The following is a 55840-nucleotide window of genomic DNA, read 5'->3' on the forward strand; positions in this document are numbered from 1 at the left end:
AGGACACGTTCGGCGAGATCGCCGTGCCGAACGCCAAACTCTGGGGCGCGCAGACGCAGCGCTCGTTGCAGAACTTCAAGATTTCGACGGAAAAGCAGTCGCCCGAGCTGATTACGGCGCTCGCCGTCATCAAGCACGCCGCCGCCGAAGTGAACGACGAGCTGAAACAGCTCGATTCGAAGAAGGCGAAGGCGATCATGCAGGCCGCACAGGAAATCATCGACGGCAAGCATCCCGACGAATTCCCGCTCGCCGTGTGGCAGACCGGCTCGGGCACGCAGACCAACATGAACCTCAACGAGGTCATCGCCAACCGCGCGAGCGAGATTCTCGGCGGTGCGCGCGGCGAGGAGCGTCTCGTGCATCCGAACGACGACGTCAACCGCGGCCAGTCGTCCAACGACGTGTTCCCGACCGCGATGCATGTCGCCGCGGCCTACGGCATCGTCAAGCACCTGGTGCCGACGCTCAAGACACTGCGCAACACGCTCGACGAGAAGTCGAAGGCGTTTGCGAAGATCGTGAAAATCGGCCGCACGCATTTGCAGGACGCGACGCCGCTCACGCTCGGACAGGAATTCTCAGGCTATGTCGCGCAGCTCGACCAGGGCATCCGCCACGTCGAGGCGACGCTGCCGCATCTGTATCAACTGGCGCAGGGCGGCACGGCGGTCGGCACGGGCCTGAACGCCCATCCGCAGTTCGCGGGCAAGGTGGCGGCGGCGATCGGCAAGCTCACCGGCCTCCCTTTCGAGACCGCGCCGAACAAGTTCGAGGTGATGGCCGCCGCCGATGCGCTCGTCGCCGCGCATGGCGCGCTGAAGACCATCGCCGCGAGCCTGATGAAGATTGCCAACGACGTGCGCTGGCTCGCGAGCGGCCCGCGCTGCGGCCTGGGCGAACTGTCGATTCCCGAGAACGAGCCGGGCAGCTCGATCATGCCGGGCAAGGTCAACCCGACCCAGTCCGAAGCCGTGACCATGCTGTGCTGCCAGGTGTTCGGCAATGATGTCGCCGTGAACTTCGGCGGCGCGAGCGGCAACTTCGAGCTGAACGTGTTCCGGCCGATGATCGCGCACAACGTGCTGCAATCCATCCGCCTGCTCGCCGACGGCGCGCAGAGCTTCAACGACAACTGCGCGGTGGGTATCGAGCCGAACGAGAAGCGCATCGACAGCCTGCTCAACGAATCGCTGATGCTGGTGACGGCGCTCAATCCGCATATCGGCTACGACAAGGCCGCGAAGATCGCGAAGAAGGCGCACAAGGAAGGCACGACGCTGAAGGCGTCCGCGCTCGCGCTCGGCTTCGTGACCGAGCAGCAGTTCGACGAATGGGTCAAGCCGGGCGATATGGTCGGCAACCCGTAACCGGCTTCGTTCCCTCAGTGCGGCGGGTTCAGACCTTGCCCGCCGCCACTTCCTCCGGCTTCAGCTCGACGATCGCATCCAGCGCGTCCTTCACGTCCATCGCATAGCGGGCGAGGCGCTGTTCCTCGTCGGTTTCCGGCACGAATGGAGGCACCGGGGTCGGGCTGCCCTGTTCGTCGACGGCGACGAATACCATCAGGCAATCGGTCGTCTGCTGCAACTCGCCGACTTTCGGATCGCCCGCGTGCACGGAGATATGGATGTGCATGCTGGTGCGCCCCGTCGCGACCACGCGCGCGCGGAGTTCCACGAGATTGCCGACCAGAATGGGCCGCCGGAAACGGATATTGCCCACGCTCACCGTCACCGCGTAACGCCCGGACCACATGGCCGCGCAGGCATAGGCGGTTTCGTCGATCCATTTCATCAGTGCGCCGCCATGGACCTTGCCGCCGAAATTCACGGACGTCGGCTCGGCAAGAAAGCGGAAGGTGGTCTCGGCGCGGCTCTTCGGGGCGGCGGGAATGGGCGTTACGGCGGGCGTGTTCATGGGCGTCATCACTGGAAGCATGTGACGCCGATTATACGAAGCGAAAATGCCGCTAGTCGTGGACGGTGATGCCCTGGTCGACGGTGCCGTACATCGTGATGCTGCCGCCCCCGCCCGCCGATGACGACGGCCCGCCCGCACAGCCCGCGCACAGCATCGCGACGCCGAGGACGCTCGCGAGAATCAGTCTGGTCATGGGAAATCTCCTGCTGCTTCGAAATGCCAGGGGTCATTCTAGCGCCGCCCGCATGCAGCGACATTTCGGGATGCGGTGAAACATCGGATGCGAAGTCGCGCTAGAGTGAACCGATCCGGTCACCGGTTTCGAATCCACATCATGAATACCGCACTCGATGACACCGACGCGCGCACGCGTCATTTTCCTGGTCTGTCGCGCATCGGCGCGCTGCTCGCCGATCCCGGCCGCGCCGCGATGCTCTGGTCGCTGATGGACGGCACCGCACGTCCCGCGGGCGAACTGACAATGATCGCGGGCCTGTCGCCTTCGGCGGCAAGCGGCCATCTCGCGCGCCTCACCGAGGGCGGATTGCTGGCGCTCGAAGTGAGCGGGCGGCATCGCTACTATCGGATTGCGACGCCGGATATCGCCGCGGCCATCGAGGCGCTCGCCAATCTGGCGCGAGCGAGCGCGCCGCAGCGCACGCCCGAACGGCCGCCGTCCGCCGTGCCGCTCGAGATGCGCTACGCGCGCACCTGCTACGACCATCTGGCGGGCGAACTGGCCGTGCAGCTGTTCGACGGCATGCTCGCGCGCCGCTGGCTCGCCGCCGCTGCCGGCCAGATCCAGGCTCCCGGCCCTACTGCCCTCGAGGCCACGCCCGATGGCGCCGAGGCGTTCGCGGCGCTCGGCATCGACCTGACGGCGCAGCGGGCCCGCAGAAGGCGCTTTGCCTGTACGTGCATCGACTGGAGCGAGCGGCGGCCGCATCTGGGCGGCGCGCTCGGTGTGGCGTTTCTCTCCGCCTGCGAGACGCGCGGCTGGATCGAACAGACGGCGAAGCATCGCGTGCTGCGCGTGACGCCGTCCGGGCGGCGTCACTTCGAGGACTTCCTCTCCCGCCGATAAGCTTTGTTACGCACGCCTGTGCGCCGTTACAAACCGCATCGTACGGATACACGGCCGAGCGATACATTGATCCGACAGGCCGCGCGCACGGAAGGCGCCTGCATGACGCACGGCGCGGCTGTCGGAGAAAACAATGAAGACCAGGACCATTGCGGCCGCGACGCTTGCCCTGTTCGCGCTGTTGTCGCATGCGGGGACGGACGCGTTCGCGCAGACGCCATCGATGGCCGCCGCGCCGCAGAATGATTCGGGCGATCCGCCCGGACGTATCGCGCGCCTCAACTACATGGCCGGCACCGTGACCACCGAACCCGCCGGCGCGTCCGACTGGTCCTACGCGCAGATCAACCGCCCGCTCACGACCGGCGATCAGCTCTGGAACGACGAGAACGCACGCTCGGAGCTGCATGTCGGCTCGACGGCGGTGCGGCTCGGATCGTCCACCGCGCTTTCGGTACTCGCGCTCGACGACAACACCGCGCAGCTCAAGATCGCGCAGGGCACGCTGTCGACGCGCGTGCGCGAAGTGCCGCCCGGCTCGAACTATGAAATCGACACGCCCAACCTCGCGCTGAGCGTGACGACGCCCGGCGACCTGCGCGTGGACGTCGCGCCCGATGGCCGCGCCACGACCGTCACGGTGCGCAGCGGCGGCGTGACGGTGTATGGCGACGGCGGCGCGGTGCAACTCGGCGGCGGCCAGCAGATCACGTTCGAAGGCACGAATCTCACGCAGACGGCGGCCAACGCGGCGCCCGCGCCCGATGCCTTCGATCAATGGGCGACGAGCCGCGACGCGGCCGAGGATCGCTCGGTCTCGGCGCGGTATGTGTCGCGCGACATGCCCGGCTATCAGGATCTCGACGCCAACGGCACATGGCGCACGGATCCGTCGTATGGGCCGGTGTGGGTGCCGAATGCGGTGTCCGCCGACTGGGCGCCGTATCGTCAGGGACACTGGGCGTGGCAGGACCCGTGGGGCTGGACCTGGATCGACGATGCACCGTGGGGCTTCGCGCCCTATCACTATGGCCGCTGGGCGGTGGTCGGGTCGCAGTGGGCGTGGGTGCCGGGGCCGGATGCCGTCGCTGCGCCGCCGGCCTATGCGCCGGCGCTGGTCGGCTTCGTCGGCGACGGCGACGGCGGCGTCGACTGGAATGTCGCGCTGACTGTCGGCGGCGTCGCGGCTGCGGGGCTCGCGTGGTTCCCGCTCGGGCCGGGCGAGCCGTGGCATCCGCATCGCAACGGGTGGAGCCCGCGCTATTACGAGCGTGTGAACCAGCATGTCTATGTCGATCGCTCGGTTCACATCAACAACACGTACATCAACTACCGCGAGCGGCGCGGACTCACCGCCGCGCCGGCGAACATGTTCGTGCGTGGGCAGCCGGTCGGGCGCCAGCCGTATGCCGTTGATCCGGCGCGTCTGCGCAATCCGCATTTCTTCGCGGGTGCGCCGGGCATCGCGCCAACCCGCGACAGTTTCGCGCCGGGCGCGCGGCGCACGGACTATCGGCCGCCGCAGGGCGGTTACACGCGTCCCGTCGTGGCGACGCGCGCGCCGGTTGCACCGCCTGCGTTTCAGGGCCGTGTTCCGCAGCACGGTGATGCGCGGGCTGCCGCGCCACGTAATGAACCGGTACATCTCGTCGCGACGCATGGGCCGGCTCGGCAGGTGATCGCCGACGGGGCTGCGTTTAATGCGGCGCATGCGATGAATGCACCGCATGTGCCCAATGCACCGAACTCGCCCTCGCCCGGCGCGCCGCAGCGGCCAGGATTCGCTGCTGCACCGGGCGTCGGACAGCCGGCTCAACCGCATGGCAATGGCGTGCCGCGCCCGCCGCAACAGGCACAGTTCGGCGCCGCCCCGCACTCATCACATGGCGATGCCGCGCCGGGACACCCGGTCATGAACACGCCTCACGCGCCTGCGGCTCAGCAAGCACAAGTGGCTGGGCCGCATACGCCGCAGGTCTATCGCGGCGCGTCCCAAGCGCCGATGCAGCCGCAGGCGGGCTTTGCTCAGCACCCGCCGACTCAGGCGCAGCCGCAGACGCCGCAAGCGGGCTTCGCTCAGCACCCGCCGACTCAAGCGCAGCCGCAGATGCCGCAAGGAGGCTTCGCGCAGCACGCGCCGACTCAAGCGCAGCCGCGGACGCCGCAAGGAGGCTTTGCTCAGCGCGCGCCGGTTCAAGCGCAGCCTCAGCCGCCGCAAGCAGGCTTTGCTCAGCACCCGCCTCAGCCGCCCCAAGCCCCCATGGCTCAGCACGCGCCGCAGCCGCAGCCCCAGCCTTATCGCCCGGCCCACGTCGAGCAGCCGCACGCGCAGACACCCATGCCGCAGCAGCAAGCTCAACGGCCGGCGGAGTTTCATCCCGCGCCCCAGCGCCAACCGATGCATCAGGAGGTACACCAGGCACCGCCGCAGATGCAGCAGCCGCATCGCGAACCGCAGCCGCAGCAACCGCAGCAGCAGCCCCATCCGCAGCCGCAGCAACCGCAGCAAGCCCAGCAGCCCCAACACGGCGGCGGCAACGATCATCACCGGAGCTGAGCGTCGTCGTCTGAAACGAAAAATGCGCGGCCGAAGCCACGCATTTTCAAGCATCAGACGGGTCAGAACAGCCGCTTACACGGCCATCGGCGCGGTAAGCGGCTCGTGATGCCGGTAGCCTTCGAGCGCGAAGTCCGTCGGCTCGATCTTCTCCAGCCATTCAGGCTCGTATCGTCCCGTGACCGCATAGTCCGGCACACGGTCCGAGATGATCAACTGCGGCGAAGGATACGGTTCGCGCTTCAATTGCTCGTTCAGCATGTCGAGCTGGTTTTCATAGATATGCGCGTCACCGATGAAATAGCTGAACCAGCGCGGCGTATAGCCCGTCAGCCGCCCGACCAGATGCAGCAGCGCCGCGCCCTCGGTCAGGTTGAACGGCGTGCCGAGGCCGACGTCATTGCTGCGGATATACAGGCACAGCGAAATCTCGCGCGTCGTCGCGTTCGGGATGAACTGGTACAGCAGGTGGCACGCGGGCAGCGCGATTTCATCGAGCTTGGCGGGATTCCATGCGTGAAACAGAATGCGCCGGTCGGTCGGACGCTCGATGATCGTATCAAGACACTGCCGCAACTGATCGATCGCCTTGTACAGCAACACCTGCTCGCGCCCGTTCTCGCTGAAGCTCGTGACGAGCTGATAGCCGCGATTGGTCGCATCGGCGATCTGGTCGCCGGAACGCGCATCGACCAGTTTGTATGCCGGCCACTTGCGCCACTGCACGCCGTAGACGTCGCCGAGATCGTCCGGACCCTGGCGATAGGGATTCTCGAGCCACTGCGGATTGTCGTTGGCGTTGGCGTCCCAAACCTTGCAGCCGAGCGCGCGAAAGTCCGCCGCGCTTTTCGACGCGCGCAGAAAACCGACCAGCTCGCCAATCGCCGACTTGAACGCGAGCTTCTTGGTGGTGACGGCGGGAAATCCCTGTTGAAGGTCATAGCGCAGCATGGCGCCGGGGATGCTGATCGTGCGAATGCCCGTGCGGTTTTCCTGCCACGTGCCGGTATCGAGGATCGTCTGGACGAGCTCGAGATACTGTTTCATTCGATGTTCCTTGGGAATGCCGCACGCCCTCGCGAACGGAAGGCGGAAAAAGCGATTCTACCAAGCGCGCAGGCGCCACGCTCGCGATGCCATGTGCGGGCGCTGCAATGAAAAAGGGCGCCATGGGCGCCCGTTCTCAAGCAGGATCCGGCAGCCGGATTCAGCCGCGTGTTGCGTGTTCCGGCGGCGCGTCGACCTCGATATGACGCATGCCGTGCGCGCTCAACAGGCGATACAGCGTCACGCGCGAAATGCCCAGTTCATGGGCGGCATCGCCGAGACGCCCGCGATGCCGCAACAGCGCGAGTTCGATTGCCTGACGCTCGGCCGCCTCGCGCGCCTGCGCCAGCGACACCGGCGCGACTTCCACGTATTCGCCGAGTTCGAGATCACGCGCGGTGATCTGGCGCCCTTCCGACATGACGATCGCTCGCCGCACGCGATTGATCAGCTCGCGCACGTTGCCCGGCCAGCCGTAGTTGTGAATCGCGGCGATGGCGTCCGGCGAAAAGCCGCGCAAACGACGGCTCGCGTCCTTCTTGAAGCGGTCGAGCATGTGCTTCGCCAGCAACTCGATGTCCTTGCCGCGTGCCCTGAGCGGCGGCTCGTCGATCTGCAGCACGCACAGCCGGTGATACAGGTCGGCGCGGAAACGTCCTTCGATCATCGCCGTCTGCATGTCGACGTGCGTGGCCGAGATAATGCGCACGTCCACGGGCGTCGAGCCGTGACCGCCCAGACGTTCGACCTTGCGTTCCTGAAGGAAGCGCAGCAGGCTGGCCTGGCTTTCGAGCGGCAGGTCGCCGATTTCGTCGAGGAACAGCGTGCCGCCGTTGGCCGCTTCCACCCGGCCGATCTTGCGCTGGTTCGCACCGGTAAAGGCGCCGCGTTCGTAGCCGAACAGCTCCGATTGCAGCAGATGCGCGGGAATCGCGCCGCAGTTGATCGCGACGAACGGCTGGTCGCGGCGCGCGGAGCGTTCGTGGATGGCCACGGCGGTGAGTTCCTTGCCGGTGCCCGATTCGCCGGAGATGAAGACGGGGGCGTCGGTCATCGCGACCTTGCGGATGGAGCGGAACAGCGCGAGCATCGCGTCGCACGAGCCGACCATCTCGCCTTCCGCGCGGCCTTCGCTGCGCGCGTCGTTCGACGCTGCGTCATGCAGTGCAACCATGCCGTAAGCATGCCCGACGGAATCGACGACGCGGTCGTTCGACGTCGGCAGCGTGACGTAATCGAAACAATAATCGCGAATCAGGCGCCGTACGGCGGAATCTTCCAGTTGGCCCGCGACGGTCGCCGCCACCCAGCCCACGTTGGTCATGGTCAGCGACGATTCGAACGCCGCCAGTTCATGCGATTCGAAATGGCTCGACAGATCGAGCAGACCGCCTGTTGCCACGTCATTGCGCAAGGCCTTGCGCGTGTCGCGTGCGCTCGCGACGATTTCGATGTGCCAGCCGCGCTCCTCGAAACGCGCGCACAGCGTCTCGCTTGGATCGCGAGTCACGTATATGAGTTGCCGCCGAGCGACGTCCATTATTCAGATCCTTAGTTCAACGTTCGTTGAAAAGGTCGCGTAGTCAAGGCTCGCGCTACATCGCAGACTTCGTTGTCCTCGCATGTTTGCCAGTGCATTTACAGCAGGACTTGCAGTTCGATACATCGCCCCCGGGACATGGCGCGGAACCCCTTGCACCCTTCCACGAAACCCTTTATGTCTGATTCTGTGCTGTTTTTGAGAGACTACTATAACCCAGAAACCCCGAAAACAAATATCGCCCGAGGCGAACGAAACCGCCACAAAACCCTGATAGGACGGGCTTGGCAAGAATTTCTCACATATTTATTAAAAGCTTTGCGCACAATTTGATACGACAAAATCTTATACCGGAATCGCACGGACTTCAGGTTTTTCTGACGTGACGTTTCACCATTGAAACGTTTTCGCCCGTTATTCGGGCCGCGTTTCCCGCAATATTTCCGACCTGCTTTACCCCTCAATGGATCCACGCCGATGGCATGCATCTCGCTAAAGTCGTGCATTGTCGGAGCGTAAAAACGACTTATTTGCCGAACGTGCGTACAAAACTCATATGACTATCATCGTTCGCATAATCGCCTTTACCGACGCGATGATTACTTTATTTCCAGATGTTTTCCGAATCCGGGAATAGTTACCTTGGGTTATGTCGTCAAGATGGCACTCGATAGTTCATTCCAGCGCGCCGATTCCCGCGATACGCATTCAAGCGACCCGTTCGAGGACGACGATCCGTACGCGCTGCGCGCCGCCCTCCGGCCAGGCGGCGTCGGCATCAGCGTAACCCTGTGGGACGAAGCCCCTCCCGCGCCGGAAGCCCCTTCGGCACCGCTCGCGCCCGTGGCATTCGACGACGACCCGCCATCGTCGTGAGGGCCCGCGTCCGCGCGGGATCCGTCGGTTAGAATCAAAGGCCCGGCGGCGCAGACCACACGCGCCGTTTGCCTCGACTCCGACCTTCCCATGACGACGCTGACCCTGATCGTCGCCCGCGCACGCAACGGCGTGATCGGCCGCGACAACCAACTGCCCTGGCGCCTGCCCGAAGACCTCGCCTTCTTCAAGCGCACGACGATGGGCGCGCCCATCATCATGGGCCGCAAGACGCATGAATCGATTGGCCGGCCCTTGCCCGGGCGGCGCAACATCGTGGTGTCGCGCGATGCCACGCGGCGCTACGCAGGCTGCGACGTCGTGACGAACCTGGAAGCCGCGCTCGCGCTCGAACCGGCGCACGAAGCGTTTCTGATTGGCGGCGCGCAGCTTTATCAGGACGCCGTCGCGCGCGCGGACAAGCTGATCGTCACCGAGATCGACGCCGATTTCGACGGCGACACGCGCTTTCCCGCGCCCGATCCCGAGCTGTGGCGGGAAGTGTCGCGTGAGCCGCATCGCGCGGCGGCGCCGAATGACTTCGCGTTTGCATTCGTGACCTACGAGCGCATTGCGCCGTCGGAATGACACAATGACAAAAGCCCCGGCATGACCGGGGCTTTGTCTTGGCAACGTCGAAGTCGGACAGCTTACTGACCCGCCACCGTCATCCGCTCGATCAGCACCGAACCGATCTCCTTCGTGCCGCGCACGACCGTATCCGCGCCGATCGCCTCGATGTGGCGGAACATCTCCTGCAGCGTGCTCGCCACGGTGATTTCCTCGACGGCATGCACGATCTTGCCGTTCTCGACCCAGAAGCCCGACGCGCCGCGCGAATAATCGCCGGTCACGTAGTTCACGCCCTGCCCCATCAGTTCGGTCAGCAGCAAGCCCGTGTCGAGTTTCTTGAGCATCGCCTCGAAGTCGTCTTCCGGCTTCGTGTGCGTGCTGCGCATGCTCAGGTTGTGCGAGCCGCCGGCGTTGCCGGTGGTCCGCATGCCGAGCTTGCGGGCCGAGTACGTCGACAGGAAATAGCCCTGCACGACGCCGTCGTCCACGACGTTGCGACGCTGCGTACGCACGCCTTCCTCGTCGAACGGCGCGCTGCCCATGCCGCCCTTCACGTGCGGATCCTCGACGATCTGGATATGCGGCGCGAACACCGGCTTGCCGAGGCTGTCGACCAGGAACGTGGTCTTGCGATACAGCGCGCCGCCGCTCACGGCCTGCACGAACGCGCCGAGAATGCCGGCCGCGAGCGGCGCCTCGAACAGCACGCGGCATTTGCGCGTGTCGAGACTCTTCGCGCCCAGACGCGCGAGCGCGCGTTCCGCCGCGTAGCGTCCCACTGCTTCGGGCGCGGCGAGACTGGCTGCGTCGCGCTTTGACGTGTACCAGTCGTCGCGCTGCATGTCGCGGCCCGCTGCCGCGATCGGCGCGCACGCGATGTAGTGCCGCGAGTACGGATAGCCCGCCATGAAGCCGCGCGAGGTGGCGAGCACGAACTGCGAGTGCTGCGCGGAGACGCTCGCGCCTTCCGAATTGCTCACGCGACGGTCGACGGCGAAAGCAGCGGCTTCGGCGCGGCGGGCGATGTCGGCGGCCTCTTCGGCGTCGACGTCCCACGGGTGATAGAGATCGAGATCCTGCGGCGCCTGCTCGAGCAGTTCCTCTTCGGCGAGACCCGCCGCGCTGTCCTCGGCCGTGAAGCGCGCGATGTTGTACGCGGCGGCAACCGTGTCGCGCAACGCGTCGCGCGTGAAGTCGGCGGTGCTCGCGTTGCCGCGCTTCTTGCCGATGAACACCGTCACGCCGACCATCTTGTCGCGGTTGTGTTCGATGGTTTCGACTTCGCCGCGCCGCACGCTCACTGAAAGGCCGTCGCCTTCGGAGATTTCGGTGGCGGCATCGCTCGCGCCGAGCTCTTTCGCGTAGCGCAGGATGTCGGAGGCGATCTCCTTCAGCTCGTCCTGCGTGTGCGGGAAATAGCGTTGCTTGACGTCCATGTCTGCTGCCATGTTGGTTGCCTTTGGAAGTCGGGCGCCGCGCGCCCGCGCATGTCGTGGTTGCTTCGGATTTCCCGGTTCGGGACGTCTCACAGCAGACGTCGAACAGCGGGATTGGCGTATCCCGCGATCATAGCAAGGAGCGCGCGCATTCACCCGCAGGTATCGTCAACGAAGGGTGCGCGCGCCCCGGGCAGCGCACGGCCGCAAGCTACAATGTCGGGATGAACCGTAAAACCCGCATTCAACCGATCGATGCCGGCCGCGACGACGAGCGCGACGCCGACGATCACGGCTACGACCGTCCGAGCAAATCCCAGCTGAAGCGCGACATGCACGCGCTGCAGGAGCTGGGCGCAGCGCTCATTGCATTGCCGAAAGACGCGCTGAAACGCATGCCGATGCCCGAGACGCTCGGCGACGCCGTGCGCGAGGCGCGCCGCATCACCGATCACGAAGGCAAGCGCCGTCAGTTGCAGTATGTCGGCAAGCTGATGCGTTCGCTGCACGAAGACGAAACCGCTGCGCTGCGCACGGCAATGGATACCTTCCGCGGCGTGAACAAGGCCGAGACCGCGCGCCTGCACTGGATCGAGCGCACGCGCGAGAAACTGCTCGCCGACGACGCTGCCTTGACCGAATTCATCCGCAACCATCCGGGCGTCGATCCGCAGGAAGGCCGCACGCTGATCCGCAATGCGCGCAAGGAGCGCGAGCAGCAGAAGCCGCCGCGCTATTACCGCGAACTGTTCCAGTGGATCAAGACCGCGGCGGGCCTGGTGGACGATGACGATGACAGCGAAGGCGACGAGGACGGCCGTGACGACGACACCGAAGCGTAGTCATCCGGACGAGCTGATCGTCGGCCTCGTGTCGATCAGCGACCGCGCGTCGCAGGGCGTCTATGAGGACAAGGGCCTGCCGTCGCTGGAAACATGGCTGGGCGAAGCGCTCGCCACGCCCTTCCGCGCCGAGACGCGCCTGATCCACGACGACGCGGCCACCATCTCCGCGACGCTCGTCGAACTCGTCGATACGCTTTGCTGCGATCTCGTTCTGACCACCGGCGGCACCGGACCGTCGCGGCGCGATGTCACGCCGGAAGCCACGCTCGCGGTCGCCACGAAACCGATGCCCGGCTTCGGCGAACAAATGCGTCAGATCAGTCTGAATTTCGTGCCCACGGCGATACTGTCGCGCCAGGTCGCGGTGATCCGCGAGACGGCGGATCACGCCGCGCTGATCATCAACCTGCCGGGCCAGCCGAAGTCGATCCGCGAGACGCTCGAAGGTTTGAAGGACGCCGACGGCACGCAGAAGGTGCCGGGCATTTTCGCGGCGGTGCCGTATTGCATCGACCTGATTGGCGGGCCGTATATCGAGACGCGGCCCGACGTGGTCGCCGCGTTCCGCCCGAAAAGCGCGCGGCGCGCGCCGCAGGCGTGATTACGGCGTGCCGGCCGCGGACGCTGATGCCGACGCCGCCGGAATCAGGAAGTGCTGGCGGTAGTACTTGAGTTCGTCGATGGATTCGTGGATGTCGGCGAGCGCCGTGTGCATCGCGCGCTTCTGGAAGCCCTTGTAGATGGCCGGCTGCCAGCGGCGGCACAGTTCCTTGAGCGTGCTGACGTCCAGGTTGCGGTAATGGAAGAACGTTTCCAGCTCCGGCATCCAGCGCGCCATGAAGCGGCGGTCCTGGCAGATGGAATTGCCGCACATCGGCGACTTGCCCGGCGGCACGTACTGGCCGAGGAACTCGCGAATCTGCCGCGTGGCTTCGGCTTCATCGACCGTCGAGGCCTTGACGCGCTCGATCAACCCCGAGCGGCCATGCGTGTTGCGATTCCACTCGTCCATGCGGCCAAGCGTCTCGTCCGACTGATGGATGGCCAGCACCGGCCCCTCCACGAGCTTGTCGAGCGTCGAATTAGTCACGACCACCGCGATCTCGATGATCTTGTCATTGTCGGGATCGAGGCCGGTCATCTCCATGTCCAGCCACACGAGATTCATGTCGCTGCGCACGAGCGTGGTGTCATCGGCGGGCTTCGCGGATTCTGGAGCGGCGGAGAGTTCGGTCATGAAAGCGGCCTGAAGGGGAGAAAGCCACGACGGAGCGGCACTGGAATCCTTGCAGGATGTGACAACGCCGGCGCAGCCAAGAACCTATAATTCTCGCATAGTTCAATCGGAATTCCCGGATGGCCAACCTCACTCTCGCTTTCTCGACGCTGTTCGTCGTCGCCCTGGTCGGCATGGTCGCGACCAAGCTCTGGCTGGCGTCGCGCCAGATTCGCTACGTCGCCGGGCATCGCGAGAGCGTGCCGGCGCAATTCTCGGGGACCATACCGCTCGCGGCGCACCAGCGCGCGGCAGATTACACGGTCGAACGCACCCGCCTCACGATGATCGAAGTCGTCACGAGCGCGGTCGTGCTGGTCGCCCTGACGCTGCTCGGCGGCGTGCAGGCGCTCGATCTCGCGATCTCCGGCTGGCTCGGGCGCGGCTATCTCGGGCAGATTGCGCTGGTGGCGTCGGTGATCGTGATCACGAGTCTCATCGACCTGCCCTTCGACTACATCCGTCACTTCGTGGTCGAGGAGAAGTTCGGCTTCAACCGCATGTCGAAGAAGCTGTTCTTCGTCGATCTCGTGAAGGGCACGGTGCTCGCCGCCGTGATCGGCGCGCCGCTGCTGCTGCTCACGCTCTGGCTGATGGATCGCGCCGGCGCCTACTGGTGGCTCTGGACCTGGATGGTCTGGGTCGCCTTCCAGCTGCTCGCGATGATCATCTATCCGAGCTTCATCGCCCCGCTCTTCAACAAGTTCGAACCGCTGAAGGACGAAGCGCTCGTCGCGCGCATCACGAACCTGATGTCGCGCACCGGCTTCGCCGCCAAGGGCCTGTTCGTGATGGACGGCAGCCGCCGTTCGGCGCACGGCAACGCGTATTTCACGGGCTTCGGCGCGGCCAAGCGCATCGTCTTCTTCGATACCCTGCTCGCGCGCCTCTCCGGCAGCGAAATCGAGGCGGTGCTCGCGCACGAACTCGGCCACTTCAAGCGCCGTCACGTGCTGAAACTGATGATCGTGATGTTCGGCATCAGCCTCGCCATGCTCGCGCTGCTCGGCTGGCTCGTGCAGACCGTCTGGTTCTATGAAGGGCTCGGCGTGCGGCCGTCGCTCGTCGGCAGCAACAACGGCCTCGCGCTCGTGCTGTTCATGCTCGTGCTGCCGGTGTTCATGTTCTTCATCACGCCGCTCGGCAGCCTGACTTCGCGCAAGAACGAGTTCGAAGCCGATGCCTTCGCCGCCAGCCAGACCGATCCGAAAGACCTCGTGAATGCGCTCGTCAAGCTCTACGAGGACAACGCGTCGACGCTCACGCCCGACCCGCTCTACACCGCGTTCTACTATTCCCATCCGCCCGCATCACAACGCATCGACCGTCTGATGCAGCACGCCGCATGACGCGCGGTTCCGGGCGCCCCGACGTGGGCGCGCGCTTCGAAGGCACAGTGATCGCGGCGCACGGCCGTCACTATCTGGTGATGCCCGATGACGGCGGCGCGCTCTTGCAGTGCTTTCCGCGCGGCAAGAAAAGTGAGGTGGCGGTCGGCGATCACGTGATCTGCGAACAATCGTCGGCGGATCAGGGCGTGATCGTCGAGATCGGCGAGCGGCGCAATCTGCTGTATCGCTCGGATCAGTTCAAGTCGAAGCTGTTCGCGGCCAATCTCGATCAGCTCATGATCGTGCTCGCCACCGAACCGCACTTCAGCGGCGACCTGCTCGGCCGCGCGCTGGTCGCAGCGGAGGCGCACGGGCTGGAAGCGCTGATCGTGCTCAACAAGATCGATGTGGAAGGCGCGCTGCCGCTCGCGCGCGAACGGCTCGCGCCGTATCGCGACCTGGGTTACGCGGTGGTCGAACTCTCCGCGAAGCACACGCCCGGCAACGTGCATCCATTGCTCGACGCGCGCCTGAAAGACCGCTCGACGATCCTGCTCGGCCAGTCCGGCATGGGCAAATCCACCTTGGTCAACCTGCTCGTGCCCGATGCCGACGCCGCCACGCGCGAAATCTCCTCTGCGCTCAACAGCGGCCGCCATACGACCACCTTCACGCGGCTCTATAAGCTGCCCGGCGGCGGCGCGTTGATCGACTCGCCCGGTTTCCAGGAATTCGGCCTGCATCATCTGAGCGAAGGCCAGCTCGAACGCGCCTTCGCGGATTTCCGGCCGTATCTCGGCGAGTGCCGCTTCTACAATTGCCATCATCTGCATGAGCCGGGCTGTGCGGTGCTCGAGGCAGTCGAAGCTGGCAAGATCCGCCCCGAACGACACGCGCTCTATGCGCAACTGGTGCACGAAGCGAGTCAGATCGTTCGATGAAGCGTCTCACGCGCGCCCCGAATCTCATCACGGCGCAGCACTGGGTGAACGTGCTGGCGACCGCGGGCGTGCCGTGCGAGCTGCACAACCGCTATTTGAATGGCGCGATGGGAGAGATTCCGGCGGATCAGTGCGCGCCGGAAATCTGGATTACCGACGATCGCGACGAAGCACTGGCATTGCGCCTTCTGGAGCGCGCACGAAAAGGGCCGGACGCGAACGCCCGGCCCTGGAAATGCAAGCAATGCGGTGAGTGGCTGGAGCCGCAATTCACGGTGTGCTGGCAGTGCCAGACGCCGCGCGATCCGCTCGACGATTGACGACTGATCAGGCCAGCCAGACGGCGATGGTCAGCATGAGCAGCAGCAGCATCCACAGGATCACGGCGCGCCATACGAGCCCGACCGCCGATTGCAGCGTGCGCGGCGTGCAGTCGTCGCCGACGGGTAACGGACCGGCTTCGCCCACGGCCAGCGCCTCGACCGAAAGCGGTTCGGCGAGCGGGCCCGCGAGCCGCGCGCCAAGCGCACCGCTGCCTGCCGCGAGCAGGACGCCTTCGTTCGCATCCGGCCATTGGCGGGCGTGATTGCGCCACGCGTAGATCGCGTCCTCGAAGTTGCCGACGATCGCAAAGCCCAGCGACGTCAGCCGCGCCGGCACCCAGTCGATCACGAAGAACGCGCGCTGCGCGAACGAGGAGAACTCGGCGGTGCGCTCGGGATCCGGCTTCGACCACGCCCGCGCCAGATACTCGGCAATGCGATACAGCACGGCGCCTGCCGGGCCGATCGGAATCAGGAACCAGAAGAACACGCCGAACACGTGCCGATGCGACGCCACGACCGCATGCACCAGCGTATGACGCACGATTTCGCTGACAGGCATGTCGACCGTATCGATGCCGGTCCACTCGGTCAGCACTTCGCGCGCGCGCGGTACGTCATCGTTGTTGAGCGCGAGATGGATGTCGGTGAAATAGTGGCTGAACTGGCGAAAGCCCAGCGTGAAGTAGACGATGACCACGTTCCACAGGAACGCGAGCACGAAGTTGATGTGGTACAGGACGTAGTAGACCAGTCCGACGACGAGCGTCCACGGCAGCACGACCACCAGCCACGCGACGATGCCGTGCTTCTGCTTGCCGGCGTCGAAGCCATGCGCGGTGGATTCCGCATGGTATTGGAGCAACGCCGCAACCGGGTTGTGCGGCTTGAGCGCGCGCACTTGCTCGAGGATGAGAGCCAGCAATACAGAGAAAAAAGTCATGCCAAGCGCCGAAACAGTCGGTTAGTTCGAGTTTCGCGTAACGATAGCACAGCGTTTGCGGCCTTCCACGCGCGACGTCATTGCGCGCACCGACGCTGCGTCCGCTTGCCGTGCGCGTTGACGTTCAGGCCGCGAGGAAGCGGTAGAAATTGCGCAACATGCCAGCCGTTGCGCCCCAGATGAAATAGGGCGCCTTTCCTTCGCCCGGCACGTAGGGCATGGCAAAAAAACGACGCTCGCCGCCTTCCCAGCGGAAAACGCGCACTTCGTGGTTGGCGGGATTCATCAGCCAGGCGAGCGGGACTTCGAAGATGTCGGCCACTTCGCAGGTGTCGGCGTGCAGCGTGAACGGCGGCGAGACCAGCGCGACCACCGGCGTCACCTTGAAGCCCGTGCCCGTCAGATACTCGGGCATCGCGCCGATGACCTCGCAATGTTCAGCGTCCAGCCCGACCTCTTCCTTCGCCTCGCGCAAGGCGGTGGCGGCGGCATCGGCGTCTTCCGGCTCGCGGCGGCCGCCCGGAAAACTGATCTGGCCAGCATGGTCCGACAGGTGATCGGCGCGTTGAGTCAGCAGCACGGTCAGGCCGCCCTCGCGCTTGACCAGCGCCACCAGCACCGACGCCACGCGCGGGTCGCCGCCAATCGCCTTGATGCGCTGTTCGCGTTCTTCCTGCTGCCAGTCGAGTTGCATGGCGAAGCGCGCGCGCAAGCCTTCCGGCGAGAGGCGCTCGGGCGCGATGGGCGGGAGCGCTTCGCCCGTCGCCGCGACAGGCATTTTTTCGGGTTCGAGGATGCGCGGAGTCGAAGTCTTGCCGGTGGACACGGATTGGTTACGGGTAGGAGACGGAGGGGGACGGGGCTGCCGAAGTCCTGATTTGAACACACCAAAGAAAAAAGCACCCGCGAGGGTGCTTTTTTCGGAGGACTCGTGCGCGGTCTTGCTGCGACGACTTACTCGGCAGCAGGCGCCGACTTGCCCTTGAAGACCAGCTTTTCCTTGATTCGAGCCGACTTGCCCGAACGCTCGCGGAGGTAGTACAGCTTTGCGCGGCGAACATCACCACGACGCTTCACGACGATGCTTGCGAGCAGCGGCGAGTAGGTCTGGAACGTACGCTCGACGCCTTCGCCCGACGAGATCTTGCGGACGATGAAGTTCGAGTTCAGGCCACGGTTGCGCTTCGCAATGACGACGCCTTCGTAAGCCTGGACACGCTTGCGCGTGCCTTCGACCACGTTCACGTTGACGACGACGGTATCGCCCGGCGCGAAGTCGGGGATGCTCTTCTCGCCCAGAACGCGTGCGATCTCTTCCTTCTCGAGTTGTTCAATCAGATTCATTACTGACTCCTTGTGCCATCTTGCCGGAGTTGTGTGCCTGAAATGAAGGCCCCGGTAGAGGATGGGTTTGCTTCAGGCGCCGATGCGACTCGACGCCCCCTGTGTCCCGCTCGTCGGCCCGAAACCTAGGCAGGTTTCGACGCTTCCTTTGCGAGTTCTGCGAGCCATGCCTCATCGGCACGGCTCAACATCTTGCCCTTGCGCGCCCGCGCGATCAGATCGGGCCGCTTGGCGAGCGTGTTGCGCAATGCTTCACGCCTGCGCCACGCCTCGATTTCCTTGTGATGGCCGCCGAGCAGCACATCCGGGACACGCACGCCTTCGTACTCTTCAGGCCGCGTGTAGTGCGGACAGTCCAGCAAAGTGTCCACGAAACTGTCCTGCACCGCCGATTGCGCGTCATTCAGCACACCGGGCAGATGCCGGACCACTGCGTCCATCAGCGCCATGGCCGGAAGTTCACCGCCCGAGAGCACGAAGTCGCCGAGGCTGACTTCTTCGTCCACTTCGCGATCGATCAGACGCTGGTCGATGGCTTCGTAACGGCCGCACAGCAGCACCAGACCGGGCTCTTCAGCGAACTGCATCACGCGCTCGTGGTTCAGCGTGGCGCCTTGCGGCGACATCATCACGACGCGCGTCGCTGCGATACCCTGCTCGCGCTGCGCCGCCTTCGCGGCATGCAGCGCGGCTTCCAGCGGACGCGCCAGCATGACCATGCCGGGACCGCCGCCATAGGGACGATCGTCGACGGTGCGGTAGTTGTCGGTCGTGAAGTCACGCGGATTCCACGTGCGCAGACCGAACCGTTCCTGCTTGACCGCCCGGCTGGTGATGCCCCAGTCGGTCAGCGCGCGAAACATCTCGGGAAAGAGCGTCACGACATCGAACTGCATCGCTCTCTCCGTAACGTGCCGAGGTTCAATAGTCGGCGTCCCAGTCCACGACGATACGCTTCGCCGCGCGGTCCACCGTCTTCACATACACGCCGACGAACGGAATCAGCCGCTCGCCGATGATGGGCGCGCCTTCCTTGCTGGTGTCCGGATACTCGATCCGCAGGATGGAATGTGCGCCGTTGTCGATCAGGTCCGCGACACGGCCCAGGGCCACGCCGGCTTCATTTTCGACATCCAGGCCGAGCAGGTCGACCCAGTAGAATTCGTCTTCGCTGGCGAGCTTCGGGAAATCGCTGCGCGCGATATGCACCGTATGCCCTTTCAGCGACATGGCCAGATCACGGTCATCACAGCCGCCCAGGCGCGCGACGATGGTGTCGGCGTGCACTTTGGACTGCATGCAGCGCGCGGACTTGCGTTCGCGGCCCTTCACGAGCCACCAGCGCCTGGCGTTCAGCAAGGCGTCGCCGCCCTGCTTGCCGCCGGCGTGCGGGACGATCTTGACCCAGCCCTTGAGACCGTAGGCATCGGCAATGAAACCGACTTCGACGGCGTCGTCAGGCAAAGCCTTGACCGGCTCGATTGCGCCGTCCGGCTGAGTGCCACTTGCGTTGCCACTCGAAACCTTGCCACTCGAAACGTCGGTCGCCACGCGGCGCCCGCCCGGCTTGCGGACGAATGCGCCAAACGTGGCGGAACCTTCATCTTGCCCCGGTTGTGGCTGACCGATGCTTCCGGCAGCGCGTCCGGATTCTGAATCGCGCGTGGACATCGGCGAGCCTTTGGGCAGGTTTCGAGCGTTGTGTTGCGTGGTCTAAGCTAGCGTGCGCAGCTGGCTCAGGTAGCCGCTTACGCAGCCGGCTGAGCTTGCTGAGCCTGCTTGACCAGGCGCTCGACCGTCGGCGACAGTTGTGCGCCGACTTCCTTCCAGTACGTCAGGCGGTCCTGAGCGATACGGAGCGATTCGCCCTTCGTGGCGACCGGGTTGTAGAAACCCACGCGCTCGATGAAGCGGCCGTCACGACGGCTACGCGAATCAGTTGCGACGATGTTGTAGAACGGGCGCTTCTTCGAGCCGCCACGAGCCAAGCGGATGATGACCATGCTGAAATCCTTGAAAACCGGGGTTCGGAACAACGAGAACAGGCGATTATAGCCGGATTTCACTGCGCCACCAAACACTTGAAGCATTTTTTGGATGCAGGGCCGTTCAAAAGATCGCTTCGCGAGATTCACGGATACCGGAAATCAGTCCCGTGCGGCATCGTGGCATCGGTGTTCGGGGCACGCGCGGGCGTAAAATGACGCCCGCACTCCCGCTGCACTCTCCTTTACCACCGCCTTCGCTGATGACTTCCTCGTCCGTCGCCACGCCCTCCGGCTCGAACCCTGCCGGCAAGCAGGTCCCGCCCTATTTCCGTTCGAAGACGCTCACCGCGGCGCTCGCCTTCCTGTTCGGCTCGATCGGCCTGCATCGTTTCTATCTGTATGGGCTGCGCGACAAGTACGGCTGGGCGCATATCGTCGGCATTGTGCTGGGGGCGTTCGGCTATCTGCTGCTGAAGGAAACCGAGCGCGCCTCGCTGCTCGGCTGGGCGCTGGCCTTCCCCGGCGCCGTTTCGCTGCTGGCGGCGTTTTTGTCGGCGATTGTCTACGGCCTGCGCCCCGACGCCAAATGGGACGCGCAGTTCAACGCGCATACCGGACGCAACAGCCGCTCCGGCTGGACAGTCATCTTCATCGTGATTTTTTCGCTGCTGATCGGCGCCTTCCTGCTGATGACCGGTCTCGCGCTGACCTTCCAGACGTATTTCGAAGGCCAGGTCCAGGCGGCCAAGACGCTCTCGCAATAAGCTTCAGAACAGGTCGAGCTGCGGATTCAGCGGCGCCGCTGCGGCCTTCACGGCTGCGGCCCGCTTTTCCGGGCACTGGAACTCGGACATATCCAGAATGCCGCGCTGCCGCGCATTCAGTCCCAGCCGCCGGGTTGCCTGGCGAAAGCGCTGCCGCAACATGTCGGCCCACAGGCCCTCGCCCTTCATGCGCGTCGAAAAATTCGAGTCATAGTCTTTGCCGCCACGCATATCGCGCACGCGGCTCATTACGCGTTCCGCGCGATCCGGAAAGTGCGCCGCGAGCCAGTCCTTGAACAGCGGCGCGACTTCCCAGGGCAAGCGCAGCACGATATAGCTCGCGCTCGTCGCGCCCGCCTCCGCGCAGGCTTCCAGCACGCGCTCCAAGTCCGGCTCCGTGACGAACGGGATCACCGGCGCGATGCTGACGCCCACCGGAATGCCCGCATCGGCGAGCGCGCGCACCGTGCGCAAACGCCGTGAAGGCGTCGATGCACGCGGCTCCAGCGTGCGCGCGATGTCCGCGTCCAAGGTGGTGATGGTGATGGCGGCCATGACTTGTCCACGTTCCGCCATGGGCGCGAGCAGGTCGATGTCGCGCTCGATCAGCGAGTTCTTCGTGATGGCCGCGAACGGATGGCCGTAGTCGTGCAGCACTTCGATCACGCGCCGCGTCAGCCGCAGGTCGCGCTCGACGGGCTGATAGGCATCCGTATTCACGCCAAGCGCGATAGGTTCGGGCTCGTAATTCGGCTTCGCGAGTTCGCGCTTGAGCAGTTCGGGCGCGTTGACCTTCGCGTAGATGCGGCTCTCGAAATCGAGCCCGGGCGACAGCCCGAGATAACTGTGCGTAGGCCGGGCAAAGCAGTAAATGCAGCCGTGCTCACACCCCCGGTAAGGGTTGAGCGAGACCGAAAACGGAATATCCGGCGAGCTGTTGCGTGTGAGGATGCTTTTCGCGCGCTCCTCGAAAATCTGCGTGCGCAGCGGCGGCGCGCCGTTTTCCTCGCCTTCGACGGCATGCAGCCAGCCGTCGTCGACGCGTTCGCGCTCGTCCTTCTCGTAGCGCCCCTGAAGGTTCGTGACCGCGCCGCGCCCTTTCAGCGGCGCGGGAGGCGCGACAGGATATTCACGGTCGGGCGATGACATTGCAGCAAATCCGTCAAACAATACTGTACAAATATACAGTAGTCGGACGGCAACGCAAGCGAAGAATCACACCTCCACAAGAATTTTCAGCGTCTCCTTGATCTCCTCCATCACGACATAACTCTTCGACTGCACCGCGCCCGGCAGTTGCAGCAGGATGTCGCCGAGCAGCTTGCGATAGTCGGCCATTTCCCCGATACGCGCCTTGATCAGATAGTCGAAGTCGCCGGAGACGAGATGGCACTCGAGCACCTCGGGAATCTTCTGCACCTCGCGGCGAAATTTGTCGAACATGTTGCCGCTCTTGTGATCGAGCGTGATCTCCACGAACACCAGCAGCGCTGCGCCCAGCTCAGCGGGATTCACGCGCGCGTGATAGCCGGTGATGACGCCGTCACGCTCCATGCGCTTCACGCGCTCGATGCACGGCGTCACCGAAAGCCCCACGCGCTCCGCGAGATCCTTCATCGCGATGCGGCCATCCTCCTGAAGGATGTTCAGGATCTTGTGATCGAGCTTGTCGAGCGTGCGCACGGGATTTCGCTGCGTTCTCATGTTTTTTTCCTGAAAACCGTCTAAATACAATAACTAAAACTGCCTCGATGTCCATACCATAGTCGATAACACTATACGAGCTTCAGATAGCCGCGTCGATCCACTTAAAGCACGCGCATTCGGAAGCGTCACCGAATCGGGTCGGAGTTCTCATGCGAATCGTTATTCTCGGAAGCGGCGTCGTTGGCGTGACGAGCGCGTATTACCTCGCACGCGCGGGCCACGAAGTCACGGTCATCGACCGCGAAGCAGGCCCCGCGCTCGAAACGAGTTTTGCGAACGCCGGACAGATCTCCCCCGGCTATGCATCGCCGTGGGCCGCTCCGGGCGTACCGCTCAAGGCGGTGAAATGGATGTTCGAGAAGCACGCGCCGCTCGCCATCCGGCTCGACGGCACGATGAACCAGCTGCAATGGATGTGGCAGATGCTGCGCAACTGCACGCAGGATCGCTACACGATCAACAAGGGCCGCATGGTGCGTCTCGCCGAATACAGCCGCGACTGCCTGCAGGCATTGCGCGCCGACACCGGCATCCAGTACGAAGGTCGCACCGGCGGCACGCTGCAGCTGTTCCGCTCGCAGCAACAGTTCGATGGCGCGGGCAAGGACATCGACGTGCTGAAGGAAGCCAACGTACCGTTCGAACTGCTGACCGCGGACGAACTGAAGAAGGCCGAACCCGCGCTCGCCGCCGTGTCGCACAAGCTGACGGGCGGCCTGCGCCTGCCGAACGACGAAACCGGCGACTGCCAGATGTTCACGACGCGTCTTGCCGCGATGGCCGAGGCGCTCGGTGTCAAGTTCCGCTACAACACGTCGATCGACGCGCTGCTCGTCGCCAACGGCCGCATCGCGGGCGTGCAGTGCGGCCAGGAACGGGTGACGGCTGATTCCTACGTCGTCGCGCTCGGCTCCTATTCGCCGAAGCTGCTCCGCGATCTCGTGAAGATTCCGGTGTATCCGCTGAAGGGTTATTCGCTCACCGCGCCGATCGTCGATGCCGCGCGTGCGCCGGTCTCCACCGTGCTCGACGAGACCTACAAGATCGCCATCACGCGTTTCGACGACCGCATCCGCGTCGGCGGCATGGCGGAGATTGTCGGGTTCAGCAAGGAACTGAAGCAGGCGCGCCGCGAGACGCTGGAAATGTGCGTGAACGACCTGTTCCCCGGCGGCGGCGATACCGCGAAGGCCAGCTTCTGGACCGGCCTGCGCCCGATGACGCCGGATGGCACGCCGATCGTCGGCCGTACCCGCGTGCCGAACCTGTTCCTCAACACGGGCCACGGCACACTGGGCTGGACGATGTCGTGCGGTTCGGGCCAGTTGCTGGCGGATCTGATGTCGGGCAAGCAGCCCGCGATCCGTGCCGATGACCTCTCGGTGCATCGCTATGAAGGCAACGTCGGCGTGAACGGCCGGCCGGGCTACGCGAACGCCTGAGCTTTCGAAGCATCGAACAAAAACGGCGCCTTCCACGGCGCCGTTTGTCATTCCTAGAACTGGTCTTCGCTCAAGGCCAGCACGCCTTCGCGGCCATTCGCGCTGACGATCGACGCCTCGATGCCCGGCGCCAGCGAAAGAATATGCTCCGCGAAAAATTCCGCCGTCGCGATCTTGGCCGTATGGAAGCGTTCGTCGTCCGAGCGCTTCGCGTGCGAGACGAGCATCGCGCGCGCCATCTGCCATCCGCACAGCACGACGCCCGCCAGCCGCAGATACGGCACGCTGCCCGCGAACACCGCGTTCGGATCGCTCTTGAACTTCGCGATGACGAATTCGATCGCGCGCGCCAGCGACAGCGATCCCGCGCTCAGATGCCGATGCATCGACTTGAACGGCTGGCCCTCGACCTCGGCAAGCGCCGCGATGGTCTGGTCGATCTGCGCGAGCAGCGCCTGCGCGGTGCGGCCGCCGTCGCGCACGGTCTTGCGGCCGACGAGATCGTTCGCCTGGATCGCGGTTGTGCCTTCATAGATCGGCAGGATGCGGGCGTCGCGATAATGCTGCGCCGCGCCCGTTTCCTCGATGAAGCCCATGCCGCCATGCACCTGCACGCCGAGGCTCGCGACATCGACGGACATCTCCGTGCTGAATCCCTTCACGATCGGCACGAGGTACTCGTAAATGGCCTGATGGCTCTGGCGCGCGGCGTCGTCGGCGTGCGCGTGGGCCAGGTCGCTGTGCGACGCCGCCACATACGCGAGCGCGCGGGCGCCTTCGGTATAGGCGCGCATCGTCGAGAGCATGCGGCGCACGTCCGGATGATGAATGATGGTCACCGGCTCCTTCGCGCTGCCGTCGACGGGACGGCTCTGCACGCGCTCCTTGGCGTAGGCCACCGCCTGCTGGTAGGCGCGCTCCGCCACCGCGATGCCCTGCATGCCCACGGCAAAACGCGCCGCGTTCATCATGATGAACATGTATTCGAGGCCGCGATTCTCCTCGCCGATCAGATGACCCACCGCCCCGCCGTGGTCGCCGAATTGCAGCACGGCAGTCGGGCTCGCCTTGATGCCCAGCTTGTGTTCGATCGACACGCACTGCACGTCGTTGCGCGCGCCAAGCGAGCCGTCTTCGTTGACGAGGAACTTCGGCACGATGAACAGCGAAATCCCTTTCACGCCTTCGGGCGCGTCGGGCGTGCGTGCGAGCACGAGATGCACGATGTTCTCCGCCATGTCGTGCTCGCCGTACGTGATGAAGATCTTGGTGCCAAACAGCTTGTAGGTGGCGTCGCCCTGCGGTTCCGCGCGCGTGCGTACCAGCGCGAGATCGGAACCGGCCTGCGGCTCGGTCAGGTTCATCGTGCCGGTCCATTCACCTGAAATGAACTTCGGCAGATAGCGCGCCTTCTGTGCGTCGCTGCCGGCGGTGAGCAACGCTTCGATGGCGCCATCGGTCAGGAGCGGACACAGCGCGAAGGAGAGACTCGCCGAATTGAGCATTTCGATGCACGGCGTCGCGATCAGCTTCGGCAAGCCCTGGCCGCCGAAGTCCGCCGGATGCACGACGCCCTGCCAGCCGCCCTCCGCGAACTGCCGGAACGCCTGCTTGAAACCCGGCGTCGTGGTGACCTCGCCGTTGGCCCACGCGCTGGGTTCCCGGTCGCCCGCGACGTTCAGCGGTGCAATCACTTCGCCGCAGAAGCGCGCCGCTTCCTCGACGACCGCCTGCGCGGTTTCGAAGCCCGCGTCCTCGTGACCGGGCAACGCGGCGATGCCGTCGATATCGGCCAACTCCTTCATCACGAACAACATGTCCTTGAGCGGGGCGTGGTAGCTCATCGTCCTGTCTCCTCCCTTACCTTGATAGCCGAAAAAAAGGGCGCAACATCCGTCGCGCCCTCGTTCGTGTCATGGCGAATGCAATTCACCCGGCGCGGCTTCAGCCCAGCTCTTTCACCAGTTCCGGCACGACCGCGAACAGATCGCCGACGAGACCGTAATCGGCCACGCTGAAGATCGGCGCTTCCGCGTCCTTGTTGATCGCGACGATCACCTTGCTGTCCTTCATGCCCGCCAAGTGCTGGATCGCACCCGAGATGCCGACTGCCACGTACAACTGCGGCGCGACGATCTTGCCCGTCTGGCCCACCTGGAAGTCGTTCGGCACGTAACCGGCATCGACCGCTGCGCGCGATGCGCCCAGCGCCGCGCCCAGCTTGTCCGCCAGCGGCTCCAGCGTCTTCGTGTAGTTCTCGCCGCTGCCCAAGCCACGGCCACCCGACACGATGATGTGCGCGCTCGTCAGTTCCGGACGGTCCAGCTTCGTCACTTCACGGCTGACGAACTGCGAAATGCCTGCATCGGCGGCGGCTTCGATTTTCTCGACCGTCGCGCTGCCGCCTTCCGCTGCAACCGGATCGAAGCCCGTTGCACGCACCGTGATGACCTTGATCGGATCGCTCGATTGAACCGTCGCAATGGCATTGCCTGCGTAGATCGGACGCTCGAAGGTGTCCGCGCTGTCGACGGCGGTGATGTCGCTGATCTGCGCGACATCCAGATGCGCGGCGATACGCGGCGCGATGTTCTTGCCGTAAGCCGTAGCCGGAGCCAGGATGTGCGAATAATCCTTCGCGATGTTCAGCACCGTGCCGTCGACATTTTCCGCGAGGCCGTCGGCGAGTTGAGGCGCATCGGCAAGCAGCACTTTGGCCACGCCTGCAATCTTCGCCGCAGCATCGGCTGCGCCTTGCGCGTTCGCGCCTGCGACCAGCACATGCACGTCGCCGCCGATCTTCGTTGCAGCCGCAACCGTATTGAGCGTCGCTGCCTTGATCGACGCGTTGTCGTGTTCCGCAATTACCAGAATCGTCATTTTTCCGCGTCTCCTTTACAGCACCTTGGCTTCGGTCTTCAGCTTCTCGACCAGCGTCTTCACGTCCGGCACCGTGATACCGGCGCTGCGCTTCGGCGGCTCGACAACCTTCAGCGTCTTCAAACGCGGCGCGACATCCACACCCAGATCCGCCGGTTTCACCGTGGTGAGCGTCTTTTTCTTCGCCTTCATGATGTTCGGCAACGTCACATAACGCGGCTCGTTGAGACGCAGGTCGGTGGTCACGACAGCCGGCAGCTTCAGCGACAGCGTTTCCGCGCCGCCATCCACTTCGCGCGAGACGGTGGCTTTGCCATCCGCGATCACGACCTTCGATGCGAACGTCGCTTGCGGCAGACCTGCCAATGCAGCGAGCATCTGGCCGGTTTGATTCGAATCGTCGTCGATGGCCTGCTTGCCGAGAATGACGAGTTCAGGCTTTTCCTGATCGACGAGCGCTTTCAGGATCTTCGCGACGGCGAGCGGCTGAAGCTCATCGGCCGATTCGACCAGAATGCCGCGATCCGCGCCGATCGCCATGGCCGTGCGCAGCGTTTCCTGACATTGCGTCACGCCGCACGACACCGCGATCACTTCGGTTGCAACGCCCGCTTCCCTCAGACGCACCGCTTCTTCCACGGCGATCTCGTCGAACGGGTTCATCGACATCTTCACGTTGGCGATATCGACGCCCGTGTTGTCCGATTTCACGCGGACCTTCACGTTGTAGTCGACCACGCGCTTGACTGGCACCAGAATTTTCATCCACACGCTCCAAAGTTACGATTACGTCAACCCAGCGTCATTATACGAGCGACGCGGCGGCTCACTTCCCCGCAATCGGGCAGGCCGGGTCATCGTGCAATAGGATTTTCCCTATTTTTATCGAACGATCGTTCTATTCAAATCCACGAAAACCCGTATTCGTCACGTTTCCTTGCTGCTTTACCACGCGGTGATGACCGCCCCCGCGTACTTGCCTTCCACGAACTGCTTCACTTCCGGCGAGTGATACGCCGCCACCAGCTTGGCGACCCACGGCTTGTCCTTGTCGGCGGCGCGGATCGCGATGATGTTCACGTACGGGCCGTGCGGATCCTCGATGGCGATCGCATCCGACTTCGGCTTGAGACCCGCTTCCATCGCGAAGTTCGTGTTGATGGCGGCGGCGTCGACATCGTCGAGCGAGCGCGGGATCTGCGCCGCGTCCAGTTCGACGATCTTCAGCTTCTTCGGATTCTCCGCGATGTCGAGCGGCGTGGCCTTCAGGCCCGCGTCGGCGCGCAGCTTGATGAGACCTTGCTTCTGCAACAGCAGCAGCGCACGGCCGCCGTTGGTCGGATCGTTGGGCACCGCGATGCGCGCGCCGTTCGGCAGCGCCGCAAGCGACTTCAGCTTCTTCGAGTAGATGCCCATCGGAAACGTCACGGTATCCGCGATGCGGATGAGCTTGTAGCCGCGATCCTTCACTTGCGCGTCGAGATACGGCAGATGCTGGTAGCTGTTCGCGTCGAGATCGCCGGCGGAGAGTGCGGCATTCGGCTGCACGTAGTCCGAGAATTCGATCACGGTGATCTTGAGGCCGTTCTTCGCGGCGACCTGCTTCACCACGTCCATGATCTGCGCGTGCGGGCCGCCCGTCACGCCCATCTTGATGGCGTCCTCGGCGTGTGCGACGTTGAACAGCGATGCGCTCAGGAGCGCGGCGGCGAACTTCAGGATGAATCGACGTTGCATGGTGTGGTCTCTTGGATTGATTTATTTGTGGCTAAGCCGCCGCACGAACCAGTCGCCGAACGACTGCACGAGCTGCACGAACACGATGAGGATCACGACGACGGTGATCATCACTTCCGGCAGGAAGCGCTGATAGCCGTAGCGGATGCCGAGATCGCCGAGGCCGCCGCCGCCGATCGCGCCCGCCATCGCCGAATAGCCGACCAGCGAGACGAACGTGATGGTCAGCCCGGCGACGACGCCCGGCAGCGATTCCGGCAGCAGCACCTTGAAGACGATCTGGCGGGTGGACGCGCCCATGGCCTGCGCGGCTTCGATGAGCCCGCGATCCACTTCGCGCAGCGCCGTTTCGACCAGCCGCGCGACGAACGGCGCGGCGGCGATGGTCAGCGGCACGACGGCGGCCGCCGTGCCGATCGACGAGCCGACGATCAGGCGCGTGAACGGAATCACGGCGACCAGCAGGATGATGAACGGCGTGGAGCGCACCGCATTGACGATGCCGCCGAGCACGCGATTCACCGCGAGATTGGGCAGCACGCCGTCGCGGTCGGTCAGATAGAGCAGCACGCCGAGCGGCAGGCCCACGGCGGCGCCCACGAGTCCCGAGATGCCGACCATGACCAGCGTTTCCCAGAACGACTGCACGAACATGTCGAACATTTCACTCAACATGGGACAGTTCCTCCACCACGACGCCCTGCGAACGCAGATAGTCGATCGCTTCCGCGACCTTCACCGGTTGCCCGCCCGCCAGCACCGCGAGCGAGCCGAACGCCTGGCCCTGGATCTCGTCGATCTGGCCATGCAGGATGTTGAAATCGAGCTCGTAGCGGCGGATGGTCTCGGAGAGAATCGGCTGATCGACGCCCGAGCCCGTGAACGCGAGCCGCAGCAGATGCCCGCTGCCGGTCTTGAGGCGCTCGCTCACGCGGGCCTTCAGCGCGGGCGGCAGTTCGTGCGCGATGACGTCGCCGATCAAAGCGCGCGTCACTTCGTGATGCGGCCGCATGAAGACATCGACGACCTTGCCCTCTTCCACCACGCGCCCCGCGTCCAGCACCGCGACGCGGTCGCACACCTGCTTGATCACTTCCATCTGGTGCGTGATGAGGACGATGGTCAGGCCGAGCTCGCGATTGATCCGGCGCAGCAGATCGAGAATGGCGCGCGTGGTTTCGGGATCGAGCGCGGAGGTGGCCTCGTCCGAGAGCAGCACTTTCGGCTTGCTCGCGAGCGCCCGCGCGATGCCCACGCGCTGTTTCTGGCCGCCGCTGATCTGCGCGGGGTACTTGTCCTTGTGCTGCGTCAGGCCGACCAGTTCGAGCAGCGGCAGCACGGCGGCCTCGATCTCGTCGCGTTTCTTGCCGGCGAGTTCGAGCGGCAGCGCGACGTTGCCGTACACGGTGCGCGAACTGAGCAGGTTGAAATGCTGGAAGATCATGCCGATATCGCGGCGCGCGGCCCGCAGGTCGTCGCGCGAGAGCGTCATGAGGTCGCGGCCGCCCACCACGACGCTGCCTTCGCTTGGCCGCGTCAGCAGGTTGATGGTGCGCACCAGCGTGCTCTTGCCGGCGCCGCTGCGTCCGATGATGCCGAAGACTTCACCGGCCGGAATCGTCAGATTGACGTTGTGCAACGCTTCGACCCAGCCCCGGGGCCCGGCGAAACGTTGTGAAAGGTTGTGGATTTCGATCATGGAAATACAAACGGCGGAAGGCCTCGCCAGGTGCATGCACCCGCGCAGCCGCCGCCGCTTGATGAAGCTGAAGCTGGTTTTGTCCTGTTCGCCCGCGATTTTACAGGACCGGCTTCATTCTGTTTAATAATGATTTCAGATCACTTAATAACTCATCGAAATGACAGGCAAGGCACGCACGCTCTATTCGACGAGCATGGTTACGACGCGTCATGGCGTCGATTTGCTGCTGCATCGCTGGCAGCCGGCGCGGGACGGCGACGCACAGGCGGTGCTTGCGCGCGTGGCGCTCGTGCATGGGCTGGGCGAACATGCGGGCCGGTATGACGCGCTGGCGCTTGCGCTGAACGCGGCGGGCATCGAACTGTTTGCGGTCGATCTGCGCGGCCACGGCAAGTCGTCGGGGCCGCGCGTGCGGGTGCGCGTCTTCAACGACTATCTGCGTGATACCGACGTGCTGCTCGAAGCCTGCGCCGCGACGCCGCCCGCCGCCACGCCGCTGTTCCTGATGGGCCACAGCATGGGCGGGACGATCGCGGCGCTGTACGCCATCGAGCGGGCGCAGGAAAGGAAGCTGGCCGGGCTGATCCTGTCGAGCCCCGCGCTGAAGCTTGCGCCCGGCATGCCGCGCTGGAAAGCGGCATTGACCCGCGCGGCCGGGTTGATCGCGCCGCGCATGGCCGCGTTCAGCATCGATCCCGCGTTGCTGTCGCGTGCAAGCGGTGTGGTGAGCGCGTATCAGCGCGATCCGCTCGTGCATCACGGTCCGGTGCCCGCGCGCACGGCGGCGCAGATTCTTGCCGGTATGGAACGCGTGACGGCGAAGCGCGCGACGCTCAACGTGCCGCTGCGGATATTCCACGGCACTGCCGACGCCATCTGCGACCCCGCCGGCAGCCGTGACTTCGAAGCGAACGTCGGCTCGACCGACAGCACCCTCGCGATGATTCCGGACAGCGTGCACGAGACGCTCAACGACCTGGATCGCGATCGCGTGATCCGTGAACTGATCGACTGGATTCTGGTGCGCGCCGATCATGCGCGCACGCATGCGTCCGGCTAGATCTCCGCGAGCGCGCGCAGATGCGCGACCACGCTGCGGCCGAGCGCCGAAAGGTTGTAGCCGCCTTCCAGACAGCTCACGATGCGCCCTTGCGCGTGACGCTCGGCCACGCGGCGAATCTGCTCGGTGATCCACGCGTAGTCGTCTTCGACGAGGCCCATGTTGGCCATGTCGTCTTCGCGATGGGCGTCGAACCCGGCGGAGAAGAAGATCATCTGCGGCTTGAATGCCTCGAGCCGCGGCAGCCACATCATGTCGACCACTTCGCGCACTTCCATGCCCTTGGTGCGCGCGGCGAGCGGCACGTTGACCATGTTGTCCGCGTGATTGCCGGCGCCGCTGAACGGATAGAACGGATGCTGGAAGAAGCTGCACATCAGCACGCGCGGGTCGCCGCTGAAGGCGGCTTCGGTGCCGTTGCCGTGATGCACGTCGAAATCGACGATGGCGACGCGCTGCAATCCATGCACGTCGAGCGCATGCCGCGCCGCGATCGCGACGTTGTTGAAGAGACAGAAGCCCATCGCGCGCGCGGGCTCCGCATGATGGCCCGGCGGACGCACGCTGCAGAACGCATTGTCAAAGCGTCCCTCGATGACCGCATCGGTGGCCGCGACCGCCGCGCCCGCCGCGCGCAATGCGGCCTGATAGGACGCGGGGCACATCGAGGTATCGGGGTCCAGTTCGCTGCGCCCGTGCTCGGGCGTGCGGCTCTTGATGTAGTCGATATGCGCCTGCGTGTGCACGCGCGCAAGCTCGGCTTCGTTGGCGAGCGGGGCTTCCTCGCGTTCGATCAGCGCGTCGATACGGCTCGCGATCAGTTGATCTTCAATGGCCTGCAAGCGTGCCGGGCATTCGGGATGCCATTGGCCGTTGTCGTGCTGGAGGCAGTCGGGATGGGAGTAGAAGCCGGTCGCCATGGTGTCTCGCAATGCCGCTTTCGTCGGCTCTCGTCTCGTCTTTTTTCGTCATACACGACCACGGGCCGCGCAGTTGACGCTAAGTTACCACACCGTTACCACAGCGTTCCCGATGACGGCCGCGCCCGCGGATCTGGCCGGTAAGGGCGCGAGGCGTCGGTTATACTGCCCCGACGCCTTGCCGGCCGTGCCACTGCGCGCGGTCCGTCGCAGGCCGTTGCGTTCCGTTGAGAATCGTTGCGGATCGATCCCGGTCGATCCAGATCAAAGGCCGGCTCGAGTCACCCGAAGCACCGCGGCAGATTCAAGGCCCACTCGAGACCGGCTCCACGAGCGTCGTGCCGCCCGAACATCCGGCATCGCCCCAACCGCCCCAACCACGCACACCATGACTTTTCAGTTTGCTCCGTCCGACCTCGCGGCCCCGTTCAAGCCGACCCCACGCGCGTTCCTCGCCGCACTCGTCTGCGCGCTCGGCTGCCTCGGCGCGACCGGCGCCCTCGCCCAGTCTCAGCAACCCCAGACCGCGACGCCGCAAGGCCAGATGTTCGAAGAAGAGATCGTGCCGCAGCGTTACGCGAACAATCCGAATGTCGAGGCGTTCATCAACGACATGGTGGCGCGCTACGACTTCGATTCCTCCGCGCTGCACGACCTGTTCGCGCGCGTCAGCTATTCGGCCACGGCGGCGAAGCTGGTGCTGCCCTCGCCCACGCCCGCGACCAAGAACTGGCGCGCGTACCAGGCGCGCTTCATCGAGCCGGTGCGCATCAATGCGGGCGTGAAGTTCTGGCGCGCCAACCAGGCGACGCTCAAACGCGCGGCCGAGCAGTTCGGGGTGCCGCCGGAAGTCATCGTGGGCATCATCGGCGTGGAGACGATCTACGGCCGCTACATGGGCAACTTCCGCGCGCTCGACGCGCTGACCACGCTCACCTTCGATTATCCGAACACGCCGAACCGCGCCGAGCGCATGGCGACCTTCCGCAAGAACCTCGAAGACCTGCTCGTGTGGACGCGCGATTCGCAGATCGACCCGACCACGGTGCTCGGCTCCTACACGGGCGCGATCGGCATTCCGCAGTTCCTGCCGAGCAGCATCGTGCAGTACGCGGTGGATTACGACGGCAACAGCCGTATCGACTTGCGCACGAGTCCGGCGGATGCCATCGGCAGCGTGGCGAACTATCTGAAGCAGAACGGCTGGGAAGCGGGCCGCCCGGTGGTGTGGCGCATTGCCGGCGACGAAGGCAGCCAGGGCATTGCACAGGCCGCGGCGGATGGCGCGCCGGAACCGAAGTGGTCGCTCGCGCAGCTGACCAAGGCCGGCATGCTGCTCAACGAACCGGGGCTGAATCTCGCGGCCGAGGCTGCGACGCCGCTCACGGTCGTCGACTTGCCCACGCCGGGACGCGCGACCGAGTACACGCTCGGACTGAAGAACTTCTATGTGCTGACGCGTTACAACCGCAGCTTCTTCTACGCGCTTGCGGTGTATCAGCTGGGCGAGGCGGTGAAGGCGCGCATGAACGCGGGTGATACAGGTGCAAGCTCGCAATAGCGCGCGGTCCGCTCGCGCATGAAGAAAACCCCGGCGCGCCGGGGTTTTTTCATTCAGCGCATTGAGCGCTGCCAGCCACCGGGGCCTCAGGCGGGAAACACGCCCGTCGACAGATACCGGTCGCCGCGATCGCAGACGATGAACACGATGGTCGCGTTCTCGACCTGACGCGCGATGCGCAGCGCGACTTCGCACGCGCCGCCCGACGAGATGCCCGCAAAGATGCCTTCGACGGACGCCAGGCGCCGCGCCATGGCTTCCGACGCGGCCTGGCTCACGTTCTCGACGCGATCCACGCGGCTGCGATCGAAGATCTTCGGCAGATAGGCTTCCGGCCACTTGCGAATGCCCGGAATGCGCGAGCCTTCTTCCGGCTGCGCGCCGATGATCTCGATCTTCTCGTTCTGCTCCTTCAAATACTTCGACACGCCCATGATCGTGCCGGTCGTGCCCATGGACGACACGAAGTGCGTGAGGCGTCCTTCGGTCTGCTTCCAGAGTTCCGGGCCGGTGGCTTCGTAATGCGCAAGCGGGTTGTCCGGATTCGCGAACTGGTCGAGGATGATGCCGCGGCCGTCGCGCTGCATCTGGTCGGCGAGATCGCGGGCGTATTCCATGCCGCCCTTCACCGGCGTCATGATGATTTCCGCGCCATACGCCGCCATGCTCTGGCGACGCTCCACCGAGAGATCCTCGGGCATCAGCAGGACCATTTTGTAGCCGCGCATGGCGGCGGCCATGGCGAGCGCGATACCGGTATTGCCGCTCGTGGCTTCGATCAGCGTGTCGCCCGGCTTGATGCGGCCGCGTTCCTCGGCCTTGCGGATCATCGAAGCCGCCGGGCGGTCCTTCACCGAACCCGCCGGATTGTTGCCTTCGAGCTTGCCCAGCACGACGTTGTTGCGGCTGCGGATTTCATCGTCCACGACGCGGACGAGTTGCACGAGCGGCGTATTGCCGATCGTGTCTTCGATAGTCATGTAAGCCATATGCGGAGCGGAATCGAGTTTCACGCGCGAGTGCGTCTGGCGTGAAAGCAGAGGTAAGGGGGATGGTCGATTGTAGCCCAGTGATCCTTCCGACGCCCACGCAGCCCTGCCGCGCGGATGGTCTGCTGGCTGGATCCGTAAGCCCTTCGACAGCCTCAGCGCCCACAGACGCACGCAAAAAGCCCCGCGGGAGGCACACCGCGGGGAGCCCAAACCCTCTACAGGCTGAAGGAGTCCAAAAGCCAAGGTCCGGTCACGCGCTGCGCACCAGAGCGCGCCCGGAGCAATTCAACGACGCTGCCGGTTACTTCTTGACGACCACCGGCTTGGCCGAGGCGGACGCCGACACCGGCGTGGCGACCGCCGAGTTGGCCGCGCCAGGCGTTGCCGCGTTACCCGGCGGTGCAGCTGCCGTCTTGGTGGAGGCGCCGATGGTCAGCCCTTCCGCTTCCAGACGCTGGACGGTCTTGCCGCCCATGCCCTTCACGCGCGTGCCGAGATCGCCGGCGTCCTTGAACGGGCCGTGCGCCTGGCGTTCGTCGAGAATGGCCTTCGCCTTGGCCGGGCCGATACCCTTGATGCCGCGCAGCGCGTCGACATCTGCGGTGTTGACGTCGACGGCCGCAAACGCCGAGCCGAGGGAAAAGATCAGCGCGAACGCGGCAAGGGACGAGAGTGCGTGCTTGAACATGACTGAGTCTCCGTGAGGAACCGGCCGGCGACCTGCCGACCGTGAGACCCAGTGTAGAGAGGGACGGCGCGCGTTTATAGCTGGCCGAACAGCCAGCGCACGTAGCGGTCGACGCCTTCCTGAACCGTCAGGAACGGCGTGTCGTAGCCGGCTGCGCGCAGCTTCGACTGGTCGGCTTGCGTGAAGCACTGATACTTGCCGCGCAGCGCGTCTGGAAACGCGATGTACTCCAGCAAGCCGCGCTGCACGAGCTCCGCGAGCGAGAGCGAGGCCTCGCCGTCGAGCGCGCGCAAGGAGTTCACGACGGTCGACGCGATGTCGTTGAACGGCTGCGCGCGGCCCGTGCCGAGGTTGAAGATGCCCGACTTCTCCGGATGATCGAAGAAGAACAGGTTCACCTTCACGACGTCTTCCACCGAGATGAAATCGCGCGTCTGCTCGCCCGCCGCATAGCCGTTGTATTCGCCGAACAGCTTGACCTTGCCTTCCGAGCGGAACTGGTTGAAGTTGTGGAACGCGACCGACGCCATGCGGCCCTTGTGCGTCTCACGCGGACCGTACACGTTGAAATAGCGGAAGCCGACAATCTGGCTCTTCGCCTGCGGCAACACCTGGCGCACGATCTGGTCGAACAGCAGCTTCGAGTAGCCGTAGACGTTGAGCGGCTTCTCGTACGCGCGCTCCTCGACAAACTTGCTCGACCCGCCGTACGTGGCCGCCGACGACGCGTACAGGAACTGCGCCCCTTGCGCGAGGCACGTGTCCATCACGTCACGGCTGTAGCGGAAGTTGTTGTCCATCATGTAGCGGCCGTCGGTTTCCATCGTGTCCGAACAGGCGCCTTCATGGAACACCGCGCGTACCTTGCCGAAGTCGCCGCGCTTGAAGCGCTCGACGAATTCGGTCTTGTCGAGGTAGTCGTCGATGTCGCAATCGACGAGATTCTTGAACTTGTCGGCGCGCGTCAGGTTGTCGACTGCGATCACGCGCTGTTCGCCGCGCTCATTGAGCGCCTTGACAATGTTGCTGCCGATGAATCCGGCCGCACCGGTAACGATGATGGTCATGGCGGTTTATCAGAGAGAGGGAATCAGGCGAAGAGTTCGTTGTAGTCGACGGTGGCCGTGCCCAGCTTGCCGACCACGATGCCCGCCGCGCGGTTCGCGTACACGATGGAGTCGACCAGCGGCACGCCCGCGCCCAGCATGGTTGCGACCGTCGCGATGACGGTGTCGCCGGCGCCCGAGACATCATACACTTCGCGTGCTTCGGCCGACGTATGCACCACCTGGCCTTCGGTGAAGAGCGTCATGCCTTCTTCCGAACGCGTCAGCAGCAGCGCGCCGAACTCGAGTTCGCGGCGTAGCTTCGCCACGCGCTCGTGCAGGTCTTCTTCCGACTTCCATTGGCCGACGACCTCGCGCAGTTCCGCGCGGTTCGGCGTGATGAGCGTCGCGCCGCGATAGCGGTCCCAGTCGTCGCCTTTCGGATCGACCAGCACCGGTTTTCCGGCGCGCCGTGCTTCGGCGATCATCTGCGTGACGTGCGTCAGGCCGCCCTTCGCGTAGTCCGACATGAGGATCACGTCGTGCTGCGGCAGGATGTCGGCAAAGCGTTCGAGGCACGCGCGCAGCACTTCGTGATTCGGCGTGTTCTCGAAGTCCACGCGCAGCAATTGCTGCTGACGCGACAGCACGCGCAGCTTGATGGTCGTGAGCAGTTCAGGATCGCGCTCCAGATGCGCCGCGACCTTGCTCTCGCCGAGCAGTTCGACCACGCGTTCACCCGGCTCGTCGTGTCCGACGACGCACAGCAGACCCGCCTGCGCGCCGAGCGCCGCCGCATTGCGCGCGACGTTGGCTGCGCCGCCGAGACGGTCTTCCTTCTTCTGCACATGCACGACCGGCACGGGTGCTTCGGGCGAGATGCGGTTGACGTCGCCGAACCAATAGCGGTCAAGCATCACGTCGCCGACCACCAGCACACGCGCCGCCGCCACGCGCGCACGCGGCACGACGGGAATCTCGGGCTGGGTGTCGGGCTTAATGTCGTGAGCCGTTGGGGTCGAGTTCGACATGGGGACGTCCTATTGCGTAGTAGTCGATGCCCAGTTCGGCCATCGCTTCCGGTTCGTACAGATTGCGGCCATCGAAAATCACCGGCGCCTTCAGCGCGCCTTTCAGATGAGCGAAGTCGGGGCTCTTGAATTCCTTCCATTCGGTCACGATGACGAGCGCATCCGCGTTCGTCAGCGCATCCTGCTGCGTCTTCACGAAGTGCAGGCGCTTCATGTCGTCCGCACGGTCCGCGAGATCGAGCGCGAAAACGCGTTCGGCCTCGTCGCGCGCGACCGGATCGTAGGCCTGCACCGATGCGCCGCGCTTCAGCAGCGCCTCGATCATGCGGCGGCTCGACGCCTCGCGCATGTCGTCGGTGTTCGGCTTGAACGCGAGGCCCCAGACGGCGAACGTGCGGCCGCGCAGATCCTCGCCCATGCGCCGCAGGATCTTGTTGACGAGCACTTCCTTCTGGTCGTCATTGACGGCTTCCACGGCTTCGAGGATGCGCAGCGTGTGACCGTTTTCGCGGGCCGTCTGCGCGAGCGCCTGCACGTCCTTCGGAAAACATGAACCGCCGTAGCCGCAGCCCGCATACAGGAAGTGATAGCCGATGCGCGGATCCGAGCCGATGCCGCGCCGCACCGCTTCGATATCGGCGCCGACGGTATCCGCGAGATTCGACAGGTCGTTCATGAACGAGATGCGCGTGGCGAGCATCGCGTTGGCCGCGTACTTCGTGAACTCCGCCGAGCGCACGTCCATGTAGAGCGTGCGTTCGTGATTGCGGTTGAACGGCGCGTACAGGCGCTTCATCTTCTCGCGCGCGATCTGGCCAGCGTGGTCGTCGTCGATGCCGATCACGATGCGGTCAGGCCGCATGAAGTCATCGACGGCCGCGCCCTCTTTCAGGAACTCCGGGTTCGACACGACCGAGACGCCGTGCTTGTCCGAGCCTTCGAGCCCGCGCGCCTTGAGTTCCTCGGCAACGACGCGGCGCACCTGAAGCGCCGTGCCGACCGGCACCGTCGACTTGTCGACGATCACCTTGAAACCGTTCGCATACTTGCCGATGTTGCGCGCCGCCGCGAGCACGTATTGCAGGTCGGCGGAGCCGTCTTCGTCGGGCGGCGTGCCGACGGCGATGAACTGGATGTCGCCGTGCTCGACGCTCGCTTTCACGTCGGTGGAAAACTGGATGCGGCCCGCGGCGCGCGTGCGCCTGAGCATTTCCTGCAGGCCCGGCTCGTGGATGGGCACGCCGCCGTTGTTGAGAATCTCGATCTTGCGCGGATCGACGTCCACGCAAAACACGTCATTGCCGATTTCGGCGAGACACGCGCCGGTCACCAGACCGACATAACCCGTGCCGACGATGGTCACTTTCATACGCTTTCCAGTGAGGTCTGAATTGCCGGGGCGCACGCAGCGCCCGCTTTCACGCCTGCTTCGGGATGGGCCACGCTGCTCAGGCCGAACTCGTGATTGGCTCGACGCGGCGCGGCGCGTACGTCTCCCAGCCACTGCAGCCGGGACACTGCCAATAGAATAGCCGCGCACGGAAACCGCAGGTCTGGCATGTGTAACGCGGCAGATTCTTGGTGCGCTGCTTCACCAGATTGCGCATCAGTTCGAGTTCGCCGCGGCGCGGTTCCTCGGCCGTCGCTTCCTGCGCTTCGAGCAGACGCGTCATGCCCGCGAGATTCGGCGCGCTTTGCATCTGCTTGCGGGCCAGCGCGTGCGCCGCGTCCAGTCCGCGCAGTTCCTGCACGTGCTTGTAGGCGACATCGAGCAGATCGTTCGACGGATAGCGGCTCGCGTACTCGGTCAGCAGCGCGACGCCGTCTTCCTTGCGTTCGAGCGCGCTGTAGGCCTTCATCAGCTTCTCGGCGACGAGCGGCAGATACGCCTCGTTCTGCTCTTCGACGCGCTTCCAGTGCGCAATCGCACCGTCCAGATTGCCGGCGGCCGCTTCCACGTCGCCGCCGAGGATGGTCGCGCGCACGTTGTCCGGATTCGACGCCAGCGCGAGTTTCAGCTCCGCGCGCGCGCCGTCGGGATTCTTGCGCTGCAACGCTTCCTGCGCGAGTTCGCAATGAAAATGCGCGATCTCCATGTGCAGCGACGGCGCGCCCATCTGCTCGATCTGCTCGGCCGTCGTGATCGACTTCGGCCAGTCCTTCTCGATCTCGTAGATGGTCAGCAGCGCGCGTTTCGCGCCGAGCGAGTATTCGCCGGAATCGAGCGAGCGGAAGGTTTCTTCGGCGCGGTCCAGCAGGCCGGCTTTCAGGAAGTCCTGGCCCAGCTCGTAGAGCGCGTGATCGCGCTCCGCGACCGGCAGATCGGCGCGGCTCAGCAGGTTCTGGTGCACGCGGATCGCGCGATCGGTTTCGCCCCGGCGGCGGAACAGGTTGCCGAGCGCGAAGTGCAGTTCGATGGTTTCGGGATCCAGCTTGGCAACTTCGATGAAGGCGTCGATGGCCTTGTCGTGTTGCTCGTTGAGGAGGAAGTTGAGGCCGCGGAAGTACGAGCGCGGCAGGTTCGCATTCTCGGACAGCAGCGTTTTCAGGTCATAGCGGGACGTCATCCAGCCCAGCGCGAACGCGACGGGAATGACGAGCAGCCACCAGAAGTCTAGATCCATGCGATTAGTCGAGAAGAGTGAGGTGTCTGCCGGCCGCGGGCATCATGTTCAGATGAGCGGCGGCATCGGCGGTTCTTCCTTCACCACCGGCGTCTCGCGCGCCACGCGCAACTCGCGCTTGAGGCGGCCGTTCTCCATGCGCAGGCGAACCCGCGCCGGCAACGCAGAGACGAGTCCCGCCAGCAATCCAACGACGAAAAACGCCAGGCCGATCAGGATCAGCGGCGCTTGCCAGGCATAGCCGGCGAGGAAATTCAGCGTCGCCGTCTGGGTGTTGGCCAGGGCCAGCACCAGAAGCAGCACGAAAACCAGGACGCGGATCAGCCAGACAATGAATTTCATACGGGGTCTCGCGGGAGCGGTTGCGGGTGGTGCACGTGGCGCAGGCGGCAGCCGTATCGTGTGGAACGGCGAGCGAAACGTGTTACGAGGTCAAAGTGACCGGTATTGTAATTGATGCTCATGCGCACCGGCAGTCGTCGGCGCTTTGCTCGTCTTTCAGCAAGCCACGCACCCGTCGCGTTAAAGCGCGTGCACGTCGCGTGCAAATGAAGCGCCCATGAAAAAAGCACCCCGAAGGGTGCTTTCTCTGGTCGATGGCCCGCTGGCCGACGAACCCGGCCGATCAGAGATCGTCCGAATCATCGTCATTCGACATCTTCAGCGGCTCGCCCGAACGGCCGTCGACGCGTTCGCGCAATTCCTTGCCCGGCTTGAAGTGCGGCACGAATTTCTCCGGTACCAGCACCTTCTCACCCGACTTGGGATTGCGCCCGACGCGTGACGGACGACGGTTGAGCCCGAAGCTGCCGAAGCCGCGAATCTCGATGCGGTGACCGTTGGCCAAGGCCTCCGACATCGCATCGAGCATCGTCTTTACCGCGAAATCCGCATCCTTGAGGACAAGTTGCGGAAATCGCGACGCCAACTGGGCGACCAATTCCGATTTGGTCATTCTGCAGCCGTGCCGTTAAGGGCTTAGCTGTTCTGGCCGTCGAGCTTGGCCTTGAGCAGCGCGCCGAGGTTGGTCGTACCGGTCGCGGCGGCGTTCGAGTCGCCCTGCAGGCTGCGCATGGCTTCCTGCTGTTCGGCCGAATCCTTCGCCTTGATCGACAGGTTGATGCCACGCGACTTGCGATCGATGTTGATGATCATCGCGTTGACCTTGTCGCCTTCCTTCAGCACGTTGCGCGCATCTTCCACGCGGTCCTGAGCGATTTCGGAAGCACGCAGGTAGCCTTCGACGTCCGCGTTCAGCGCAATGACAGCACCCTTCGGATCCACCGACTTCACCACGCCGTCGACGATGGCGCCCTTGTCGTTGATCGCGACGAAGTTGCTGAACGGGTCGCCTTCCAGCTGCTTGATGCCCAGCGAGATGCGTTCCTTCTCGACGTCGATGCCCAGAACCACGGCTTCGACTTCGTCGCCCTTCTTGTACTTGCGGACGGCTTCTTCGCCGGTTTCCGACCACGACAGGTCCGACAGGTGAACCAGACCGTCGATGCCGCCGGGCAGACCGATGAACACGCCGAAGTCGGTGATCGACTTGATGGCGCCGGACAGCTTGTCGCCCTTCTTGTAGTTGCGGCTGAAGTCATCCCACGGATTCGGCTTGCACTGCTTCATGCCGAGCGAGATACGGCGGCGGTCTTCGTCGATTTCGAGAACCATGACTTCGACTTCGTCGCCCAGCTGGACAACCTTCGACGGCGCGACGTTCTTGTTGGTCCAGTCCATTTCCGACACGTGAACCAGGCCTTCGATGCCCGATTCCACTTCGACGAATGCGCCGTAGTCGGTGATGTTGGTGACCTTGCCGAACAGGCGCGTGCCCGACGGGTAACGGCGCGAGATGCCTTCCCACGGATCGTCGCCCAGTTGCTTGATGCCGAGCGAAACGCGGTTCTTCTCTTGGTCGAACTTGAGGATCTTGGCGGTGACTTCCTGGCCAACCGACAGGACTTCCGACGGGTGACGCACACGACGCCATGCGATGTCGGTGATGTGCAGCAGGCCGTCGATACCGCCGAGGTCCACGAATGCGCCGTAGTCGGTGATGTTCTTGACCACGCCTTCGACAATCGCGCCTTCCTTCAGCGTCTCGAGCAGCTTCGCGCGCTCTTCGCCTTGGGTCGCTTCGATCACCGCGCGGCGCGACAGCACCACGTTGTTACGCTTGCGGTCGAGCTTGATGACGCGGAATTCGAGCGTCTTGCCTTCGTACGGCGTCGTGTCCTTGACCGGACGCGTGTCGACGAGCGAACCCGGCAGGAACGCGCGGATGCCGTTGACCATCACGGTCATGCCGCCCTTGACCTTGCCGGTAATCGTGCCGGTCACGAGTTCGTTGTTGTCCAGCGCTTTTTCCAGCGACAGCCACGAAGCGAGGCGCTTCGCCTTGTCGCGCGACAGGATGGTGTCGCCATAGCCGTTTTCCAGCGCGTCGATCGCGACGGAAACGAAGTCGCCCGCCTGCACTTCCACTTCACCCGCGTCGTTCAGGAATTCTTCGAGCGGAATATAGGCTTCGGACTTGAGACCAGCGTTGACGACCACGAAGTTGTGGTCGACGCGCACGACTTCGGCGGAGATCACTTCGCCCGCGCGCATGTCCTGCTTGGTCAGCGACTCTTCGAACAGAGCCGCGAAAGATTCGGTATTCGGGGTGGAGGTTTGCAGGTCGGACATAAAAATCTGTATTTGCACAGCCCTTGCGCGGTGGTCCGGGGACAATCCCATGCTGGACCGGTGAAACGCAAAGCCGTACGGGGTTAAGGGGTTTAACACACGCCCCGCCTCGTGGCGGAGCACCTTGCTGCTTGCTTCTTGCTTCTACTGCCTTTACTTTTTACTGCCTTTACTTTTTACTGCCTGACTTTTACTGCACTACGCGAATGCCGCTGTACCAGCCGATGATCTGCTCGACCGCCTGGTCGATGGACAGACCGGAGGTGTCCAGCGTCTTCGCATCCGCCGCAGGCTTGAGCGGCGCGACACTCCGGTTCATGTCCCGGGCGTCCCGTTCGCGCAAATCGCGCAGCAGGTCATCTATGATAGCAGAAAAACCTTTTTGCATCAATTGCTTATGCCGTCTGGCGGCGCGTGCCTCGACGCTTGCCGTCAGAAACACCTTCAGCGTGGCATCCGGGAAGATTACGGTGCCCATGTCGCGGCCGTCGGCGACCAGTCCCGGGCGCTTGCGGAACGCCCGCTGGCGCGCGACCAGCGCCTGGCGCACCTCATGATGAACCGCGATGGCGGACGCGCGGTTGCCCACTTCTTCCTGACGGATTTCGCCGGAGACGTCGACTCCATCGAGCTGCGCGCAGCCTTCGCGGAAGGTGATATGGAGCGACTCGATCAGCTTTGCAAGCCCGGCCACGTCGTCTGTCGCGATCTGGTAGCGCACGCTCGCGAGCGCCGCCAGCCGGTACAGCGCGCCGCTGTCGAGCAGGTGAAAGCCAAGCGTCGCCGCGACGACCGCGGCGACCGTGCCCTTGCCCGAAGCGGTCGGCCCGTCGATGGTGATCACTGGAATGGGGTCGAATGGACGGGTCGGTTTCATCGAATCTGGCCGTTCTGGCCCGTTAGGGTTGCCGTTGAAATCAAAGTCATCGCGCTTCACGGTACAGCACGCCGGTCACGCCTTCACGAGGGCCGCGAAGCGCTCGAAGTAATCCGGAAACGTCTTGTTCACGCATTTCGGATCGTTGATACGCACCGGCACGCCGCCCAGGCTCACTAGCGAGAAGCACATGGCCATGCGGTGATCGTCGTAGGTGTCGATCGCGGCGCCCGGCGTGAGTGTCGCGGGCGGCGTGACCACGAGATAGTCCGCGCCCTCTTCCACCGTCGCGCCGACCTTGCGCAGTTCCGTCGCCATCGCGGCGATGCGGTCGGTTTCCTTCACGCGCCAGCTCGCGATATTGCGCAGCGTCGTCGTGCCGTTCGCGAACAGCGCGGCCACGGCGATGGTCATCGCGGCATCGGGAATCAGGTTGAAATCCATGTCGATGGCAGCGAGCCTGCCGTCGTCGGACTCGACGCCCCGCACCTCGATCCAGTCCTCGCCCATCATGATGTTCGCGCCCATGCGGTTGAGCGCATCGGCGAAACCGACATCGCCCTGGATGCTCGAACGCCCGACGCCTTCCACGCGCAGCGGACCATGCCCGATCGCCCCCGCCGCCAGGAAATACGAGGCCGACGACGCATCGCCTTCCACCATGATCGCGCCCGGCGAGCGATAGCCGGCGCCGGCCGGAATCGTGAAACGCGCCCAGCCGTCGCGCTCGACCTTCACGCCGAAGCGCTCCATCAGGCGAATCGTGATCTCGATATAGGGCTTCGAAATCAGCTCGCCCTCGATCTCGATCGTCACCGGGCCGCTGCGCCCTTCGGCCACCGGCAGGCTCATCAGGAGCGCGGTGAGGAACTGGCTCGACACGTCGCCGCGCACGCGCACGGGACGGTCCACCGCGATCTTCGCCGGATGGATCTTGAGCGGCGGAAAGCCGTCGTTGAGTTCGTAGTCGATGCGCGCGCCGATCTGACGCAGCCCGTCGACGAGATCGCCGATCGGCCGCTCGTGCATGCGCGGCACGCCGTGCACGCGATATTCACCGCCGTTGACGGCCAGCGCCGCCGTCAGCGGACGTACCGCCGTGCCCGCGTTGCCGAGGAACAGTTCCGCCGACTTCGACGGAAACGCACCGCCCGTACCGGCCACGACGATCCGCTCGCCATCCTCGCGGACGCCGACGCCGAGCGTCTTGAGCGCGGCGATCATCACGCGCGTGTCGTCGGAATCGAGCAGATTGGTGATCGAGGTTTCGCCGCTCGACAATGCCGCGAGCAGCAGCACGCGGTTCGAGATGCTCTTCGACCCGGGCAAGCGCACCGTGCCGGACGCGCGTGCGAAGGGTCCGAGATCCAGATGTTCCATAGTGTGTCCTTGTTGTGCTGCGTGCTTCTTCGCGGCTTACTTTTCCGCGCCTTCACCGGCCGGCCTGACGCCGCCGCGTTCCTGCCACTCCCGGCGCGCCACGCGCGAGCGCGCGAAGGCTTCTTCGAGCGCGGCGCCGTCCGACGCCTCGATCGCCGCGCGAAAACGCGCGAGCACGGCCGTGTAGTCGTCCAGTTCGGCGAGCAGCGCGGCGCGGTTCGCCAGACAGATGTCGCGCCACATTTCCGGACTCGATGCCGCGATGCGCGTGAAGTCACGGAACCCGCCCGCCGCGAACGAAAATTTCAGCTCGGCGTCGGGCGTCGCGAGAATCTGGTCAACGAGCGCGAACGACAGCACATGCGGCAAGTGGCTCACCGAAGCGAACACGCGATCGTGCTGCGCCTCGCTCATCTCGCGCACGCAGGCGCCGGTGGCACGCCACATCGAGGCGATGCGTTCGACGTCAGCCGACGCGTTCTCCGCCAGCGGAGTCAGCACGACATTGCGTCCGACATACAGCTCCGGCAATGCCGCATCGACGCCGCTCGACTCGCGGCCCGCGATCGGATGCCCCGGCACGAATTGCGCGATCCGCGCGCCCAGCGCCTGCCGCGCCGCTGCAACGACATCGCTCTTGGTGCTGCCGGCATCGGTGACGATGGCGTGCGGGTCCAGCAACGGCGCAATCCGCGCGAGCAGCGGGCCCGTCTGCGCGACCGGCGCCGCGAGCAGCACGAGGTCGGCGCCCTGCAGCGCATGCGTCAGCGCGGGAGTGTCGCCGAGGGCGACGGCTTCGTCGACTACGCCGAGCTCGAGCGCCCGCGCCACCGACTGCGCCGAACGCCCGACGCCGACGATCCGCCCCGCGAGCTCCGCGCGTTCACGCAGCGCGCGCGCAAGCGATCCGCCGATCAAACCGACGCCGAGAATAACGAGTTTATTGAAAGAGAACGCAGCCACGGGGGACATCGAAAAAAACGCGTCGTGCGACGCAGGAAACCGGACCGCCGCGCACGCGCGACGGCAACGAAGCCGTCAGCGGGCGCGCGGGTACGAACCGAGAATCTTGAGGAACGCGGCCTTGCGCCCGAGTTCGTCGAGGGCGGCGGCGACGGACGGATCGTCGCGATGGCCTTCGATGTCGATATAGAAGTAGTACTCCCACGTGCCGGCACGCGCCGGGCGCGACTCGAAACGGTTCATCGACACGCCGTGCGCCGCGAGCGGCTCCAGCAGCTTGAACACCGCGCCCGACTCGTTCTTCACCGTGACGATCAGCGAAGTCTGATCGTGGCCGCTCGAACCGGTCGGTTCCCGGCCGATGATCACGAACCGCGTGCGATTGTGCGGATCGTCCTGGATCATCGAGAACACGACGCCGAGACCGTAATGCGTGGCCGCGCGGTCGCCGGCGATGGCCGCGACCGTCGCATCTTCCACCGCCATGCGCGCCGCTTCGGCGTTGCTCGACACCGCCTGCCGCTCCAGATGTGGCGCATTGGCGGCGAGCCAGCGCTGGCACTGCGCGAGCGCCTGCGGATGCGCGCATACGCGCTTGACGCCGTCGAGCGTGCCGGACGCCGTCAGCAGGTTGTGATGGATCGGCAAGGCCAGTTCGCCGCCGATCAGCAACGAGGTGGACAGCAGCAAATCGAGCGTGCGCGACACCGCGCCTTCGGCCGAATTCTCGACCGGCACGACGCCGTACTGAGCCGCGCCTGCTTCGACCGCGCGAAACACTTCGTCGATCGACGGACACGGCACGCCATGAATCGAATGTCCGAAGTACTCGAACATCGCCTGTTCGCTGTAGGTGCCGACCGGACCGAGAAACGCCGCGCTGATGCTCTGTTCGAGCGCGCGGCTCGCGGCCATGATCTCGCGCCAGATGGACGCGATGTGGTCGTCGGCGAGCGGGCCCTGGCTCATGTCCTGAAGCCGCGCGATGACCTGCAGTTCGCGCTCGGGACGAAACACCGGCGCGTTGAAATGCTTCTTCACCTCGCCCACTTCGAGCGCGACGGAGGCACGCTGGTTCAGCAGCGCGATGAGTTGCGCGTCGAGCGCGTCGATGCGCTCACGCAGGGGTTTGAGTTGCGAATTGAGATCGTCGTCCATGCGGTGCTAGATGTGTGATGCCGGTTTAAGCGCTGGCGCGCTCGAATTCCTTCATGTATTCGACGAGCGCCTTGACGCCCTCGACCGGCACCGCGTTGTAGATCGATGCCCGCATGCCGCCGACGGACTTGTGGCCCTTCAGTTGCAACAGCCCGCGCGCTTTGGCGCCGGCCAGGAAATCCGCGTTGCGCGATTCGTCGGCGAGGAAGAACGGCACGTTCATGCGCGAACGGTTCTGCCGCTCCACCTTGTTGACGTAGAAAGAGCTGGAATCGATGGTGTCATAGAGCAGCTTCGCCTTCTCGACGTTGCGCGCTTCGATCGCTTCCAGTCCGCCCTGCTTCTTCAGCCATTTGAAGACGAGTCCAGCGATGTAGATCGCATAGGTGGGCGGCGTGTTGTACATGGAATTGTTTTCAGCGACGGTCTTCCACTCGAACGCCGACGGACAAATGGGCAGCGCGCGGTCCAGCAGGTCCTCGCGCACGATCACGACCGTCACGCCCGCCATGCCGATGTTCTTCTGCGCGCCGCCGAAGAGCACGCCGTACTTGGCGATGTCCATGGGGCGCGAGAGGATGTGCGAGGAAGCATCGGCGACGAGCGGGATATCGCCGAGATCCGGAATCTCGAAGGCCTCGACGCCGTCGATGGTTTCGTTCGAGCACAGATGCACGTAGGCGGGATCGTCGGACAACTGCCATTCGTCGAAGGCCGGCACGCGCGTGAAGCCCGCTTCGGTCTTGCCACTGGCTGCGAGATGGGCCGTGCCGTACTTCTGCGCTTCCTTGAACGACTTCGTGGACCACGAACCCGTCACGATGAAATCGACCGCGTGCTTACCGGCGAGCAGGTTCATCGGCACGATGGCGTTCTCGCCGAGCCCGCCGCCCTGCAGGAACAGGATGCGATGCGAAGCCGGCACCTTCAGCAGGTCGCGCAGGTCGGTGAGCGCGGCCTCGTGGATCGACATGAATTCGGCGCCGCGGTGGCTCATTTCCATCACGCTCATGCCGCTGCCTTGCCAGTCGAGCATTTCGTCGGCTGCTTGCTGGAGCACTTCTTCTGGCATCGCCGCGGGGCCGGCGGAGAAATTGAACACGCGCATCTGAGAAAGTCCGGATGGCAGGCGCGAAACGAACAGCGGCCAGTGATTACCGCATGTTCACGCCCAAAAAAAGAAATGGCTGCTTGCGCTCGCGCGCAAACAACCATTATCGCACTGTCCTCGAAACGCGCCAACGAAAGGGGCCGTAAGCCCCTTCGCGTGGTCCGTCCGGACGATGCCGCCGTGCTTACTTACCCGGCTTGACGCTCGCCACTTCCTGATCGGCTTGCGTGCGCGTTGCCTTGATGGCTTGCGGCATGTACTTCTGCATCAGGCCGTTGACCACGTCGCGGCCAACCTGGTCTTGCACCTGAATGAACTTGCGGCCGGTCGGGCTCTTGTAGAACGTGGTCAGATCCTTGATCTCGTCCGTGGTGTAGTACTTCGCGTATGCGTCGTACTGAGCCTGCATCGCGTCCTTGCGGAAAGAGTCGGTCGCGAAGACCTGGCCGGCGGAGTCGACCAGCTTCGGCACTGCGTTCTTCTGCAGCGTCGGGACAGCAGCCTGCTTTTGCTTGTCGTTCAGCGACTTGTTCTCCGAGAGCGCGTCCGAGAGGATGGCCGGGACGAGTTGCTTCGACTGCATCTGCGCGCTGTTGCCGATTGCGCCAACCAGCTTCTGCGCGTCGATGGCGTCGAGCAGGTCCTTGATCGCGGCTTGCTTGGCCGGATCAACCGGTGCTGCTGCCGGCGCCGGAGCTGCCGACGTGGCCGGCGCCTGGTTCTGAAGCGACTGAGCCATTGCGAAAGTCGGCACAAATGCGGCCAGCAACATCCACTGCTTGAAACGTCCTTGCATCATTACTCCCTGTAGAAATTATCCAGTTCAGCACTGGCCACGAGCGTTCGCGTTATCTGAAGCCGATCCGGTCATCCACGCGGATGACCGCAATCCACTTCTTTACGCGCTGCGTCGCGCAGCTTAACCAATCCAAGCTTACAAATGCTTTAAGCGCGGCTAAAACGAGGTAGAACGGAGCGTCGCGATACACACGCTATCAGGCATCCTCATCGCCCGTGCCCGGGGACTCACTGCCTGACTCATCGCCATTCGACGGTGCATCGGCTTCGTCGAGTTCCGCTTCGGCTTCCGCCTCAGCGATGTGCTGCAAGCCGGACAGCTTGGTTCCCTCGTCAAGGCTGATGAGTGTAACACCTTGGGTTGCGCGGCCCATCTCACGGATCTCGGACACGCGCGTGCGAATCAGCACGCCCGAATTCGTGATCAGCATGATCTCGCTTTCCGGCTCGACGAGCGTCGCGGCCACCACGCGGCCGTTGCGCTCCGACGTCTGGATCGCGATCATGCCCTTCGTGCCGCGGCCGTGGCGCGTGTACTCGTTGATCGGCGTGCGCTTGCCGTAGCCGTTCTCGGTTGCAGTCAGCACCGACTGGTTTTCACCGCCCGCCACCAGCAACGCGATGACCTGCTGCCCGTCTTCCAGCTGCATGCCCCGCACGCCGCGTGCCTCCCGGCCCATCCCACGCACGTCGTTCTCGTCGAAACGCACGGCCTTGCCGGAATCGGAGAACAGCATGACGTCATGCTGGCCGTCGGTGATCGCGGCGCCAATCAGGTAATCGCCCTCGTCCAGACCCACCGCGATGATGCCCTTCTTCAGCGGACGGCTGAACGCCTCGAGCGGCGTCTTCTTGACGGTGCCGAGCGAGGTGGCCATGAACACGTACTTGTCCGCCGAGAATTCCTTGATCGGCAGCACGACGTTGATCTTCTCGCCGTCCTGAAGCGGGAACATGTTCACGATCGGCCGGCCGCGCGAGTTGCGCGAGCCCTGCGGCACTTCGTACACCTTGATCCAGTACACGCGGCCGCGATTCGAGAAGCACAGCATGTGATCGTGCGTGTTCGCGATGAACAACGTGTCGATCCAGTCGTCTTCCTTCATCTGCGTCGCCTGCTTGCCGCGGCCGCCGCGCTTCTGCGCGCGATATTCGGACAGCGGCTGCGACTTCACATAACCCGCGTGCGACATGGTGACGACCATGTCCGTGGGCGTGATCAGGTCTTCGGTGTTCAGCTCGGTCGCGTTCATCTCGATGCGCGAACGGCGGTCGTCGCCGAACTCCGCACGGATCTGGCCGAGCTCGTCGACGATCATCTGGCGAATCCGTTCCGGACGCGCGAGGATGTCGAGCAGGTCGGCGATCTGCGCCATCACTTCACGGTACTCGCCGACGATCTTGTCCTGCTCCAGACCCGTCAGGCGTTGCAGGCGCATCTGCAGGATTTCCTGCGCCTGCACGTCGGACAGGCGATACAGCCCGTCTTCCTGCAGGCCGTACGCCGGATTCAGCCCTTCCGGACGATAGGCCGCACGGCCGCCCGAGGCTTCGGTCTCGGTGCGCGTGAGCATCTCGCGCACGAGCGACGAGTCCCAGGGACGCGCCATCAGTTCCTGACGCGCGATGGGCGGCGTGGGCGCGGCCTTGATGATGGCGATGAACTCGTCGATGTTCGCGAGCGCCACTGCAAGACCTTCGAGCACGTGGCCGCGATCGCGCGCCTTGCGCAGTTCGTAGACCGTGCGCCGCGTCAGCACTTCCCGTCGATGCGACAGGAAACATTCGATCATTTCCTTCAGGTTCAGGAGCTTCGGCTGGCCGTCGACGAGCGCGACCAGGTTCATGCCGAACGTGTCCTGCAACTGCGTCTGCTTGTACAGGTTGTTCAGGATGACTTCCGGCACTTCGCCGCGCTTCAGCTCGATCACGACGCGCATGCCGCTCTTGTCGGATTCGTCGCGGATGTCGGAGATGCCTTCCAGCTTTTTCTCGTTGACGAGTTCGGCGATGCGCTCGAGCAGCGTGCGCTTGTTCACCTGATACGGAATTTCGTCGACGATGATCGCCATGCGCTGGCCGCGGTCGATCTCTTCGAAGTGCGTGGTCGCGCGCATCACGACGCGCCCGCGGCCCGTGCGATAGCCGTCGCGCACGCCGGCGACGCCGTAGATGATGCCGGCGGTCGGGAAGTCCGGCGCGGGCACGATCTCGATCAGTTCGTCGACCGTGGCCTCGGGCGTGTTCAGCAGATGCAGGCAGGCGTCGACGATTTCGCGCAGGTTGTGCGGCGGAATGTTGGTGGCCATGCCGACCGCGATACCCGCCGAACCGTTGATCAGCAAATTCGGAATTCGGGCCGGCAGAACGAGCGGCTCGTTTTCGCTGCCGTCGTAATTCGGACCGAAGTCGACGGTTTCCTTGTCGATGTCGGCCAGCAACTCGTGGCCGATCTTCGCCATGCGGATTTCGGTGTAGCGCATGGCGGCGGCGTTGTCGCCGTCGACCGAACCGAAATTGCCCTGGCCGTCCACCAGCATGTAGCGCAGCGAGAACGGCTGCGCCATGCGCACGATGGTCTCGTAGACGGAGGCGTCGCCGTGAGGATGGTATTTACCGATGACGTCGCCGACGATACGCGCCGACTTCTTGTACGCGCGATTCCAGTCGTTGTTCAGCTCGTGCATCGAATACAGCGCCCGGCGATGCACCGGCTTGAGGCCATCGCGGACATCGGGAAGCGCACGTCCTACGATCACGCTCATCGCGTAATCGAGATACGAACGGCGCATTTCCTCCTCGAGGGAGATTGGCAGAGTCTCTTTGGCGAATTGATCCATTATCCGTGTCTTGAACTGTGCAGCGGCGACACGGCAGCGCGTTCGTGAGCGTCGAATCAGGATTCAACTGCTCGTCACGCGCCCGCCAGCCGCGTGACATGCGCCGCGCGGCCTCGGCCTGTAGGCCGACGTCCGCTGCATGCCTCGCTGTATGCCTCGCTTCAGGGCTTTACTTCAGGCTTTGCTTCAGGGCCTTGCTTCATGGCTTTTTACACACTGCGAACGCAGCGCATCAGGAAATTCTACCATGCGCACCCTGCCCGACCGGACGCCCTGCGTATACATAGTGTGTGTATCCAGATCGGCGATCATCACCCGGATGGCGAACCTGAAGTTCGCAATGCGCAATGCTGTTCCAAACATTTACAAAATCGCGGGAACGCGTATCGCCGGTTCGTCATGTGGGCGGGCTATGATGCCGCCTCGCCGTTTTATCGGCGGCACAGGATTCGACGATGAAATCCCGCAGAAAATAGCGCTCAGGCACGTAATGTGCGCACGTTTTGCGCCTTCTTTGGCGTGCGCCGCTTCCTGTCCCCTTCATGTTGCGGAAGCGCCACATAAGGTTGCGGGGCTTGAGGGTGCGGGGATATTTTTATCGTTGCAAGGGAACGATATGGCAAAATGCCAACGCACAAAGTTAGACACTGCTCGAAGTCTACACAGCGCGTTTTGTTCCGTAGGGAATGTTATACTTCGAGCAATGTATGACTTGTCTTCGTCTACAGGCTCGCAGTAAACCTGCGGTAATCTCAATTTCGAGAGGAGAAATATGAATAAACTTTCAAAGCTCGCGTTCATTGCAGCTACCGCAGTTATGGCTGCATCGGCCTCGGCGCAGTCGGTGCCGGCCTCGCGACAAGCAGTGAATGATAACTGGGTGAACGGCACGGGCGAATATGTGTGGATGAACGGCACGAACGAACTGTGCTGGCGCGATGCGTTCTGGACGCCGGCTACGGCAAACGCGAAGTGCGATGGCGCGCTGGTCGCGCAAGCACCGACGCCGCCGGCTCCGGTTGCTCCGCCGCCGCCGGTCATCCAGTCGCAAAAGGTTACCTACCAGGCTGACGCCCTGTTCGACTTCGACAAGGCCGTCCTGAAGCCGGCTGGCAAGCAGCAGCTCGACGATCTGGCATCGAAGATCGGCGCGCTGAACCTCGAAGTTGTGGTTGCAACGGGTTACACGGACCGTATCGGTTCGGACAAGTACAACGATCGTCTGTCGCTGCGCCGTGCGCAAGCTGTGAAGGCTTACCTGGTCAGCAAGGGCATCGAAGCCAACCGCGTCTACACGGAAGGCAAGGGCAAGCGTGACCCGGTTACGGGCGGCAAGTGCCAACAGAAGAACCGCAAGCAACTTATCGCCTGCCTCGCACCGGATCGTCGCGTGGAAGTCGAAGTTGTCGGCACGACGCGTCAGCCGCAGCAGTAATCGCGAGTTGGATTGCCGCAGATCAAACCCCCGCCTCGGCGGGGGTTTTTTTATGCCTTTCTTCAGTCCCGGCAGCTTGTCCTGAACACGCTGCGCGCCCGCTTCCCCGGCAATCCGGGCCGGCCCCTTTTTGCCCGCCTCCGGAGACGCCTATATACTCGGCTTAATCGATAACCGAGCGTTTCACGACTCAATCCAAGGCAATTCCCAACATGACCAATGTCGATCCCCACGAACTACAGAAATTCAGCGAGCTCGCGCATCGCTGGTGGGACCCGAACGCCGAGTTCAAGCCGCTGCACGAGCTGAACCCGGTCCGTCTCGACTGGATCGACGCCCACGCCCACCTGATGAGCAAGCGCGTGGTGGATATCGGCTGCGGCGGCGGCATCCTGTCGGAATCGATGGCCACGCGCGGCGCCAGCGTCAAAGGCATCGATCTCTCGTCGAGCGCGCTGGGCGTGGCGGATCTGCATAGCCTCGAAAGCGGCGTCGAAGTCGCCTACGAGGAGATTTCGGCGGAAGCGCTCGCCGCGCGCGAGCCCGCGTCCTACGACGTCGTCACCTGCATGGAAATGCTCGAACACGTGCCGAATCCCGCCGGCACCGTTGCCGCATGCGCCACGCTCGTGAAGCCGGGCGGCTGGGTGTTCTTCTCCACGCTGAACCGCAACGCGAAGGCCTATCTGTTCGCGGTCATCGGGGCCGAATACATCGCGCGCATGCTGCCGCGCGGCACGCATGACTACGCGCGCTTCATCAAGCCGTCGGAACTCGCGACCTTTGCGCGCACGGCATCGCTGCTGCCTGTGGATATCAAGGGCATCACCTATCGGCCGATCTCGAAGCACTTCGGATTGTCGAACGACACGAGCATCAACTACATGATGGCTTGCCGACGCGAAGCCTGACGCCATGAACCCAGAAGATCCTCTCGTTACGGGCACCCTCGATGCCCAGCCGTTGCCGGACGACCCCACGCCCCTGCCCCAGCGCGTCGCCGAGCGGGACGGCCTCGGGCTGTGCCAGGCCGTGCTGTTCGATCTCGACGGCACCCTCGCCGACACTGCGCCCGACCTCGTCGCGGCGGTGAACAAGATGCGTCACGACCGCGGCCTCGAAATGCGGCCGCTGGAACTGTTGCGGCCGTTTGCGTCGGCGGGTGCGCGCGGGCTGCTGGGCGGCGCATTCGAGATCGGCCCGGAACATCATGACTTCGCGGCGATGCGCGACGAGTTCCTCGCCAATTACGAAGCCGATTTGTGTATCGAAACGACGCTCTTTCCGGGCATCCTCGAACTGCTCGACCAGCTCGATGCCCGCGGCGTGCGCTGGGGCATCGTCACGAACAAGGTGACGCGGCTCTCCGAGCCGCTCGTCGCGCTGCTTGGACTGGACGCGCGCGCCGGCTGTCTCGTCTGCGGCGACACGACACCGCATTCGAAGCCCCATCCGGCGCCGCTGCTGCATGCGGCCGAGTTGCTCGATGTCGCACCGGAGCGCATCGTCTATGTCGGCGACGATCTCCGCGACGTGCAGGCGGGTTTCGCGGCCGGAATGATCACGGTCGCGGCCGCGTACGGCTATTGCGGCGACGATATTCCGCCGCGTCGCTGGCATGCCACCCATGTGGTGGACACGCCGGAGGAGCTGCAACAACTGCTGCGTGACATCGGTTGAGAAGCTGCTGAAATGTTGGCTTGAGAATCCCGCGGTTCGCCCCATCTGGCGTTTCGTGGGATAATCAACGTTCAGTTTTGGGGGCGACCTGGTTTCGACAGGGGTTGTGAAGCGGTCAGGGCATACCGAGGACCCGTCACCTCGTTAATCAATGGGAAAAACGTAACTGCAAACGACGAAACGTTCGCACTGGCTGCCTAAGGGCTAGCCGTCCTCTCACTAATTCGCTGACGGGTTAGGGTAGCAATACCACGAGAGGTCATATACGTCAGATAAGCCTTTGCGGCGTCACGACGCCAAGGTCGAAAATTTAGTGAATCGCCGTCACGCAGCGTGTTCGTCCGCGTCGTGGCAGTTAAATCAAAAGACAGAACTAAGTATGTAGAACTGTTCGTAGAGCGCTTCTGGACGCGGGTTCGATTCCCGCCGCCTCCACCAGAATCCTCCAGAAAACCCGCATAAGGTCATCGCCTTGTGCGGGTTTTTTTTCGCCTTAAGTCTCCCCCATCGCGTCCAACGTCATGGCAGCGGCAACCGTTCGCCACAGCGACAGCGCGTTTCAACCTCCGCTGTTTCAGATTTATCCAGTAGCGCGCATCGCGGTTTTTTTCGAGACTCTCATCTGATAGCCACAGTACTTTTCGAGCGATCAGTTCGCGGACGTTCGAGCGCCCCGATCCCGCTCGCTGAGCACCATGAGCGTTTCGCCGGTGTCGCATGCGACAG

Annotated in this window: 54 protein-coding genes and 1 other RNA gene (1 of these 55 cut by a window edge); 18 read left to right on the plus strand and 37 right to left on the minus strand. The window is 64.1% G+C overall.

The features are described 5' to 3' along the window. A protein-coding gene (gene fumC, locus QCE88_RS12355) for a class II fumarate hydratase (RefSeq protein ID WP_309902197.1) crosses the window boundary here: on the plus strand, positions 1 to 1370 show its 3' portion. It extends 37 nt beyond the left edge of the window; 1370 of the gene's 1407 nt are visible here — the last part of the coding sequence; the start codon falls outside the window, past its left edge; its stop codon occupies positions 1368 to 1370. Positions 1371 to 1398: 28 nt separating this feature from the next. On the opposite strand, the gene QCE88_RS12360 is transcribed toward fumC, so the two are convergent. Next, positions 1399 to 1920, minus strand: a complete 522-nt coding sequence (locus tag QCE88_RS12360) for an acyl-CoA thioesterase (RefSeq protein ID WP_309902199.1) — start codon at positions 1918 to 1920, stop codon at positions 1399 to 1401. 52 nt (positions 1921 to 1972) lie between these two features. Next, a complete protein-coding gene (locus tag QCE88_RS12365) occupies positions 1973 to 2116 on the minus strand; it encodes a hypothetical protein (protein WP_309902201.1) in 144 nt (47 codons plus the stop codon). Positions 2117 to 2257: 141 nt separating this feature from the next. On the opposite strand from QCE88_RS12365, the gene QCE88_RS12370 reads away from it, so the two are divergent. Both QCE88_RS12370 and QCE88_RS12375 read left to right on the plus strand, forming a co-directional pair. Beyond that, positions 2258 to 3007: a helix-turn-helix transcriptional regulator gene (locus QCE88_RS12370; protein ID WP_309902203.1), complete on the plus strand. Its 750-nt coding sequence runs from the start codon at positions 2258 to 2260 to the stop codon at positions 3005 to 3007. Between the two features lie 133 nt (positions 3008 to 3140). Then, entirely contained in the window at positions 3141 to 5564 is a 2424-nt protein-coding gene (locus tag QCE88_RS12375) for a DUF6600 domain-containing protein (protein ID WP_309902205.1), read from the plus strand. Between the two features lie 75 nt (positions 5565 to 5639). Here QCE88_RS12375 and QCE88_RS12380 read toward each other — a convergent pair whose 3' ends face one another. Together QCE88_RS12380 and QCE88_RS12385 are read right to left on the minus strand one after the other, a co-directional pair. Further along, positions 5640 to 6611 (minus strand): thymidylate synthase, encoded by a 972-nt coding sequence (locus QCE88_RS12380; protein WP_309902207.1) that lies wholly within the window; start codon positions 6609 to 6611, stop codon positions 5640 to 5642. Between the two features lie 160 nt (positions 6612 to 6771). Beyond that, entirely contained in the window at positions 6772 to 8151 is a 1380-nt protein-coding gene (locus QCE88_RS12385; RefSeq protein ID WP_309809230.1) for a sigma-54 dependent transcriptional regulator, read from the minus strand. Between the two features lie 642 nt (positions 8152 to 8793). Here QCE88_RS12385 and QCE88_RS12390 point away from each other — a divergent pair. Both QCE88_RS12390 and QCE88_RS12395 read left to right on the plus strand, forming a co-directional pair. Then, positions 8794 to 9027, plus strand: a complete 234-nt coding sequence (locus QCE88_RS12390; RefSeq protein WP_309902209.1) for a hypothetical protein — start codon at positions 8794 to 8796, stop codon at positions 9025 to 9027. 90 nt (positions 9028 to 9117) lie between these two features. Then, positions 9118 to 9615 carry a dihydrofolate reductase gene (locus QCE88_RS12395; RefSeq protein WP_309902211.1) on the plus strand — a complete coding sequence of 166 codons (498 nt, stop codon included), beginning with the start codon at positions 9118 to 9120 and terminating at the stop codon, positions 9613 to 9615. A gap of 62 nt (positions 9616 to 9677) precedes the next feature. Here the strand turns inward: QCE88_RS12395 and pmbA are convergent, their stop codons facing one another. Further along, the gene (pmbA, locus tag QCE88_RS12400; protein WP_309902213.1) at positions 9678 to 11048 is read right to left on the minus strand and encodes a metalloprotease PmbA; all 1371 of its coding nucleotides are present in this window, start codon (positions 11046 to 11048) and stop codon (positions 9678 to 9680) included. A 212-nt stretch (positions 11049 to 11260) separates the two neighbouring features. On the opposite strand from pmbA, the gene yjgA reads away from it, so the two are divergent. Further along, positions 11261 to 11878 carry a ribosome biogenesis factor YjgA gene (yjgA, locus tag QCE88_RS12405; protein ID WP_309902215.1) on the plus strand — a complete coding sequence of 206 codons (618 nt, stop codon included), beginning with the start codon at positions 11261 to 11263 and terminating at the stop codon, positions 11876 to 11878. Further along, positions 11856 to 12482 (plus strand): molybdopterin adenylyltransferase, encoded by a 627-nt coding sequence (gene mog / locus QCE88_RS12410; protein WP_409018085.1) that lies wholly within the window; start codon positions 11856 to 11858, stop codon positions 12480 to 12482. The genes yjgA and mog overlap by 23 nt, the downstream gene beginning before the upstream one ends. On the opposite strand, the gene orn is transcribed toward mog, so the two are convergent. Further along, on the minus strand, positions 12483 to 13118 hold the full coding sequence (orn, locus tag QCE88_RS12415) for an oligoribonuclease (RefSeq protein ID WP_309902219.1): 636 nt from the start codon (positions 13116 to 13118) through the stop codon (positions 12483 to 12485). It abuts the gene before it with no gap. Positions 13119 to 13237: 119 nt separating this feature from the next. Between orn and QCE88_RS12420 the strand changes: the two genes are divergently transcribed. Genes QCE88_RS12420 through QCE88_RS12430 form a run of 3 tightly spaced genes read left to right on the plus strand, consistent with a single transcriptional unit; the run spans position 13238 to position 15749 of the window. Next, a complete protein-coding gene (locus QCE88_RS12420; protein ID WP_309902221.1) occupies positions 13238 to 14506 on the plus strand; it encodes a M48 family metallopeptidase in 1269 nt (422 codons plus the stop codon). Beyond that, positions 14503 to 15429 (plus strand): ribosome small subunit-dependent GTPase A, encoded by a 927-nt coding sequence (rsgA, locus tag QCE88_RS12425; RefSeq protein WP_309902224.1) that lies wholly within the window; start codon positions 14503 to 14505, stop codon positions 15427 to 15429. Before QCE88_RS12420 ends, rsgA begins: the two co-directional genes overlap by 4 nt. Continuing rightward, entirely contained in the window at positions 15426 to 15749 is a 324-nt protein-coding gene (locus tag QCE88_RS12430) for a DUF2007 domain-containing protein (RefSeq protein WP_309902226.1), read from the plus strand. The genes rsgA and QCE88_RS12430 overlap by 4 nt, the downstream gene beginning before the upstream one ends. 7 nt (positions 15750 to 15756) lie before the next feature. On the opposite strand, the gene QCE88_RS12435 is transcribed toward QCE88_RS12430, so the two are convergent. The 6 genes from QCE88_RS12435 to rpsP form a co-directional block, all read right to left on the minus strand. After that, positions 15757 to 16695, minus strand: coding sequence for a CobD/CbiB family protein (locus QCE88_RS12435; protein ID WP_309832932.1), 939 nt, complete (start codon positions 16693 to 16695; stop codon positions 15757 to 15759). 124 nt (positions 16696 to 16819) lie between these two features. Beyond that, positions 16820 to 17473: a CoA pyrophosphatase gene (locus QCE88_RS12440; protein ID WP_309903561.1), complete on the minus strand. Its 654-nt coding sequence runs from the start codon at positions 17471 to 17473 to the stop codon at positions 16820 to 16822. A gap of 176 nt (positions 17474 to 17649) precedes the next feature. Continuing rightward, complete coding sequence (gene rplS / locus QCE88_RS12445) at positions 17650 to 18039, minus strand: 50S ribosomal protein L19 (RefSeq protein WP_309902228.1); 390 nt, start codon at positions 18037 to 18039, stop codon at positions 17650 to 17652. A gap of 125 nt (positions 18040 to 18164) precedes the next feature. Then, complete coding sequence (gene trmD / locus QCE88_RS12450; protein WP_309902230.1) at positions 18165 to 18935, minus strand: tRNA (guanosine(37)-N1)-methyltransferase TrmD; 771 nt, start codon at positions 18933 to 18935, stop codon at positions 18165 to 18167. A gap of 25 nt (positions 18936 to 18960) precedes the next feature. Continuing rightward, on the minus strand, positions 18961 to 19710 hold the full coding sequence (gene rimM / locus QCE88_RS12455) for a ribosome maturation factor RimM (protein WP_309902232.1): 750 nt from the start codon (positions 19708 to 19710) through the stop codon (positions 18961 to 18963). Between the two features lie 77 nt (positions 19711 to 19787). Then, a complete protein-coding gene (gene rpsP, locus QCE88_RS12460) occupies positions 19788 to 20042 on the minus strand; it encodes a 30S ribosomal protein S16 (protein WP_309811632.1) in 255 nt (84 codons plus the stop codon). A gap of 245 nt (positions 20043 to 20287) precedes the next feature. Here rpsP and QCE88_RS12465 point away from each other — a divergent pair, with 245 nt between their 5' ends. Then, positions 20288 to 20791, plus strand: a complete 504-nt coding sequence (locus QCE88_RS12465; protein ID WP_309902234.1) for a hypothetical protein — start codon at positions 20288 to 20290, stop codon at positions 20789 to 20791. 3 nt (positions 20792 to 20794) lie between these two features. Here the strand turns inward: QCE88_RS12465 and QCE88_RS12470 are convergent, their stop codons facing one another. Further along, a complete protein-coding gene (locus QCE88_RS12470) occupies positions 20795 to 21940 on the minus strand; it encodes a PA0069 family radical SAM protein (RefSeq protein ID WP_309902236.1) in 1146 nt (381 codons plus the stop codon). A 66-nt stretch (positions 21941 to 22006) separates the two neighbouring features. After that, positions 22007 to 22495, minus strand: coding sequence for an Lrp/AsnC ligand binding domain-containing protein (locus QCE88_RS12475; RefSeq protein WP_309902238.1), 489 nt, complete (start codon positions 22493 to 22495; stop codon positions 22007 to 22009). A 152-nt stretch (positions 22496 to 22647) separates the two neighbouring features. Between QCE88_RS12475 and QCE88_RS12480 the strand changes: the two genes are divergently transcribed. Then, positions 22648 to 23940: a D-amino acid dehydrogenase gene (locus tag QCE88_RS12480; RefSeq protein ID WP_309902240.1), complete on the plus strand. Its 1293-nt coding sequence runs from the start codon at positions 22648 to 22650 to the stop codon at positions 23938 to 23940. Positions 23941 to 23993: 53 nt separating this feature from the next. On the opposite strand, the gene QCE88_RS12485 is transcribed toward QCE88_RS12480, so the two are convergent. From QCE88_RS12485 to QCE88_RS12510, 6 genes are all read right to left on the minus strand, one after another. Beyond that, positions 23994 to 25784 (minus strand): acyl-CoA dehydrogenase, encoded by a 1791-nt coding sequence (locus QCE88_RS12485; RefSeq protein WP_309902242.1) that lies wholly within the window; start codon positions 25782 to 25784, stop codon positions 23994 to 23996. A 100-nt stretch (positions 25785 to 25884) separates the two neighbouring features. Further along, positions 25885 to 26820 carry an FAD-binding protein gene (locus QCE88_RS12490; protein WP_309902244.1) on the minus strand — a complete coding sequence of 312 codons (936 nt, stop codon included), beginning with the start codon at positions 26818 to 26820 and terminating at the stop codon, positions 25885 to 25887. A 15-nt stretch (positions 26821 to 26835) separates the two neighbouring features. Further along, positions 26836 to 27585, minus strand: a complete 750-nt coding sequence (locus tag QCE88_RS12495; protein WP_309902247.1) for an electron transfer flavoprotein subunit beta/FixA family protein — start codon at positions 27583 to 27585, stop codon at positions 26836 to 26838. A 180-nt stretch (positions 27586 to 27765) separates the two neighbouring features. Further along, positions 27766 to 28557, minus strand: coding sequence for a MetQ/NlpA family ABC transporter substrate-binding protein (locus tag QCE88_RS12500; RefSeq protein ID WP_309902250.1), 792 nt, complete (start codon positions 28555 to 28557; stop codon positions 27766 to 27768). A gap of 21 nt (positions 28558 to 28578) precedes the next feature. Next, positions 28579 to 29232, minus strand: a complete 654-nt coding sequence (locus QCE88_RS12505; RefSeq protein ID WP_309902252.1) for a methionine ABC transporter permease — start codon at positions 29230 to 29232, stop codon at positions 28579 to 28581. After that, the gene (locus QCE88_RS12510) at positions 29222 to 30256 is read right to left on the minus strand and encodes a methionine ABC transporter ATP-binding protein (RefSeq protein ID WP_309902254.1); all 1035 of its coding nucleotides are present in this window, start codon (positions 30254 to 30256) and stop codon (positions 29222 to 29224) included. Before QCE88_RS12510 ends, QCE88_RS12505 begins: the two co-directional genes overlap by 11 nt. A 160-nt stretch (positions 30257 to 30416) precedes the next feature. On the opposite strand from QCE88_RS12510, the gene QCE88_RS12515 reads away from it, so the two are divergent. Next, positions 30417 to 31319, plus strand: coding sequence for an alpha/beta hydrolase (locus QCE88_RS12515; protein ID WP_309902256.1), 903 nt, complete (start codon positions 30417 to 30419; stop codon positions 31317 to 31319). Here the strand turns inward: QCE88_RS12515 and QCE88_RS12520 are convergent. Then, positions 31316 to 32239 (minus strand): histone deacetylase family protein, encoded by a 924-nt coding sequence (locus QCE88_RS12520; RefSeq protein WP_309902258.1) that lies wholly within the window; start codon positions 32237 to 32239, stop codon positions 31316 to 31318. The genes QCE88_RS12515 and QCE88_RS12520 overlap by 4 nt on opposite strands. 388 nt (positions 32240 to 32627) lie before the next feature. Here QCE88_RS12520 and mltB point away from each other — a divergent pair, with 388 nt between their 5' ends. Then, positions 32628 to 33800 carry a lytic murein transglycosylase B gene (mltB, locus tag QCE88_RS12525; RefSeq protein WP_309902259.1) on the plus strand — a complete coding sequence of 391 codons (1173 nt, stop codon included), beginning with the start codon at positions 32628 to 32630 and terminating at the stop codon, positions 33798 to 33800. Between the two features lie 86 nt (positions 33801 to 33886). Here mltB and cysM read toward each other — a convergent pair whose 3' ends face one another. The 16 genes from cysM to gyrA all read right to left on the minus strand — a co-directional run bounded on the left by cysM (position 33887) and on the right by gyrA (position 51999). After that, the gene (gene cysM / locus QCE88_RS12530) at positions 33887 to 34789 is read right to left on the minus strand and encodes a cysteine synthase CysM (protein ID WP_309902262.1); all 903 of its coding nucleotides are present in this window, start codon (positions 34787 to 34789) and stop codon (positions 33887 to 33889) included. Positions 34790 to 35093: 304 nt separating this feature from the next. After that, positions 35094 to 35480, minus strand: a complete 387-nt coding sequence (locus QCE88_RS12535) for a helix-hairpin-helix domain-containing protein (protein ID WP_309902264.1) — start codon at positions 35478 to 35480, stop codon at positions 35094 to 35096. Between the two features lie 74 nt (positions 35481 to 35554). Then, the gene (gene rfaD / locus QCE88_RS12540) at positions 35555 to 36547 is read right to left on the minus strand and encodes an ADP-glyceromanno-heptose 6-epimerase (RefSeq protein WP_309902268.1); all 993 of its coding nucleotides are present in this window, start codon (positions 36545 to 36547) and stop codon (positions 35555 to 35557) included. Positions 36548 to 36570: 23 nt separating this feature from the next. Next, complete coding sequence (rfaE1, locus tag QCE88_RS12545; protein ID WP_309902270.1) at positions 36571 to 37557, minus strand: D-glycero-beta-D-manno-heptose-7-phosphate kinase; 987 nt, start codon at positions 37555 to 37557, stop codon at positions 36571 to 36573. Further along, on the minus strand, positions 37523 to 38926 hold the full coding sequence (locus QCE88_RS12550) for a UDP-glucose/GDP-mannose dehydrogenase family protein (protein WP_309902272.1): 1404 nt from the start codon (positions 38924 to 38926) through the stop codon (positions 37523 to 37525). The genes rfaE1 and QCE88_RS12550 overlap by 35 nt, the downstream gene beginning before the upstream one ends. A 79-nt stretch (positions 38927 to 39005) precedes the next feature. Further along, positions 39006 to 40181 (minus strand): lipopolysaccharide assembly protein LapB, encoded by a 1176-nt coding sequence (gene lapB, locus QCE88_RS12555; RefSeq protein WP_309902274.1) that lies wholly within the window; start codon positions 40179 to 40181, stop codon positions 39006 to 39008. A gap of 48 nt (positions 40182 to 40229) precedes the next feature. Beyond that, positions 40230 to 40523, minus strand: coding sequence for a LapA family protein (locus QCE88_RS12560; protein WP_309809299.1), 294 nt, complete (start codon positions 40521 to 40523; stop codon positions 40230 to 40232). Positions 40524 to 40806: 283 nt separating this feature from the next. Continuing rightward, a complete protein-coding gene (locus QCE88_RS12565) occupies positions 40807 to 41136 on the minus strand; it encodes an integration host factor subunit beta (RefSeq protein ID WP_309809301.1) in 330 nt (109 codons plus the stop codon). Between the two features lie 23 nt (positions 41137 to 41159). Continuing rightward, positions 41160 to 42890 (minus strand): 30S ribosomal protein S1, encoded by a 1731-nt coding sequence (rpsA, locus tag QCE88_RS12570; protein WP_309809303.1) that lies wholly within the window; start codon positions 42888 to 42890, stop codon positions 41160 to 41162. Positions 42891 to 43062: 172 nt separating this feature from the next. Then, positions 43063 to 43749 carry a (d)CMP kinase gene (gene cmk, locus QCE88_RS12575; RefSeq protein ID WP_309903563.1) on the minus strand — a complete coding sequence of 229 codons (687 nt, stop codon included), beginning with the start codon at positions 43747 to 43749 and terminating at the stop codon, positions 43063 to 43065. Positions 43750 to 43824: 75 nt separating this feature from the next. Next, the gene (gene aroA, locus QCE88_RS12580) at positions 43825 to 45129 is read right to left on the minus strand and encodes a 3-phosphoshikimate 1-carboxyvinyltransferase (RefSeq protein ID WP_309902276.1); all 1305 of its coding nucleotides are present in this window, start codon (positions 45127 to 45129) and stop codon (positions 43825 to 43827) included. Between the two features lie 36 nt (positions 45130 to 45165). Then, positions 45166 to 46101, minus strand: coding sequence for a prephenate dehydrogenase/arogenate dehydrogenase family protein (locus tag QCE88_RS12585; RefSeq protein ID WP_309902278.1), 936 nt, complete (start codon positions 46099 to 46101; stop codon positions 45166 to 45168). Positions 46102 to 46167: 66 nt separating this feature from the next. Beyond that, entirely contained in the window at positions 46168 to 47250 is a 1083-nt protein-coding gene (gene pheA, locus QCE88_RS12590; RefSeq protein WP_309902280.1) for a prephenate dehydratase, read from the minus strand. Between the two features lie 25 nt (positions 47251 to 47275). Next, positions 47276 to 48358, minus strand: coding sequence for a 3-phosphoserine/phosphohydroxythreonine transaminase (gene serC / locus QCE88_RS12595; protein WP_309902282.1), 1083 nt, complete (start codon positions 48356 to 48358; stop codon positions 47276 to 47278). Positions 48359 to 48545: 187 nt separating this feature from the next. After that, on the minus strand, positions 48546 to 49157 hold the full coding sequence (locus QCE88_RS12600) for a DUF2059 domain-containing protein (protein ID WP_309903565.1): 612 nt from the start codon (positions 49155 to 49157) through the stop codon (positions 48546 to 48548). A gap of 199 nt (positions 49158 to 49356) precedes the next feature. Continuing rightward, positions 49357 to 51999: a DNA gyrase subunit A gene (gyrA, locus tag QCE88_RS12605; protein WP_309902284.1), complete on the minus strand. Its 2643-nt coding sequence runs from the start codon at positions 51997 to 51999 to the stop codon at positions 49357 to 49359. A 772-nt stretch (positions 52000 to 52771) separates the two neighbouring features. Here gyrA and ompA point away from each other — a divergent pair. The 4 genes from ompA to ssrA all read left to right on the plus strand — a co-directional run bounded on the left by ompA (position 52772) and on the right by ssrA (position 55552). Continuing rightward, positions 52772 to 53434 carry an outer membrane protein OmpA gene (gene ompA, locus QCE88_RS12610; protein ID WP_309832967.1) on the plus strand — a complete coding sequence of 221 codons (663 nt, stop codon included), beginning with the start codon at positions 52772 to 52774 and terminating at the stop codon, positions 53432 to 53434. 212 nt (positions 53435 to 53646) lie between these two features. Next, positions 53647 to 54345, plus strand: a complete 699-nt coding sequence (ubiG, locus tag QCE88_RS12615; RefSeq protein ID WP_309902286.1) for a bifunctional 2-polyprenyl-6-hydroxyphenol methylase/3-demethylubiquinol 3-O-methyltransferase UbiG — start codon at positions 53647 to 53649, stop codon at positions 54343 to 54345. Between the two features lie 4 nt (positions 54346 to 54349). Then, a complete protein-coding gene (gene gph / locus QCE88_RS12620; protein ID WP_309902288.1) occupies positions 54350 to 55114 on the plus strand; it encodes a phosphoglycolate phosphatase in 765 nt (254 codons plus the stop codon). A 79-nt stretch (positions 55115 to 55193) separates the two neighbouring features. Next, positions 55194 to 55552, plus strand: a transfer-messenger RNA (tmRNA) gene (gene ssrA, locus QCE88_RS12625). Positions 55553 to 55840 lie beyond the last annotated feature (288 nt).

This window comes from Caballeronia sp. LZ035, assembly GCF_031451175.1.
GTDB lineage: Bacteria > Pseudomonadota > Gammaproteobacteria > Burkholderiales > Burkholderiaceae > Caballeronia.

Bases quoted from the DNA above. Each gene is read 5' to 3' on its own strand.
- QCE88_RS12365 (WP_309902201.1), bottom strand. From the start codon at position 2,116: ATGACCAGACTGATTCTCGCGAGCGTCCTCGGCGTCGCGATGCTGTGC.
- mltB (WP_309902259.1), top strand. From the start codon at position 32,628: ATGACTTTTCAGTTTGCTCCGTCCGACCTCGCGGCCCCGTTCAAGCCG.
- rsgA (WP_309902224.1), top strand. From the start codon at position 14,503: ATGACGCGCGGTTCCGGGCGCCCCGACGTGGGCGCGCGCTTCGAAGGC.
- yjgA (WP_309902215.1), top strand. From the start codon at position 11,261: ATGAACCGTAAAACCCGCATTCAACCGATCGATGCCGGCCGCGACGAC.
- QCE88_RS12475 (WP_309902238.1), bottom strand. From the start codon at position 22,495: ATGAGAACGCAGCGAAATCCCGTGCGCACGCTCGACAAGCTCGATCAC.
- QCE88_RS12535 (WP_309902264.1), bottom strand. From the start codon at position 35,480: ATGTTCAAGCACGCACTCTCGTCCCTTGCCGCGTTCGCGCTGATCTTT.
- QCE88_RS12550 (WP_309902272.1), bottom strand. From the start codon at position 38,926: ATGAAAGTGACCATCGTCGGCACGGGTTATGTCGGTCTGGTGACCGGC.
- pmbA (WP_309902213.1), bottom strand. From the start codon at position 11,048: ATGGCAGCAGACATGGACGTCAAGCAACGCTATTTCCCGCACACGCAG.
- QCE88_RS12510 (WP_309902254.1), bottom strand. From the start codon at position 30,256: ATGATCGAAATCCACAACCTTTCACAACGTTTCGCCGGGCCCCGGGGC.
- cysM (WP_309902262.1), bottom strand. From the start codon at position 34,789: ATGGCTTACATGACTATCGAAGACACGATCGGCAATACGCCGCTCGTG.
- rimM (WP_309902232.1), bottom strand. From the start codon at position 19,710: ATGTCCACGCGCGATTCAGAATCCGGACGCGCTGCCGGAAGCATCGGT.
- QCE88_RS12490 (WP_309902244.1), bottom strand. From the start codon at position 26,820: ATGACGATTCTGGTAATTGCGGAACACGACAACGCGTCGATCAAGGCA.
- QCE88_RS12505 (WP_309902252.1), bottom strand. From the start codon at position 29,232: ATGTTGAGTGAAATGTTCGACATGTTCGTGCAGTCGTTCTGGGAAACG.
- QCE88_RS12585 (WP_309902278.1), bottom strand. From the start codon at position 46,101: ATGTCCCCCGTGGCTGCGTTCTCTTTCAATAAACTCGTTATTCTCGGC.
- QCE88_RS12470 (WP_309902236.1), bottom strand. From the start codon at position 21,940: ATGTCATCGCCCGACCGTGAATATCCTGTCGCGCCTCCCGCGCCGCTG.
- QCE88_RS12440 (WP_309903561.1), bottom strand. From the start codon at position 17,473: ATGCCTGTCGCGGCGACGGGCGAAGCGCTCCCGCCCATCGCGCCCGAG.
- QCE88_RS12430 (WP_309902226.1), top strand. From the start codon at position 15,426: ATGAAGCGTCTCACGCGCGCCCCGAATCTCATCACGGCGCAGCACTGG.
- QCE88_RS12485 (WP_309902242.1), bottom strand. From the start codon at position 25,784: ATGAGCTACCACGCCCCGCTCAAGGACATGTTGTTCGTGATGAAGGAG.
- gyrA (WP_309902284.1), bottom strand. From the start codon at position 51,999: ATGGATCAATTCGCCAAAGAGACTCTGCCAATCTCCCTCGAGGAGGAA.
- rfaD (WP_309902268.1), bottom strand. From the start codon at position 36,547: ATGACCATCATCGTTACCGGTGCGGCCGGATTCATCGGCAGCAACATT.
- QCE88_RS12565 (WP_309809301.1), bottom strand. From the start codon at position 41,136: ATGACCAAATCGGAATTGGTCGCCCAGTTGGCGTCGCGATTTCCGCAA.
- QCE88_RS12380 (WP_309902207.1), bottom strand. From the start codon at position 6,611: ATGAAACAGTATCTCGAGCTCGTCCAGACGATCCTCGATACCGGCACG.
- QCE88_RS12395 (WP_309902211.1), top strand. From the start codon at position 9,118: ATGACGACGCTGACCCTGATCGTCGCCCGCGCACGCAACGGCGTGATC.
- QCE88_RS12600 (WP_309903565.1), bottom strand. From the start codon at position 49,157: ATGCAAGGACGTTTCAAGCAGTGGATGTTGCTGGCCGCATTTGTGCCG.
- QCE88_RS12560 (WP_309809299.1), bottom strand. From the start codon at position 40,523: ATGAAATTCATTGTCTGGCTGATCCGCGTCCTGGTTTTCGTGCTGCTT.
- rpsP (WP_309811632.1), bottom strand. From the start codon at position 20,042: ATGGTCATCATCCGCTTGGCTCGTGGCGGCTCGAAGAAGCGCCCGTTC.
- trmD (WP_309902230.1), bottom strand. From the start codon at position 18,935: ATGCAGTTCGATGTCGTGACGCTCTTTCCCGAGATGTTTCGCGCGCTG.
- gph (WP_309902288.1), top strand. From the start codon at position 54,350: ATGAACCCAGAAGATCCTCTCGTTACGGGCACCCTCGATGCCCAGCCG.
- QCE88_RS12465 (WP_309902234.1), top strand. From the start codon at position 20,288: ATGACTTCCTCGTCCGTCGCCACGCCCTCCGGCTCGAACCCTGCCGGC.
- pheA (WP_309902280.1), bottom strand. From the start codon at position 47,250: ATGGACGACGATCTCAATTCGCAACTCAAACCCCTGCGTGAGCGCATC.
- QCE88_RS12375 (WP_309902205.1), top strand. From the start codon at position 3,141: ATGAAGACCAGGACCATTGCGGCCGCGACGCTTGCCCTGTTCGCGCTG.
- QCE88_RS12495 (WP_309902247.1), bottom strand. From the start codon at position 27,585: ATGAAAATTCTGGTGCCAGTCAAGCGCGTGGTCGACTACAACGTGAAG.
- QCE88_RS12385 (WP_309809230.1), bottom strand. From the start codon at position 8,151: ATGGACGTCGCTCGGCGGCAACTCATATACGTGACTCGCGATCCAAGC.
- QCE88_RS12360 (WP_309902199.1), bottom strand. From the start codon at position 1,920: ATGAACACGCCCGCCGTAACGCCCATTCCCGCCGCCCCGAAGAGCCGC.
- aroA (WP_309902276.1), bottom strand. From the start codon at position 45,129: ATGGAACATCTGGATCTCGGACCCTTCGCACGCGCGTCCGGCACGGTG.
- QCE88_RS12435 (WP_309832932.1), bottom strand. From the start codon at position 16,695: ATGACTTTTTTCTCTGTATTGCTGGCTCTCATCCTCGAGCAAGTGCGC.
- rfaE1 (WP_309902270.1), bottom strand. From the start codon at position 37,557: ATGTCGAACTCGACCCCAACGGCTCACGACATTAAGCCCGACACCCAG.
- QCE88_RS12480 (WP_309902240.1), top strand. From the start codon at position 22,648: ATGCGAATCGTTATTCTCGGAAGCGGCGTCGTTGGCGTGACGAGCGCG.
- serC (WP_309902282.1), bottom strand. From the start codon at position 48,358: ATGCGCGTGTTCAATTTCTCCGCCGGCCCCGCGGCGATGCCAGAAGAA.
- QCE88_RS12370 (WP_309902203.1), top strand. From the start codon at position 2,258: ATGAATACCGCACTCGATGACACCGACGCGCGCACGCGTCATTTTCCT.
- QCE88_RS12420 (WP_309902221.1), top strand. From the start codon at position 13,238: ATGGCCAACCTCACTCTCGCTTTCTCGACGCTGTTCGTCGTCGCCCTG.
- lapB (WP_309902274.1), bottom strand. From the start codon at position 40,181: ATGGATCTAGACTTCTGGTGGCTGCTCGTCATTCCCGTCGCGTTCGCG.
- QCE88_RS12520 (WP_309902258.1), bottom strand. From the start codon at position 32,239: ATGGCGACCGGCTTCTACTCCCATCCCGACTGCCTCCAGCACGACAAC.
- QCE88_RS12500 (WP_309902250.1), bottom strand. From the start codon at position 28,557: ATGCAACGTCGATTCATCCTGAAGTTCGCCGCCGCGCTCCTGAGCGCA.
- rplS (WP_309902228.1), bottom strand. From the start codon at position 18,039: ATGAATCTGATTGAACAACTCGAGAAGGAAGAGATCGCACGCGTTCTG.
- cmk (WP_309903563.1), bottom strand. From the start codon at position 43,749: ATGAAACCGACCCGTCCATTCGACCCCATTCCAGTGATCACCATCGAC.
- QCE88_RS12515 (WP_309902256.1), top strand. From the start codon at position 30,417: ATGACAGGCAAGGCACGCACGCTCTATTCGACGAGCATGGTTACGACG.
- orn (WP_309902219.1), bottom strand. From the start codon at position 13,118: ATGACCGAACTCTCCGCCGCTCCAGAATCCGCGAAGCCCGCCGATGAC.
- ubiG (WP_309902286.1), top strand. From the start codon at position 53,647: ATGACCAATGTCGATCCCCACGAACTACAGAAATTCAGCGAGCTCGCG.
- ompA (WP_309832967.1), top strand. From the start codon at position 52,772: ATGAATAAACTTTCAAAGCTCGCGTTCATTGCAGCTACCGCAGTTATG.